Raw genomic sequence first — 54837 nt, forward strand, 5'->3', positions numbered from 1 at the left:
TATAATCGCGCTCTGCCGGCGGCCTTGCCAGCCGTTCCGTGCACGGAGACTGGTCCGATGAGCGAAGTGGACGTGCTTTTTGCAGCCTTGCGACAGTCGGCCGACCCACAGACGGTCGAGCGCATCGAGGATGTCGTCAGGCACGGCGCCGATCGCGAACTCAACCGCATCAATGTGCTCGCCTTTGCCAAGGCGTATCATCTCGATGAAGAGAAGGTGATCGCGGCCTTTCTCCATGCCGCCCGCATAGGCGCCTTCGAGATGACCTGGAATGTGCTTTGCCCCGGATGCGGCGGTGTGCTCGACAGTGGTGCCACGCTGAAAACCGTCGACCGGGAGGCCTATCATTGCGCGCTGTGCGCGGCCGGCTACGAGCCGACCCTCGACGAGATGGTCGAGGTCACATTCACCGTCAGCCCGCGGGTGCGCAGGATCGCCGCCCACGACCCCGACCGGTTGCCTTCGCTCGAATATTACCGCCAGGTCTTTTTCAGCACCGGCGTCGACCTGCCTGACAATCTGGAAGAAAGGTTCGCGCACGTCCTTCTGGAGGAGGTCGAGCTGGAGCCGGGCGAGAGAGCTCTTGTCTCGCTGCAGCTGCCGCCGCAATTCGTCATCATCTTCGATGCGGTGACGCATTCGGCGCAGTTCATCGACGTGCAGGGCTTGCCGACGGATGAACGCCAGAACCTCTCGATGGTCATCAGCCAGGGGCATGCGCCGAACGAAACGCTGACGCTGCGCCCCGGCCCGCTGCGGCTGATGCTGGAAAACCATACCGATCGTCGGGTGCTGCCGAATGTCTGCATTGCCGGAGACGAACTGCACGATATTCTCGGCCACAGGCGGCCTTTCCTGACGGCCAAGCGGCTGCTGACGAACCAGAGTTTTCGGGACATCTACCGGACCGACACGCTCGATGTCGACCAGCGCCTGAAGATCACCAGCCTGACCTTCCTCTTCACCGATCTCAGGGGCTCGACCGCTCTTTACGAGCGCGTCGGAGATCTCGCCGCTTTCGACCTGGTGCGCGCGCATTTCCGCGTCCTGCACGAGATCGTCGCCACCGAGGCGGGTGCGGTGGTCAAGACCATCGGCGACGCTGTCATGGCGACATTTCCGAGCCCGGACAGGGCTGTGGCGGCGGCGCTGAGAATGCGTGAAGCGATGCTGCAGCTGAACGCCGAGCGCGGCAGCGAGGATCTCCTCCTGAAGATCGGCATCCACGAGGGGCCATGCCTTGCCGTCAACATGAACGACCGGCAGGACTATTTCGGCCAGACCGTCAACATCGCCTCGCGCGTCCAGGAGCTCGCCGAACCGCATGTGATCGTGACGACCGAAGCCGTGGTCGACAACGAGCAGGTTTCGGAGATCCTGCGCGACAGCGGAATCAGTTCGGTGTCGCGCATGGAGGAGCTTCAGGGCATCGCGCGCGAGGTGCGGATCTTTGCGCTGTCGTGAAGTGTGGCTGTGGTTGATGTCGTGTGGGTTCGAGTGGTTCTGCCGGAGGGCTAGGGAGCCGGTATGCGTTACCCATCACTCGATGATGGGGCGGTGGGTAGCTTGCGACAATAGATAACCTGCGTGATGAGTGCCAAGGATGGTGGAGGTATGCGCTTCGATTTCACATCGCCGAGGAAGCTTATTGCTTGGGCAGAAACTGACATCGACAAAGGGTTCGACCTATTTCTAGCGTGGGCTCAGGAAAACATCACCTGTTCCATCGAACCTGGTCAAAGTGCTGACGAGACGATTATGCGGTTTTCTAGTGAATCTCTGCCAGAAGAGATTGAGCGCTGCTGTCACAATGCCTCTAATCATGTTCGCCACGCCTTTGATCAGGCGACATATTCCCTGATGACCGTGATCAATTCGAATTTTGCGGGTGACGCCTATTTTCCATGGTCCACGACCCCGGCCGATATGCGCGGCAAACTAAACCGCCTCGGAGTTCCGTCCGACTATCAAACCCTTTTCGCACAATTTCAGCCCTACAATACAGGTGAGGCGTACGAAGGCGGCGATAATACCCTTCGCGATTTTGCGAAAGTCGCCAATCCGAATAAGCACCGCGCCGTCATTGCGTTCAATCCAGCTGCATTAATAGCTAGAATGGATGTACAACTGATACCGGGTGTCGAACACAACGGCACAATCGAAGTTATGTCTGGGCCGATCCCGTTCGGCGTTGATTGTGATATAGCATCCTTCCGCGGCGTTTGGGGAAAGAGCATCACCACTGACTTCGAAATTTTCCCAGTTTTCGCAGGGTCACAATATCTGGATCGAGAGCCGATATTTGATGTTCTCGCGTATGCCCGGTCGCGGGCATTGGCTGTTGTGGACGCCTTTGCCGAGGCGACGTCACAGCTTAATGGCCGCCGCTAAGCAACGCGTTGCCTCCAAATAACCAGCGATGAAAACCTCTTCGGATAGCGACATCAACTCGGTGCTGCGCATGAACGAGTTTCATGGCATCGTGGTCCGCACTTCTGTCCCTCAACGAGCCGCAGCCCGGTCGTTAGCTCTCCATAGGTCCGCATCCTCCCCTAGCCGTGCAGAGGCGAATCCTGATCGCCACAACATCTGCCTGGCTCGTATCCGCATCGTGCCCCACCGCGGCCGATATCCGCATCAACCCTCCGACCTCAGACCAAAGTCCGGGTCACCCCGGACCGAGGTCGCATGCCGGGAACAGCCAGGGATTCCCGTCGTTTGTTCGGCAGCGGTCAGGAAGGCCGCGGTGAACAAAAGGAGGATCATATGTTTGTCAAGCTTATCGCAGGCGCGGCCGCAGCGGCGGCTCTGATGTCGGGCGTTGCCTTCGCCCAGTCTTCCACCGTCAACGGCGCTGCAGGCGGCGCGGTCACGGGCGCGATCGTCGGCGGACCGGCTGGCGCTGCCGTCGGTGGCGTTGCGGGTGCCGTCATCGGCACGGCGATCGATCCGCCGCCGCAAAAGGTCGTCACCTATGTCCGTGAAGCGCCAGCGCCTTCGACCCGCGTCGTGGTCAAGGAGAAAGTGGTCGTCGGTCAGCCGCTTCCCGAAACCGTCGTCGTGACTCCGGTTCCGGACAATCCGAAATATTCCTATGCGATTGTCAACGACGAGCGCGTCATCGTCGAACCGTCGTCACGCAAGGTGATCCAGGTCATCAACTGACCGGACCAGGACGCGCCAAGCCGCGTCCGCCCACCCTCAAGAGAAATTGAAGCCCGCCGCACGTCTGCAGCGAAGGCGCCGTGCGGCCTCAAACAAGCGAGTTTATCATGAAAAGCAAGACCCTAGCCGTCCTGGTGGCGGCCCTGTCGATCGGCGTTTCGCCCATTACCCTTCTATCCGCCTCGGCGCAGGATGCGCCAATCATCAAGAAGAAGGGTGCTGCCCAGACCGAGCAGTCCGGTGGCCAGACGCAGCAGCAACCCGACGCCGGCGGCGCCACGAGCGGCGGCTCTTCCGGTTCCGGTGCCGCGACAGGCGGCCAGGAGGCGCAGCAGCCGGCACCGGGTTCCGACGGGTCGGCCTCCGGTACGAACGACGGCACGAGCCAGACTCAGACGACGCCGGGGTCGGCAAACAGCGGTTCCAAGCAATCGGGTACTTCGGCAGGTACTTCGGATGGCGCCAAGGCCAAGTCGACGACCACGGAGACCCAGAAATCCGGCGCTCAGGACAGCGGCGCTGCCTCGTCCGATACGCAGAAGTCCGGCACGGACACTCAGAAATCCGGCACGGACGCACAGAAGTCCACGACCGATACCCAAAAGTCGGGCACGGACGCCACGACATCAGGCAGCTCGACCAATACGCAGACCAACAGCAAGACGAATGCCGAGACCAACGACACGACCGTCAACAGCAACACGGAAAGCAACACCAGCGTAAACAAGACGAACGTCAATATTTCCGTCGAACAGCAGACGGAGATCCGTCAGGTCGTCAAGGAAGTACATGTCGAGCCGGTCCGCGAGGTCGACTTCACGGTGTCGGTCGGCACCAGAATTCCGAAGAAGATCCGGCTGGAGCCGCTTCCGCCGCGCATCATTAAGATCGTGCCGCAGTATGAATCCTACCGGTTCTTCATTCTGGCCGACGGCCGGATCGTGATCGTGGATCCGACCGAATACATGATCGTCTACATTATCACGGCCTGAGCGGCCGGCTCCGGCGGCGTTCGCGCAGCCGGTTTTCGATGGAGTGAAAAATGATCTACGAGGAGCCGAAAACCGGCAGTTTCACCATACCCCTCATCGCTATTCTGCTGGCGATGGCCGGGATCGTCATGCTTCTGATATCCAACGCGGGAACTCATCCGCAGGCCAGGGTGTTCGTGCAGGTGGAGCAGTCGTAAACCGGCAGCAAATAGCGAATATCTCACGTCCGATACGGGCTCGACCAGCTAGCGGATCGCCATGCCGATTACAGAAGCAGACCGAATATTGTTCAACCGGGTTTGGGCTCTTGGCGCCAAAGCGGTGAAGGACAATCGCATCTCCGAACTGACCTATGTCACGCTCAGCACGCCGACCCTGGAAGAATATCAGAACAGCCACGGCAAGCGGATGGCGGATTTGATCAAGGTCGTCCAGCTGGGCATCTCCGAACTGCGCGACAGCGGCGAACTCAGTGAAACCAGTGTGGATCAGGCGACCCTGCTACCGGCAAGACGGCGTACCTGAACGATCGTTCGACGGGGTGAAGGTTGACATGTTCCAGCCTGGTCGATCGCCGTCAAAAGAACTGTCGAAGACAGGGGAGGGCCGGACTTTGGTCCGATTGACGCCGGTTACCGCTCCGCTAGCTCTATGTCGCGTCCGTCAGGACTGCGAATATCCGGCGTCAAAATCAGGAAGGCAACAATGTTTCGGTGGCTCAGAAGCTCGAAGAACAAGACTGAGGCTGATAGCGGGGCGAAAGCATTCCGGCGTCTGACGTATGACACGGAGACGTCGACGCTATTCCTGGAGTTTCACAGCGGCGAAACCCGAACCCATGTCGGTGTCGCACTGGGTCACATCGTCGGGCTCAAGGTTGCAGCCGACAAGCTGGCTTATTACCAGAGCCAGATCGCTCCATCCTATATGGCGCTGATAAAGACAGGCGATGAGGCGGCAGCTCCGGCTGCAGCTCCCCGCTACGCTGCCGCAGCGGCGAATGCCGTGTGATCGGCGCTGCGGTCAGTTTTTCATTCCGGAGGTCGGACTTTAGTCCGATTGAATTGGGCGATCTGCCCGCTAGTTTTCGTTTCGCTGATGCCTCCAGAATCAGCATGAAAAGGGTGTCTCTTCCTAGTCCCGAGCACCCTTTTCGCCCCTCTGCTACAACTCCCCGTACGATCGTTTTTAAATCGCGGCCCGACGCATCCGGCTTATTGCAATTTCTGCGTTTGAATTGTAGCTGTTTTTCATTCGATACTACTGTCATTCCAAGGCGATGGTGAGTCGTCACCGCACGCGCGGCAAGCTGAAATGGGGGCATTTCAATGGGGTTTACTGAAGCTGTTCGCACCGTTCTGAAAGAGAAATATGCAACCTTCTCCGGCCGGGCCTCCCGTTCGGAATACTGGTGGTTTTATCTGTTCTATGTCCTGGCGTGGATCGGATTTGGAATTGTAATCGGTGTGGCCGCCGCTGCTACTGGGGGCGAGGATGGACTTTCGTCCTTCGTCATTGGTCTCATGGTTATCGGCGGATTGGGTGTGCTTGCAAGTATTTTGCCGGTGTTGGCCGTTCAGGTTCGTCGCTTCCATGATCGCAACATTTCCGGCTGGTGGTACCTCGCGCTAATTATCCTGGGGCTCGTTCCATATGTCGGTCTGATTGCGAGCATCGCCATTTTCGTCATCAGCGTGCTTCCGGGCACTGTCGGTCCGAACAAGTTCGGCCCGGATCCGCTGCGTCCGGAAGTAAGAGCCGAGGTTTTCGCCTAAGGCATCGCCATCGGGAATGTCGGTTTTGCTGGCTGCGCTGTTGCCACCGTGACCTTGTTTCGCCTTATGCAGGGGCGGGACAGGGTAGCCGGCGCGGCCGCCCGCTTCAGACGGAAGCGAACACGTAATTCCAGCTGTGTGAAGAAATTGAACGCAAAAGCGTTTTCATTTTTGAATAGTGACGGATGCGACTGATTTATTGCAATTTCTGCGTTTTTGAATCGTAGCTGTTTCTCATTCGAAACAACTGTCATTCCAAGCGATGGTGAGAGGTTTCACCACGCTTGCAACAAGCAGAAAATGGGGCATTTTATGGGGTTTACCGAAGCTGTTCGGACGGTTCTGACGCAAAAATATGCAACCTTTTCCGGCCGGGCCTCCCGCTCGGAGTGCTGGTGGTTTCAACTGTTCTACGTGCTGGTGCTGATCGGACTTGGAATTTTGGCTGCTTTGGCCGCCGGTTCCGGTGGCCAGGGCGAACCTTCGTCATTGCCATCGGGGTCATCGCCGGACTGTTTGTACTCGCAATGATGCTGCCGCAGATGTCCCTTACGGTTCGCCGCTTCCATGACCGCAACATTTCCGGCTGGTGGTATCTCGCGATTTTCATCGCGAACTTCATTCCCTACCTCAATGTTGTTGCGGGCCTCGCGGGCCTCGTTATTACCGTGCTCAGGGGCACGGAAGGCCCGAACAAGTTCGGACCGGATCCGCTGCGTCCGGAGATCAGAGCGGAGGTCTTTGCCTGAGCCGCATCCTCCGTCACGCCGGCCTGCTGGTGGCTCTATCGCTGGCCTCCTCGACCCAATTTTCCCCTGCGCTGGCGCAGGAGAGCGGTAGCCAGCTGGGCGGGAAGGGCGACCGGCCTTTCGGCTCTGTCGGCAGCGAATATGCCACGCAATGCGCGTTGAATGGCGTGCGCTGCAAGCTTACCTATGGTGATGGTTCCGAAAAGCGGAAGGCTGTGCCGGACGCGACGCTTTCGCGTGAGAATCGCTCGTTTTCCACGCGGGAGCCAGCCATCGGCGGTCCCATGGGGGTCGTGCTGGTGCTTGTCGCCCTTGTCGTTGTCATCGGTCTGGCGATACGTTTCGGTAATGGCGGCGTGCTCTTGTCGTCGGCGCCGCGCGATGTGAAGAAGCGGCAGGGGCAGGCGCCGGAGAGCTGGCGCACATCGGATGCCGCGGGCGAGGAACGGCCCAATGATGTCCTGCAGCGGATTGCTGCCATGGCGGATCGCCGGCAGGCGCTCGTGCTCTTGCTGCGGCATTGCCTATTGCACGCGGCCGATGTGACGGGAACACGGCTTTTCCGCTCGGATACGGAGCGGGCGGTGTTTGCGCGTCTGCCGGCAACCATGCCCGACCGCGAGCGGCTGGAACATCTGTTGAGCGAGGCGGAACTCGTTCATTATGGCGGTCGACCACTGCAGGAACGGCATTTCGATTCCCTTCTGGTCTCGGCGCGGGTCTTGCTGTCGATAGGCAGGCTCAGCCATGCGTAATGCCGGCCCCATTCTGATCCTGTTGGCTTTGGTCGGACTTGCAGCGCTGGCGTTTTTCGGGCTGTCGCGGGACAATGATTTCGATCATTCGCCGCTCGGCAACAAGGGGCTGCAGGTTTGGCTGGAAGCCAAGGGCATTCCCGTCGTTCGCTCCGATCCGCATCTTGCCAGGGCGGGTTCGGAGCTGTCGCTGCGCATCCTTTCCCTGCCGATATCAGAGGGGGAGACTGCCGCGGCCGCAGGAGACGAAGAAAAGGGCAACGCGGGTTTCGAAGACTGGGCCTCCGAGGCGCTCAAGCAAGGGCTTCCAACGCTGATAACAATGCCGAAATGGCATGCCAGCCTCTTGAAGGACGGCATTGCCGGGCCATCGGACTTGCTGGATCTCTCTCTCCTGCAGGGCGAACTCGACAAGATCGACTTTTCGGGGCTTCGCCTGCAGCGCAACGGGCAGGGTTTCGAAAGCGAGCAACTGGGCCTGAGCCCCGATCGGTCGGGCAGGGTTTCCCTTTATCAGGCCCAGACCTTCGACCGGACGAGCCTGCCAGAGGGATGCCGCCAGATCCTGGGCTTATCCTCGGGTGCGCTGATCGTCCGGTGCGAGGACAACGAATATGTCGATCTGCTGTCTGACCCGGATCTCCTGAACAATCATGGACTGGCGCTTGCCGAGAACGCCGGTTTTGCGATCCTGCTGATCAACAACCTGCGCGCCCTCAATGACAAGGGGCCCGTTTACCTCGATGCGACCGGGGCGCCGCTGGATGATACGAAACCCGTGGACGAGGGGCGCACCTACGAGCGCTCCGGCTCCGATCTCGAGCGCTTCTTCGCCTATCCGCTCTCCGTCATCTGGGGAACCCTGTTCATCGTCGTGGCGATCTGCTTCTGGCGCGGGTTCTGGCGTTTCGGGCCGCCGCTCAAGGATGCGTCGGGAAATATCGAGCTGTCGAAATCTGCGGCGATCGAAGCAACCGCCCGCCTGCTTCGCCTGTCAGGCAATGACGGGCGGATGGTGTCGGAGTTCGTGCTCCATCTGCTTGCGGACAAGGCGCAGCTGCTCTTCGGCCCCGGAGCCGGAAACGAGGCGGGCATAGACCGGCTGTTCAAACGCCTGGCGCGCCGCGATCATGCAGCGGCGCAGGCGTTGCATTCTTCGGCTCAGGCGCTGATCGACCGTGGGCATTTGATGAAACGGGCGGATCTGCACCGCAATATCGAGACATTCAGGAAATCGCTAGGGAGCATCGACTTTGGATCTGGGTGAATTTCGCAATCTCATTGCCGCTGTCAGGGGCGAGATCGGTAAGGCGGTGCAGGGACAGGATGCGATCATCGACCTCGTGCTGATCTCGATATTCTCGGGTGGGCACTGCCTCGTGGAGGGACCTCCGGGCACGGCAAAAACGCTGCTTGCCCGCTCGGTTTCTGCCGCCATGGCGCTCGATTACCGGCGCATCCAGTTCACGCCGGACCTGATGCCGGGCGATGTGCTCGGCGTCAATCTCTTCAACTTCCAGACCAACCAGTTTCATCTCACCAAGGGACCGGTCTTTACCGACATTCTTCTCGCCGACGAAATCAACCGTGCGCCGCCGAAGACGCAATCGGCGCTCCTGCAGGCGATGAACGAACGGATGGTGACGCTCGATGGCGTCGATTATCCGCTCGGGCCGGATTTCTTCGTGCTCGCCACGCAGAACCCGATCGAGCAGCAGGGCACCTATCCGCTGCCCGAGGCACAACTCGACCGTTTCCTGTTCAAACTGGTCGTGGATTTCCCTGACCGCGAGACGGAGATCTCGATCCTGTCGCGCCATGCCGATCAGGCGCTGAAAGCCGACATAAACAAGGCAGGCATCCGGCCGCTGGTGACGAGCGAGGCGCTTGCGGCGGGTCGGGCGCTGATCGATGCGATCCATCTCGACAAGTCGATCCTGACCTATATCGTCGATCTCGTGCGCGCGACACGCTCCGATGCCGATATTCTCTATGGCGCATCGACCCGTGCTGCCGATGCGCTGGCTGCGGCCGTGCGCGTGCGGGCTGCCTTCGAGGGCCGCGACTACGGCCTGCCTGACGATGTGCAGGCGCTGCTCACGCCTGCCTTGCGCCACCGCATCGTGCTGTCGCCTTCGGCAGAGATCGACGGGCGCACGCCTGACGATGTGCTGCGCAGCCTCAGGAACCGCGTGGATGCGCCCCGGTAAATGCGGCCGTCCTCGCACCTGATCGCGCTTGTTCTTGCCATGGCGGCGCTGACGGTCATCGTCAGCGTGTGGTGGCGCGACATGAGCATGCCGCTCGTCTTCCTGTGGGTGGTGCTGGCGGTCGTTACGGCGGGCGATCTCGTTTTCTTGGCGCTGTCCGGCCGGATGGCTGTCGATGTCGATCTGCCGCCGCAGGGTTTTGTCGGCCACGCCGCCCCTTTCACCATCGTCATCAACAGGCAGGATGGCAAGCTGCCCGAGGCGATCGATATCCGGCTTGATGCCGCGCCGGAGCTTGTCATCGGCGAGCGTCGGATGGAGCGCGCCGATGGCGGTCCGGTGAAGACATCCTTCGATCTGCAGCTGACGCGGCGCGGGCAGTTTTCGGTCCGTGAACTCTGGCTGAAATGGCCGTCGCGCCTCAGGCTTATCGACAGGATCGTGCGCCTGCCGGTGGCGCGCGAGATCTCAGTTGTTCCCGATATATCGCCGGTGCTCTCAGGCGCGATCAAGACGCAGATCCTGCCGCTGAAAGCCGGCCAGAAGGATTTGCGGCTGCGCGGCGAGGGCTCCGAATTCCATCAGCTGCGGGAATTTGCCGATGGCATGGACCCGCGCAGCATCGACTGGAAGCGTTCGGCGCGCATGCGCAGTCTCGTGGTGCGCGAAATGCGGGCGGAGCGAAACCACCAGATCATCCTCTGCATCGATTCCGGGCGGCTGATGGCCGAGCAGCTCGGCGGCTTCACCAAGCTCGACCGCGCCATCAATGCCGCGCTCGCCATGTGCTGGGGGGCAGGGCTCGCCGGCGATCTCGTCGGCTTCTACAGTTTCGACAGCCGTCCGCGCCTCTTCGTGCCGGCACTGCCCGGGCGGGCAGCATTCCCGCGGCTGCAGACGGTCTGCGCGGGGCTGCGTTACGAAACGCAGGAAACCAACCATACGCTCGGCCTGACGCATCTGTCGGGACGGCTGAAGCGGCGCTCGCTGATCGTGATCTTCTCCGATTTCGTCGATGCTATCACGGCGGAGCTGATGATCGAGAATATACAGGTGCTCGCCCGCCATCATTTCATCGTCTATGTTGCCCTGCGCGATCCGATTCTGGCAAAACTTGTCGAACCGGAGGAGACGACGCTCGATGCCATCGCCCGCTCGGTGGCTGCCCGCCAGATCCTGCAGGAGCGGCGCGCCGTGATGGAGAAGCTCGCGCGGCTCGGCGTGCTCTGCCTCGACAGCACGCCTGAAGCGCTGACATCGGATCTCATTGCCCGCTACATCGAAATCAAATCCCGCGAGATGATATGACGGATCTGCGCATCGATGACAGGACGGAGAGAGGTGCTGCGCTCAACGCCGCCGGGGTGCCGAACGACCTGCTTCGCTCGGCGCGCTTCCGGCTGGAGCGCGAAGCCCACTGGCGCCAGCTGGACGAGCTGGTGAGCCGGGCGGAAAAAGGCGGCGTGGCGGCACTAAGCTATAATGAGGTACGCAATCTCGCTGCCGGATACAGGCAGGCGATGAATTCGCTCTCCGTGGCGCGCGATATTTCGCTCGACCGGGCGCTGGTCGCTTATCTGGAAAGCCTCTGCGCGCGCGCCTATCTCGTCGTCTATGCGCCACAGGAAAGCCTTGGCGGGTTGATGTCCCGCCTGCTGCTCAAGGGTATTCCGCAGGCGGTGCGCCGTTCGGCCCTGCCTCTGTTGATCGGCTTTCTCGCACTCGTCCTCGGCGCTTTGGCCGGCTACAGGCTCTGCAGCAGCGATCCGAGCTGGTTTTATACGTTCGTGCCCCCCGGTATGGCCGATCTGCGCACGCCGGATGCCTCCGCCGAATATCTGCGCTCCACGATCTACGGCAATGAACGGCATGAGAGCGACGGGCTTGCCGCCTTTTCGGCCTATCTCTTCTCTCACAATACGGGCATTGCCATGCTGATCTTTGCGCTCGGCGTCTTCCTGTCGGTGCCGAGCTTCATCCTGACCTTCTACAATGGCCTGATCCTCGGCGCCTTCTTCGCGATGTTCCGGCAGAAGGGGCTGGGCTACGACGTCTTTGCCTGGCTTTCCATTCACGGCGTCACCGAGCTTGCGGCGATCTCCATTGCCTGCGCCGGCGGAGCAGGGCTCGGGCTTGCCGTGCTTCTTCCGGGTGCGCGAACGCGCAGGGACGCGCTGCGCCATCAGGCGCATGATGCGGTCAAGCTCGCGATCCTGGCAGCCCTCATGCTCGTCGTGGCAGGCTTTATCGAAGGGTTCCTGCGCCAGCTTGTGCAGGAGCCGGTCTGGCGGCTTGCCATCGGCTGGGGCATGGGTGTCTTCTGGGCCGGCTGGCTGGTGCTGGGAGGGCGTGAGGACAAAGCCTCGCGTGAGCAGGCACGATGAGAGAGCGGGACCAGTCAGTCAAGGACGGCAAGGACGGCAGGCGCCTCCAGCAGTTCATCCCGCCGGAGGGTGTTCCGGTCACGCTCGCCATCGCCTCGCTCGGAAGCCGTGTCGGCGCGCAGATCCTCGACATCATCTTCACCTCGCTGGTCATCGTCATCTGCGTATTTGCCGTCATCCTCACCGGGGGCTTGCCGGAGAACGCCTCTGCGATCCTCATCATCCTCCTGGGGTTCCTGCTGCGCACGCCCTATTACGTCCTCTCGGAGCTCATCTGGAACGGCCGCACGCTCGGGAAAAGGATCACCGGCATCCGCGTCATCAACGTGGACGGGCGGCGCCTGACCCCACATCAGGTGACCGCCCGCAATCTGATGAAAGAGGTGGAAATCTTCACGCCGACCGCGCTCCTGTTTTCGATCGGCTCGCAATCCTCCTGGGAAGACGCCCTCACGGTTCTCTGGCTTCTGGCGGTCGTCATCGTCCCGCTCGCCAACCGCCGCCGGCAGCGCATCGGCGATATGATCGCCGGCACGCTCGTGGTCGACAATCCGCGCTCCGTGCTGCTGTCGGACCTCGCGCTGGCTGCCTCCGCCAAGACTTCATCGCAGGCGGCTTTCGAATTCCAGCCCGACCATCTCGATATCTACGGCAAGTACGAGCTGCAGACTTTGGAGGACGTGCTTCGCGACACGACGAAGAACTCGAACCACGAAGAGATCGTCAAGATCGTGCGCACGATTACGAGACGGATCCGCTATGAGGACCCGGTGAAGCCCGGTCAGGAGCTTGTGTTCCTCAACGAGTTCTATCGGGCGCAGCGCGAGCATCTGGAGAGCCTGAAGCTGTTCGGGACGCTGCGCGAGAATAAGTATCACGAGCATACGAAAACAGAGGCGAAGAAGCTTGTTTGAGTGGCTGAGAGCCGCAAGTAGTCCATTCGGCCGCACAAAGAACGCTCCAATTCTCTGAATCGACGCAATCGAGCCTTCCGAACATCAATTTTAGGCCGATGCCGGAGTGGTCGTGCGCGCTTCGGCATTGGATCGGACTTTGGTCCGATGGAAGCCGAAACATAGTCTGCTACATAATTTCCTGCTGATGCCTTCAGAATCAGCACGAAAAGGGTGTCTGTCCCTGACCCGGCGCACCCTTTTCAACTCTTTTTCGCGGGGGCAATCGCGAGCGGAGGGGGAGCCGAGATGATCTATGAGCAGCGGAATGTTGCCGACAGCCTAAAACAGCGCAAACGCTTCGAGGAGAAAGCAGCCAGGGTCCTCAAGAGGCACTATCAGCGGCCGATCGCAATTATGTTTTCCTGGCAACCCGGCACCGAGCCTCATACCATCGACTTGCGAGCCGTTCCCCAGGTCCTCACGACGAGTGACATAGAGGCGCTGGGGAAAAGAACCCCGTAACCCGCGGCGCCTTCCCGCCTGTTGCGACCGCACCGGTGTCGAATACGGCAAACAATGGGGGGAGGCGCCGCCGGCCGCATAGCCGGACCCAGAGCATCGGTAGCGCGCCCACGTTTTGAGGCTCGTGCTTGCAGCCGAAACAGTGCGCCAAGCATTGGCTGACGCCACGGCTTGGACACGCGCCTCCGCCAGGATGCACTGGGCGTGGAGAGCAGCGCTCGATCGAGACGAATCCACGCAGCGAGCCGTGTCACACACTTTTCACGCGACTCTGAACGCCGCCTGTGATTATTACACCCGCCTAACGCGTTTGGCGGACTGAGCAGGCACAGGGCTCGCATCTGTAATGTGTGGCGAGCCCCACCGCGCTCAGCAGGATCAGACGATTCCGGCCTGTCTCAGCCTGCATTTCCAGCGATGCCGCGGCCTTGTCGATCGCCGCGCCCGCACTGTCATCACCGATGCCGGGGCGGCTCGCGTGACTGAGGCGGCCAATGGTTTAGAGAGTTCGCTATCGGGGGATGAAACGGTGGAGTTCCGGTTCGGCGGCAAACGGATACCGTTCGCCCGTTCGCACCTTTTAAAGTGCCGCCCTCCCCAAATGAAGGGCTTCCACTCGATACTCGGCAAGCCCCCCGCATCGGGTTCGGTCCTGTAATCCTACTACCGCCGCGCATCCAGTTTCCCTGCGGTGGGACCGATTCGCAATTCATCCAAAAGGGTTAGACGGAAACGCGATCACGTCATTCGCCCTTGGAGCGCTCGCGGCTCGTTTTCCCTCCGCCGGCGGGCGAGGAGGGCGTAGCCGCCCATACCGGCCACGCTGGCCGCGTGCAGGAATTCTTCTGTGGTTGTTCTTGCGCGTTACTCGCGCCAGGCGGCGGCGATGCTAGGAATCTCCTGCTAACTGGGGAGCATCCATGAAAAAACTTATTCTCAGCGTGGCTTTTGCCGCAGCACTCACCTCCTGCGCGAAAGACCCGACGCCATCGTGCAGGCCGACATCCCGATGCAGGCTTACACCAATCTCAGCTGCGAGCGCATCGCGCAGGAGCACAGGACCGAAAAGAAGAAGCTCGACGACCTCTCCAAACAGCAGATCTCCGCCGCCAACGGCGACGCGTTCGGCGTGTTCCTGGTCGGCGTTCCGATCGGCAGCGTGGCGGGTGGGGATAAGGAAGGCGAGGTCGCTGTGTCGAAGGGGAAAGTGTCGGCGATGGAGAGCGCGGCGCTGTCGAAGGGGTGTAAGTTGTAGGTGAGGGGTGAGGATATCTGCGCCGAATTTCTTACAATTCTTGATGTGCGCCGCAATGCTGCGGAGCGGCAACCCGCCTGGGGCAGCTCGTTTTAGAGCCGCATTCACGTAAGGCAAATCATGTGAGGTAAAGTGTCCTGAGGCCTTACGAATGCTTGACTATTTTAGCGAACTTGGTTCCTTTGTGCGACGCAGCATAGGGAGTAACGATGGAACTTACGTCAAAACTCGTCAAATCCGTCGCCTACGATCCTTCGACGGGCGTCCTCGATATCGAGATCCGTCTCAAGGGAAAGCGCCGGTATTTCAACGTGCCGCCGGTCGTCTATGAGAACCTGATCACGGCGGCCTCGCCGGGTTGGTACTATACGCGTCATATCCGGGATGTTTTTTCCCGTGCCGAAAAGGGCGGACCAGACGGGCGCCTGCGGCAGATCTTCGGCCGGCGCGGGCAATTGTCCTGACCGCAGCGGAGTGCGGCTGATGGCGGCCGCGCTCCTTAACCCTTCGCCCGGCTCGCTGACGCGATCGGCCAGTATCTTGCGCTGTGGTGCGAATCTCTGCCAGTCTGCGGCATCGGCCCGAGATCAGAATCGATTTTCGGAAAAGCCCGATGCGTGGATTCCAGGAGTTGGAGCGTCCTTTGTACGTGTGAATGCAGGCACGGCGCTCCAGGCCGGTCGGTGGGGAATGTTTTGGCCAGTCATCTCAGATCCTGCCTGCTTGCGGCGCTCGTGACAATCGCTTGCGCGGGTATCACTGCGGCCGAGGAAATGCCGGCTTTCTGGAAGAAGTCGATGACCGGCGATCCGGCGACCAATCATTACATCGCAGAGGCGATGAAGCCGCTCGACAACCCGGATGCGCAGACATTGCGGGTCGTCAAGCTCGCCAATACGCTCGCCACGCTCTGCAGCGGCGCCTCGCTCGATAAGAAGGCGCTCTACGCCTATATGACCGCGGCCCGCTTTGCCGAGATCAAGGGCAAGGCCTATAACGAGGCGGCGTTCCTGGCCGACAGCAGCTTCCGCTATTTCGACTATCGCGCGCTCGCCCATCTCTGCGCGGGAAGCGCCTATCTCTTCGGCCCGCAGGGGCATCTCGCGCCGGGATTGCTGGAGATCGGCAAAGCCGGCAAGGGGGGCAAGCCGGCAATGGGTTACGATCCCGCCAACCCCTTGGTCATCCTGCCGCCGATTGCGCGGAAGTCGTGACCGGCGCGGGGTGCGGCCGTATCTTATCCTTGATATCACCGAGGCGGATGCGGCTCGGTCGGCGTGCCGATCCTGTCGCCTTTTTTCACGCCGACCGTTCCCGTCGGACGCGGGTCCGGCTGCTCTTTCCAAGACCAGGAGATGACGAGGAAGATCAGCCCCAGCGCGATGAGGGGCGGCGCAACGAAGATCAGCAGGAGGTAGTGCAGCGATCTCATAGGGTTTGGCACAGGTAAGCTTTCGCACCTGATCGAGGCTTTCTTCAATCGTGCTGCAAACCAGCAGGAAGGACTTACGGCGCCGGACCGGCATCCATCCTCTTCCCTACGTGGTCTTGCCGCCGAAAGATATAACGGCTGTCACACTCTGCAGCCGTCGCGGCAACCGCCGGCAGCCCAGCCTCCGGCTCTCACACCAGAACGATGTCGCCGTGGTCGAAGAAGGCCTTGCCGGCGCCGAGGAAGGCGATGTCCTGCGCCGCCTGGCCGCCGGCGCCATCTGCGTCGTAGGAGAGGTTGCCGCTTGCGGAATTGTAGATCAGCTGGGCGTGATCGGCGGTGGCTGACGCGCCGTATCTGGAGGCGATCATGAAGGCGTCCGCATCCAGGATGCCGTCATGATTGCTGTCGAGACCGGTGAAGGCGGAGCCGAGCCTGATCTTGTCGTCGGCATCGAAATCCCAGATGGAATCCTTGTTGGCGGCGCCCATCTCGTTGAAATAGAAGGTGTCCGCGCCGCCCTTGCCGTAGAGGCTGTCGATACCGGCGCCGCCGGAAATGGCATTGGCCGAGGCGTTGCCGGTGATGAGGTTTGCAAGGCTGTTGCCGGTGCCGCCGATCGCGCCAGCGCCTTCCTTCAGGCGCAGGTTCTCGACGAAGGCGTGATCGTGGAGATCGACGCTGATCGTCGCCTGGATCGTGTCGGTGCCGCCATCGGCCGTTTCCACAGCGCGGTCGCCGGCATTGTCGATGAAATAGGTGTCGTTGCCGCTTCCGCCGAACATCCTGTCGGCGCCGGCGCCGCCATCGATATAGTCTGTGCCGCGTGCGCCGTAGATCGTGTCGTCGTTGACGGTGACGAGCGGCTGGCCGGCGAGGGTCGCGCCCGGTGCGATGAAATCGTTGCCTTCGGTCCCGTGGATCGTCGCGCCGACGATGCTCTCGTCGGCTCCTGATATCGAGAATCCGATGCTCTGCGTGGCGCTCGCCCCGTGGCTGTCCCGGATCGTCAAGTCGAACTTGTCCTCAACCGCGGCACCTTCCGCCAGCGCCTGGGTCGCCGGCCGGTCATTGTCCAGCAGGTAGGTCACCTCTCCGGTCGCCGTGTTCAGGATCGCCGTGCCGTAAATGCCGGAAAGGCTCCATTGCCCGCCGCCGAGATCCGTCCAGCCGTCGGTGACGTAGGCGATCGTATCGCCCGCATCGGGATCGGATGCCGTCAGCTGCAGGCTGGCGGTGTCGATGCCGGCGCCGTCGCGGCCGGCTTCGACGAGGCCGCTGCTCACAGCCCCTGCCGACAAGAGGGGGGCGCTGTTGAACGGCTTGAAGATGCCGGTTTCCCAATCGTAGACGCCATCGAGGAAATACAGCTTTTCGACATGCGCGAGCGTGTCGGTGCCTTCGGCAACGCTCGCGACCGTGCCGAGCAGCCGGTTGATCGCATAATCGGCGAAGGAGCCCGCGTAATTCGCCGTGTCGGTGCCTGCGCCGCCATCGAACCTGTCGTTGCCACCGGCGCCGGTAAAGATATCGTTGCCAGCGCCGCCGGTGACGATATCGGCGCCGCTGCCGCCACGAAACTGGATCTGCTCGATGCCGCTGATCGTCGTGCCGTCGCCCAGCGACTGGACGGTGGTCGTCGGAAGCGACAGGTCGAGCTTCAGGCCCACGGTCGCAGCGCGCCGATCCAGCACAAGAGAGTCGTTGCCCGTTCCGCCGTCGATGATGTCGACAGCATCGACGGCGGAGACGAACTTGTCGTCGCCGCTGTAGCCGATCAGCGTGTTGTGGCCCGACCCGCCGATCAGCACGTCATTGCCGGCGCCGCCGTCGACGTAGTCGTCGCCGCCGTTCCCTTCCAGCGTATCATCGCCGTTCCAGCCATGGATCTCATCGGCCAGCGCGCCGCCGACGAAATGGTCGCCCATGTATCCGCCTGTGATGTTCAGGCGCTCCATATTGACGATGACGGTTCCTTCGCCGAGGTCCTGCGGCGTGGCTATCTTTAGGGCCGTGGAAATATCGATGTGCTCGACGACATATTCATAGCTGCGCTTCAGCGCCAGCGTATCGATGCCGCCGCCGCCGTCGATATAGTCAGGCCCTTCATGGCGCCATGACTTGATCGTGTCGTCGCCCGCGCCGCCATAGAGCCGGTCGGAGCCGGCACCGCCATCGATTATGTCGTTTCCGCCATTGCCGTAGATGACATCGTCGCCGACAAGGCCGATGATCACCTCGGCGGCGTTGCCGCCAATCAACGTATCGTTTCCATCCGTTCCGGTAATCGTCGGCATCCGCACGCCTCCAAAAACGTTCCGCTGATTCTGCGGCGCATCCTAAGCAGAATTGGCCGGGAGGCCATCTGAGTTATTATCCAGAAGATCTCGCAATAATTTCGATGCTTCGAATATGTGCGATTCCGGTGCAGTGGATCGCGCCGATGCCTGCAAACATCAGGATATGATATCGCGATTATGGCGATCTGAAGGATGTGATGACAGATGCAACGCAATCATGAGTCGAACGACATGCGTCGGATCCGCGGAGGCGTCGAGCAGGCATAGGCAGGCAGCAAGGGAAAGGTCACGACACGCGCAGCCCATATGGTGCCTGGCCCTGCGTATTCTTATGCCGGCGCTTGCCTGCGCGTCAGCAGCCGTCCGACCTGGTCCGATGGTCTCTCGACGGTCCAGAATGCAAGCTGGGCGACAACCAGGCTGATTGCGATGATGCCGGTTACGAGCAGGCGATTGTCCACGACGCCATACCAATGGCGCAGAGTGAAGAGGAGCAGCGGGAGATGAAACAGATACAGGCTGTATGAGACATTGCCCAACCACAGGAGCGGTGCGCATGTAAGAAGCGGCTGCGCCTTTTCATGTCCGATTGCGGTGCCGATCAGCGCTACAGAAGCGATGCCATAGATCAGCTCGGCCGCAGGGGCGCCTGCCGGAGCCGACATCAGGCAGAGCGCGGCACAGGCAATGACCCACACGTTCAACCTGTTGGTAAACGTGGCGAGCGTCTGCCGGTGATGGAAGCAGATCGCACCCACTGCGAAGAAGAGAGTGTATCCTGCCGTGTCGAATACCGATGCGAGGAGGCCTCCCTGGAGGACGAAACGACCCGCGATCTGACTGGCCAGCCAAAGCGAGATTCCTGCGCCGAGCGCGACGCGCCAGTTCCAGATGGCAAACAAGGCGATGAAAGGAAATAATACGGAAATTCGAAGTTCGTGAACAAGGCTCCAGATGACGTTGTTCAATTGAATGTCTGCGTCTCGTCCCGTCATGGCGAGATGCCCGGCTATAACGTCAGGAGTCGGCGCAGCGGTCCAGGAAGTCGTGTTGAACCATATGGTCAATCCCGGTATCGGCCCCGCCGGCGACAGCAGGAACAATGTCACGGCAAAGGCGATGGCGATGGCAAACGGAAGATATATCCTGCAGAACCTTCGTATGAGGTAGCCCTGGTAGGACATGCTCTGCTTTTCCAGGCTGGCCGCCAGTACAAATCCGCTGAGGACAAAGAAAAGGACGACTGCCGGTCGGCCATTCGCGAAACCCCGCAAAGGCGTGTATTCTACCCAGGTTTCCCAATGTGCCCAGCTTGAGGGATCAAAGGCCTTCAAGCCTGCTTCCGATCCCGGAAAGGCCAAGAATAGGTGGTGCAAAACCACAGTGAACGCTGCGATCCCGCGTAGCGCGTCCAGTTGTTTATATCGCAAGCTCCGACCCCTCTGACCTCGATATGCAGCATTGAGTACACCACGAACCTGGCATCCGCAACGTACGTTCGTCTCAGCTTGGAGGCACCCGATGTCTTCCTGGTGTCGATGCGATGACATAGCAAAGCAGCGCCTTCGACACATAAGCTGCGGAGAGCGGTGCAATCTGGCCAAGACGATTCCGAATGCTGCCGGAAACTCGTGATCGTCAGATGCATACCTGAAAGCCAAGTATCTTATAGTTCGGCATCCTGATCTATATTGACGATATTCTGGAATAGCCCAAAAAAAGTCGCGATCAAGGGCTCGACTCCCGCGAGAAAATTTCTACTGTTGGTTAGCGCAGTAGTGGGCTTAAGTTTCCGGATCGCGCGAAGCTGCGCTGTCTTCGAAAATATTTCGGCCGTATTGTGAAAATCGTCATCCAGCAGCTCCCGGCGCTGGATGTATAGAATTGATCTTTCATGATAACCTTAATATTTAACCGCTTCCTATTGCTGAAATTGACAGGGCGTATCTTTTGGTTGACGGATAGGCTCTCAAATAAATTATTTATTTTCGCAGGGGGCGAACAATGAACATGATGCATAGAGGCAATAATTCTTCCGAAAATACACCTCAGTACGTAGACGATCGTATTGCCGTGCTTGTGGCTGCACAGACTAAGCTTGAGAAGCCGCAGACGACAAATGAAGACGTCAAAGAGGCAGTAAAAGTTCTGCTGGCGGAAACGATCGCACAGCTGCGGCATTCAATCGAGTATTGAAGTCGGGTTATGAGCTGGCGGTCGTGAGGCCGCCTTGCAGTTTGTCGGTAAAGTCTCATCCGTCAGGCTCGGCCTTGTGCCGAGCATCCGACCATTGCAATTCTCTTGACGAGAAAGCAGTCGTTTTTACCTATTTGACCCGCGGGCGCAGATCCTCAGCACAAGGCGGAGGGTGACATCGCGGGTTTTGCAATGGTCTGTCGGCAGCCTGCCGGTGGCCGTCAAATCGCCGGTCTCTGCTGGCCCAATCGAAGAGCACACCCAGGGATAGCGGCGAGTTTAATGCGGCCGATCTTGGCCACCGATTGAGCTGGCTATCTGCCGCCATGGACCGGATGGCTCTGCCGTTTCTTCAACTTCGTTCGTTTGCCGGCAATGTCACGCGCGTCACGCCGCGCTTCCGTTTGCCATAGGCGCTGTCGCGTTTCCTGTTCCCTGGGAATTCCAAGGGGTTGGGCGAAGGATCGCCGCGCCTTCCTGTCGGTGAGGGCGTCGCGCGGGACAGCAACTTCTACGCTATATATTACTATATTTTCAAATATTGCGACGCAGCAACAGCGTTAAGAATTTCTTACTTCGAGCTTTGACTTCTGGTTGTGGCTGTGGAAGAAATCCCCCGACTGCAGAATTTTTTGGGGGCTTTTATGGGAACGATTATTCTTACTCAGACTGGAGAAGAATCCTTCGGCCAGTTTATCGATGGCACGACATTTACGGGTGGGTCTTCCAATACTTCGCTGGCGATAGGTTCTTTTGATACGTCTCTGGGGCTTACTCTCGGATCGGGACCCTGGTGGCTTTTTGAAAATAACAGAGCGAAAATGGGCGAGGCTTTCGACAACGGCCAAGCCTCCGATACACCGCTGAATGCCTTTGTAACCGGCTCGATGGTTTTTGCCTTGGGGAGCAATGGCAATGATCACGTGGAAGTGTCGGATGCAAATTATGCGGCGATAGTGACGGGTGCGGGTGACGATTACATCAAGGCAAGTGGTTTTGCCGGATCCGCATATTTGGACGCGGGCGCCGGCGCCGACACGATGGTTGGAGGATCCGAGATCGACACATATGTGGTCGACGACGTCGGCGATCAGGTTATCGAGCTTGGCGGCAGCTTTCGTTTTGGAGACGCCGTTGTCACATCACTTTCGACCTACACCCTCGGAGCGAACATCGAAAACCTCTCTCTGACAGACGGAGATGCTTCGGGCTACGGCAACGAACTCGATAACAACATCACCGGAAGCTCGGGCAACAACGTCATCGACGGCCGCGCGGGCAACAACTATCTCTTCGGCGAGGAAGGCAATGACAAGTTCCTTGTCACAAGCGACTCCTCACGCAATTCCGTTTTCGGCGGCACCGGCGACGATACGCTGGTGTACAAGCAGGGCTTGGGCGGCGGAGAGCTTCCCTGGGCGATCGACCACGGCCAGTCAGCCATATTCGACGGTGAAGACGGCAACGATTCTGCCGCGCTGGACTTCTCGCTCGCCCAGCAGGTCACAGCAACCGTGAACGGCGACGCCGTCGTCTACGATATCCTCGGCGCCGACGGTTACCATTCGACCGTCTGGCTGACGTCGGTGGAGCGGGTGACGATCACCGGTTCTGCGGCTGCCGACACCTTCTACGGCGCGTCCGGCAATGACTGGATCGACGGGCGCGGCGGCGCGGACACGGTGCATGGCTCGGCCGGCGACGACGGCTACGTCTTCGACAATGCCGGCGACCGGGTGGTCGACGAGGCGGCCGGTGGCGGTACCGATACGATCTGGGCGACCGTCAGCGTCGATCTCAACGACGATGCCTATGTCGAAAACCTGCGCCTGAACGGCACCGCCAACATCAACGGCACCGGCAACGGCCTTGCCAACACGATTACCGGCAATGCCGGCAATAACGTCATCGCCGGCGGCGCGGGCAATGACAGCCTTCATGGCAAGGGTGGGGCCGATACGTTCCATTTCAATGAAATGGGTGCGGCCAACAAGGACTCGATCTGGGATTTCGATGCCGACGACAAGATCTCGCTCGGCAATGCCTTTACGGGTCTCGATCTCGACAATAACGGCGTGGTCGATGCCGCGTCCTTCGAGATCGTCAACAAGTGGGGCGCAGCCGGCACCAAGGCCGGCCCGGAGCTGATCTACAATGCCGCGACCGGCGTGCTCTCCTACGACGCCGATGGCGCCGGCACCGCCCATGCCGCCCAGGACATCGCCTTCATCGGCGCGCATAAGGCATTCTTCGACAATGCCGACATCCTGGTGAACAGCTCGCTTCTCGTCTGAGGAGCGCAGCTACCGCATTTGAGACGACGGCCGGCCTTTACCGGCCGTCTTGTCATCCAGCCACGGGGCCAACGGCAATTTCCAACCCCGGCGTGCAGCGGCATGACTTTTGCAAGGTTACCGATGTGTTAGTTCGTCGGGAACCAAGCGTCATGAAATGGGACACTTCGGCATTGTTCGATCCGGTCATCCTCGTCTTCAAGGACGGGAACAAGCATCTGATTGTCCGAACGGTGGGGGAGGCCGCCAACGCGTTGATGAGAGAATGGCCATCCGACGATGGCGAGGAGTTCCTGTCTGCCGTCAAAGCCTGTCTGGACGTAATGACCGGCAAAGCCGAGACCGATGAACTAAGAGCGGCTATCATCCGGGCCGCAGACGAAGCGGGTATTACGGCCCTTTCTATTCTTCATTGACCTTAAGGAGCGCACCGGCGATTGCCGGTCGGCGCCGATGAGCGCGGTAGACCCGCCGCGATGCCCAAGCGCTGACGAGGTGATGGTGGGCAAGGCCTGTCAGCTTGAGGGATCGGCCTCTGCCTGCCCCGCAAAATGCCTGGGGCAGTGGGTCTTTAACCTTACCGGTTGACCTTAACCGGACTTTCCCTCGATCCTTGCAGTGTCGCGCGATTTACGTGCAATTTGCAGCCTGATACCGCTTCCTCTGGGTTGAAATTTCTGGGGTCAGGTCGAATGGGTATCGAGCGGTTATTTGAAGAAGCGCAGCAGGTTTATAATATAGACGAGTTGATACAGGCCGCTCCTGCCGATAGGCGCGAGCTTTCCAGTATTGCCATCTCAAAGGACACGATCGTCAACGAAGCGATCTCGCCTGAGCGCTCAGACGTCCGCGAAGAAGAGGGGCGGTCCATGAGAGATATCCATCTAACGCTGCAGATGGCAATGGCTTTCATCGCGAACGTCTTCGGCAGGAAAGTTCTTGCTGGCAGATAGCGGTAGGGATGCCGAAACCGATCGTCTCATGTTGATGGCGCTGGCGGCCTGATTACCGCCGAAGCGCAACTCGCCCGCTGATCCATCACACGAAAGGATTGTGAGGTATCGGACTTTAGTCCGATTACAGACCTCGGTCCGTCCGCTACTTTCTATCCAGCTGTCCGTTCAGAGTCAGCGTGTAACGTGCGTTCAGAGTCAGCTTGAAAAGGGTGTCCCTCCCTGACCGGGGGACGCCCTTTGCTTGAAATGAGGATTCCGCCCCTCCTCGCCGAATAGAGCTGTTATCTTCATGCTTCCCCTTTGACGTCAGGAGAATCTCCGGCTAGGCGGCCAAATTCCAAGCTAGCCTCGGACTGCCGATCTTGCGAATAATCGGTGCGCCGATCTTGGCAATTCCGGTGCCGCCGGTGTTGCAGAGGTGGCGGAGAACCACGAGGTTGTCGAGGCGCAGGTTCGTCATCGTCAGCCCGGTCGGCAGCCAGAGCTTGGAGCCGCAAACGAGCGAGCGTCCGCGCCCGCCGATATAGTTGCCGGTCGTCCAGCCGCCGCCTGTCACCGTCACCGTGTTGGCGACCTGAACCGGGCCGCGGATGGAGCTGTCGAGATAGTCCCAGCCTGCCCAATCGTTCAGCTCGACCGGTATTTCGATCTCGAGCCAATCGCCGGCCACGAGGCCGAGTGCGGCGAGGGTGACCGAGGAGGTCGTGCCGTAGGTCACCGTATGGACGGCGAGGCCGTCGTTTACCGGCGTGATGGTGACGACCTGTTTCTCATTGCCGGCCGCGACGACTTCCTTGCTGCCGACATAGGTTGAGGTGCCGGTTCCCCGGATGAGGCGCATGTTTGCAGACACGTCGCCGGTGACGTTGGTTTTCGTGCCGCTCGTGCCGGGCGTGCCCTTCTGCGGGAAAATATTATAGGCCGCCAGCGGATCGAGCGATCTCGTTTCCCCGGCTGAAACCATGGCGCGCAGGATCGGCAGGAGAATATCCGCGCGCCTTGCCATAAGCTCCGGCTTGGGATGCAGGCCGTCGACGAACATGGCCGGCGGGATTCCCGAGGCCGGGCCGTCGAGCGCGAGCGTGTCGCACAGGGTGACGCCGTCGCGGCCCTCCTGGTTCAATATCCAGGCGTTGATGCCATCGAGGATGCCGGGCCATTCCGGGCTGTCGTTAACGGGATCGTCATTCAGCGTGCTGGTCCAGCTCAGCGTCTGCAGGACGACGTGGATACCGGCGTCGGTGAGCCGCTGGAGCTGGCTGTCGAGGTCCGCAATAACAGCCGCAAGGCTCCTGTTTCGGACGATGTCGTTGTAGCCGATGTCGACATAAACGATGTCGGGCTTCTGGCCGAGCGCATAGGCCGTACGCGCCAGCGTGCCGGGAAACTGCACTTCCTGGCCGGGCACGGAAAACAGGCAATCGCCCGATTTGCCGCCCATGGCGCCGGAGAAGGCCGCAAAGGAGCTGGGCGCGAAGAACGGGTGGCTCAGCTCGGCGAACATATCGATATTGAACCGGCCGTCCGCCGCCTTGATCCATGAAAGCACCGTTCGGCCGTTTTCGTAAAAGCCCTGATGGCCTTGCGTTGCCGTCTGTCCGGCATTGAAGGTCTGCTGAGTCCCCAGCCCGATGAAGCTGTGGCCGAGGCCCATGATCTTGGCGCCAGCTGCCAGAGGCAGGGCCGGCAGTGGTACGGCGACATTTGCGCCCTTCACAGGTACGACCGGCGCGTTGCCGTAGAGGCGGCGCCCGTCCGATATCCTGACGGCGCCGAGCACGGGCAGGTCGTTATAGACGGCCGCGCCATCGGCGACGATATCGACGCCCAGGACAGGCCTATTGTCGGAAAACGTGGTCGTGTCGCCGACATCGCGGATGCCGATGACCGGGCGGTTGTTGAACATGCGCGTGCCGTCGGCAACGATGACGACGCCCTGGACGCGCTGCATATTAAAGAGTTTCGCCATCGGTGCTCTGCCTTCGCTCGAAGAAGAAGAGAGCGGCCGAAGCCGCTCAAGTTGGCCTGCCGATCAGAGGATGTCAGTCGCCAGGCTGGGAGGAGTTCTGGACTTCGGGCGGCACCCAGTCCGGTGCAGGGCCGCCAAGTGCGTCCTGCACGCCGTTGCCGGCTGGCTTGGCGGCCGGCTTTTTCTCGGCCGGTTCCGCTTCCGCTTTGCCAGCGGCCTTGCTGCCTGGATGCGCAAGCCGCACCCATTTCGGGCGGCGCTTCTCGTCCTTCCAGAGCGCGTCCGGCAGGCTGAAACGCTCGCCGGGTTCGCGCCGGATGCTGCCGAAATAGCCGCGCTCGTTGGCGACGACATCAACCATGCGAGGGAACCCCAGCCGTGAAGCCGGCGGTGATCTTGCCCGTGGTCGGTGCCGTGCCGGTCACCGTGTAGAGCAGGCGCAGGTAAGGCTCATCCGTGCCGCGCGGAACGTGGCTCGGCGGGATGATCTTGCCGGCCTTGAGGTCGGCGAGGTTGAGGGTCGTGGTGATGACCGATTTCGGCGAGGCGAAGGCCTCGTTGTCGTCGGTCTGGATGGTCACAGCGAGAGAGGTGAGGTTGTTGAAGCTCTCCACCACCTGCATGAGGAAGGGGATCGGTTCGCCCTTGCCGATATCACGGGTGAGGCCGGCCTTGATCGGGCCGAGATGGATGACGTTGGTGCTGGGGCCGGTCGCGGTGATCGCCTGCGCGTCCGAAAGCAGCGTCTGCCGGTCGAAAATCATGTCGAATGCCTTTCGTTAGATTGGGGAACGCCCGCCGCTTGGGACGGCGGGACTTGAGACGATCAGGCGAGCGCCGGAACGGCGGCTTCGGTGTTGAGGATGGCGTCGGTCTCGCGGATCGGGATGCCGCGATAGAACTTCACCTCCTGGCCCTCGACGAACTGCGTGGTCAGGTGCACCGTGTTCTGCCGGTCGGAGGTCAGCGCGCGGTCTGACGACTGCACGTCGAGCACTTCGAGCACATCCTTGTTCATGTAGATGGCGATGCGGCTTGCCTTGGCGTTCAGGCGGCGCGACTGCAGGCGGTAGTAGCCCTTGCGCAAGAGCGACCAGAGATCGACGGTGCCGGCCATCATGTCCGATACGTCGATGTTTGCAACGCGGGCGTTGTAGCGCCAGTCCTTCACGGCCGCACCGATATGCCAGGTGTAGAGCGTCTCCTTGGCATAGTAGGGGTCGCCATTGGCATCCAGCACGCGCTGCTCGCCCTTGTCGTCGATCTTTACGCCCGCCTTCGTGCCCTTGGGATAGAGCAGGTGGGTGGCATGGTCGCCCCAGGTGACGAACCAGATCGAAGTATTGTCCGCACCCGTGCCGCCGCCGTTGACCACCTGATTGGCGATGTTCGGCTGCGCCACGTTCGGCAGGTTCGGATTATAGGCGGAGTAGCGGGCGGACAGGCCCTTGAACTTCTCCGGCGTCGTTGCCGTATCATGATAGAAGAGGCCGGATGCCATTTCCTGGCTCAGCGACTCGATGAAGGGCATGGTGTCGACCAGGCGGGCCTTCGCCTTGTCGGGTGCCAGATCGAGCAGGCGCATGTCGATTTCGGAGCGGGCATGCACGAAGCCCGTCGTATCGTCCACCTGCTGCATCGTCGCCTTGGACTGCTTGATGCCCTGGTAGAGCCGGCCCCAGGAGACCGAGGGCAGGCCGGTGCGCACCATATGGCGGTGCACGGCATCCATGTTGCATTCGACGGCCATCGCGTCGTCGAGGATGGGGTTCTGCTGGGAGAGAAGCTCGATGACGGCGCCTTCGGCAGAGCCTTTGTATGCGTCAACGAGGTTGGGGTAGTAGCTGCCAATGGTGGCCATGTCTTATCAGCCCTTCGGTGCGTCTTTGGGAAACATCAGGTGCGCGGTTTCGGCTTTCCTGCCGTTTCCGCCCGCGCCGCCGTTCGGTGGGTTGTCCTCCTGGATCATCGATCCGACCTTTGCGAAAATTCTGATCATCTCGGGGTGGTTGCCCCCGCCGCTGGAATTGAGGTACTCGCGCAGCGCCGGCGTGCCTAAGCGAGAGAGCGCGCGCTGGGCGGAGCCCACGGTGCCGGCCCATTTGGCGCCGCCGATCTCGCGGTCTTTCCGCGCCTCGTCGGCCCAGCCCTGCACACGGCCGGCCCAGGCTTCGCCGGCTGCCTTGCCGCGCCGGCCCTGGATCTCGATGAAGCGGTCGGCGAGCTGCTGCGCCTGCCGGTTGGTCAGGCCGAGAGCGTGGAAATCAGGGCCGAGGGCGTCGATCAGCTCCTGATCCACCTCGATGCCCTCGGGCATGGTGAGCTGATAGCGGCCATCGTCAGGCACGCGGTCATCAGGATCGTCGCGAGTGCTATCGTCTGGTTTGCCGCCGTCGCGGTCTTCGGTTTCGGCGTGGTGATCGCCACCGCTGTCACCATCCGGTGATGGCGCGTCCTCGGGGAAGAGAATGGTTTCGGGCGCAGCGCTTTCACCGCCACCGCTGCCACCGCCGCCTGCGCCTTCGGCGCTCATCGCGATCTGCGGCCGGCCGATCTTAAGCATCAATGTCATGGTCTTCGCCTTCCTCACTTGCGGCGCGGCTTGCCGCCGCTGCCTTGTCTGTCGCCTTGAGATCCGCGATCGCCAGCAGCAGGCGCGGATAGAGCGTCGGGTCTATGCGGTCGAGCTCGGCGATCAGCCGCCGGCCGGCGCCCTGCTTGCCCAGCGTGTAATGCGTGGCGTTGACGAGCTCTCCCGCATAGGCTTCCTGGTAGATCGCGCATTGCTCCAGCATCCAGAACAGCACGCGCTTACCGGAGGCGGTGGCGAAGACCTCACGAAACGCTGTGGTGATTTCCTCTCGCCCGATGGTTTGGGGGATGGATGGTTGATCCTTAAAATGGCCCATCAGGCGAGCCCCAGCTGGCGCAGAAGTGCAGCGCCGTTCGGGTTGTCATTGGCGTCCGCCAGCACCTGCGCGGCCTTGGCGCCCTGGTTGAGGGCGGGCGCCACCTGCGAGGCCATTTGCGCCGTCTGCGCCGCCTGCATCTGCTGGGCGCGTTGCGAGCGCAGATCCTCCACCTTGTCATCGGCAAGGATCATCGAAGGCGGGGCGCCGATCGCATCGAAATAGAGATCGATCGCCTCATCGACATCGAGCTTGTCGAGCGCTTCCGGCTTGACCGCCGAGACCTGGCCCATGAAGGCGACGCCGCGCTCGATCGCGCCTGTCGCGACCGCCTGCTGCGCCTGCGCGAGCGTGGAGATATATTCCACCTTCAATTCCATGCCCTGCAGCTCCGGCGGGGGCAGAGGCAGCTCGTCGCGGGCGGCGAGAATATCGAAGGTGCGGTCGATGGTCGGGCCGAGTTGATCGCCGAAGACATTTTCCAAGACGGGGCCGAGCTGCAGCAGCTGCTCTTCCTTGCGCTGCGTCAGCTCGAACTGGTTGCGCGGCTGCACGCCTTCCATATTGGTGATGGCGAAGAAGAGATCGGCAAAGAAGGTCTTTTCGATGCGGTTCTGCACTTCCTGGATATCTTCGCGCAGCTCCGCGAGGCTGAGGTTCACCTCCATGGCCGGGCGGAACCCTTTGCCGGTCGGATCATCCACGTAGTTCACGGCCCCCGGCAGCAGCGAGGCCGGGCTGTTCTGCATCGAAGTCGGCGCGTTCATCGGCGGGCGCACCTTCTTGTCGATGCCTTCGAGCTTTCGCGTCTGTTCGAGCTGCAGCATTTTGATATCGCTCAGCGCCTTCTGGCCGGGCGACAGCGCGTAATGATCGTCCTCGGAAAGCTCCCAGGCGGGCGCGATGATCGGATTGCTGTCGAAGCCGCTTTCTTCCAGCAGCTCGGAGCCGAGCTCGTCGATCCAGTAGTTGGAGAGGAAGGCCTTGTTGCGCTTGTCGATCAGTCTGGGGTCGCGGTCGTAGCGCGGTTCGATGGCGTGATAGACATCGAAGCACTCGCCGTATTTCGACGAGTCATAGAGGCTGCGCAGCCGCTCCGGCACATTGTCATAACCGAAGCGCTCGATGATGCGCTGCACGCTCCAGCGGAAGGTGCGGTAGAGGGTCGTCGCCTTGCCCTTGTGATCTCGCGCGAGCCAGAAGCGGCCATGCACCAGCTGCTGCACGCGGATGACCGTCTCCTCATCTTCGACGATGATCGCCACGGACTGGCCGAACTGGCCGAGATCGCCATAGCCGATATGGAAGGCGCGGTAGAGATTGGAGGCTGCAAACACCTCGCGCATCTTGTCCTGCACGGCGGCGAGATAGACTTTTACGGAATCCTGCTTCTTCAGATCGGGATCGAAGGTCGTCAGCCGGAACCAGGGCCGGGCGGGCGAGGTCAGCCCCGAATGCATGCCCGATTTCAGCGTTTCATAGGCATGGGTGCCGGTGCTGTCGATGATCTTCTCACGCGAGCGCGGGCCTTCGCGGCCGGAATGCAGCCTCAGCCGCGTCGGCTCGATATGCTCGGCCAAAGCCCGCCATTCGGCCTCCCATGGCTGGCGAACCTCTTTCAGTTCGGCGAGCCGGCGGCGGTGATAGGCAATTTGCGTCTCGTTGTCGCGACGAAGATTTTCCATTGATGTCTCCGCCTTACTGCCCGAGCAGCGTCTTCTTGAGCGTATTGCCCGTCAGCGCCGGGGTCTGCGTATCGGCGAGAACAGGCGCGCCCGACGGAGAGGTGAGAATGGTCGAGGGGGCGCCCTTCACCTTGTCGGAGGCGCGCCGCGCGGCGGTCGATTGAGCGGCGGCGTAGTCGGGCGTCTTCTGCTGGGCGTATTCGGGCGGCGCCTGCGGCGGCTCGGCTTTCGGCGGGGACGAGAACATGCACATGGGGGGCATCCGATCGTAAGAGTTGAGCGGCTGGAGGAGGGTGGTCTCCAGCCGGTTCGGCGTCGATGGGATGCAGCGTTACGGGTGAAAGGTTGTGGGGGTGACATGGGGGCGAATATTCGCTGATGAGGGGGCCACACGGCACAAGGCCCCGATGAAACCCAGGCTATATCGAAGGCGGTATTAGTCCTGGCGGTCTCGCAGGAGGTGCGGCCGATCCAGCATCGCCGCCGAAACGGCGGTCCACGTTTCCACGCGGTCGGCGAATTATTCATTGAAAATGCGGGCGTCGTGTCGCGCTGGTGTCCGGACCCTTGCGCACTATGCCGGACGGAGGTGGATTGCGACCATCGCGCCGCCGCCCTCCCGGTTGGCGAATTCGAGATGTCCGCCATGGGCAACCGCGATAGCCTGCACCACCGATAGTCCCAGTCCTGTGCCGCCCGTTGCGCGAGACCGGGAGGGATCGCCGCGCCAGAAGGGATTCGTGGCAACGGCATCCAGGCCTTCAGGAAATCCAGGGCCGCGATCGAGAAACCGGATGACGACGCTCTCGTCAGGCAATTGCTCGGTTTCGCAGCGCAGCCAATTGCCGTCTGCCGCATAGCGGCTGGCATTTTCCAGAAGCGCCAGCACGGCCTGGCGAATACGCGGCGAGTCCACCGCTATGAAGGCGGGTTGCAGGCCGGTCTCGAGCGTCAGCGTGCTCGTCTCCAGCATGGGTTTGGCCGATGTCAGCACCGCTTCCACCACCTGCGACACATCGGTCCGTTCACGCTCCATGACGAGTTTCTGGCCGATCGCCAGCGACAGGGTGCGCAGGTCTTCGACAATTCTCCCGAGCCCTTCCACCTGGACCAGGAGGTCGGAGATCATCTTCCGGTCCATGGGAAAAACGCCGTCGAGCATGCCCTGCAACGAACCCCGCAGGATCGTCAGCGGCGTGCGCAATTCGTGCGCGACCGCCATGTTGTTGAAGCGCAGCCTTTTTTCCATGCTGTCGAGGCTGGCCGCGAGCGCATTGAACGTATCCATGAGACTGGAGACTTCTCGGGTGGCATGGCGCGAGGCAGCGACGCTCACCGAAAAGTCGCCGGATTTCAGGCCTTCGGCAGCGGATGTGAGTTCTGCGAGCGGCCTTGCAATCCGTCGCGCCAGAAATATCCCGATAATGGCGCAGACAAGGGCCGAAAGCAGGCCGCAGGTCAGAATCAGGAGCTGGAGCTGGAAATCTGTCTGTTCTTCCTGCAGCCCGTTCAGGTTAGCGAGGAGGAGCTTGAGCGAATCCTGGTCGGGGACGACGCCATTGTCCAGATCGCGATAGGCAGCCGCGGCTCTCGGCGGCAGGTTTTCAATGATGCTATCTTCAAGATAGTCGGAATACCAGATGGCCCCGAAATAGGTCATGCCGACGCTAAGGAGCAGCATCACCCCGATGATGATAGCGGTGACCGTCGCAAGCGGCAGCGAGGGGAGCCTGAATGCTCTCATCTTGGATCCGAAAAACGATAGCCAATTCCCCGCACAGCTGGGAAGAAGCCGTTCTGCCCCAACTCTTCCAGTTTGCGCCGAAGGTTGGAAATATGCGTGTCGACAGTGCGCACCAGAGCGTCGCTTTCCGGCAGGCAGGCGTCGAGAATATCGGCGCGCGCGAAGGCCTGGGTCGGACGGCGGATCATATAGGCGAGAATTCGAAATTCGCTGAGCGTCAGGGGTAGATGCGTGCGGCGCCCGTCGCTCGTGACAAACGCCGTGTAGCTGGCAAAATCGACCTCTATGGCCCCAAACCGCTTGATGACCTCTGCCTGGTCTCCCTGCGTCCGGCGCAAGACGGCTTTGACCCGGGCAACAACCTCCTGCGGATTGAACGGTTTGACCACATAGTCGTCGGCGCCGAGGCGCAGGCCGCTCAACCGGTCGATGTCGTCGGCAACGGCCGTCACCATGATCACAGGCGTCGAGCCTGCCTGGCGCAGGCGCGCGAGCACGTCGAAACCGTCAAGTTTCGGCAGGCGCACGTCGAGGAGCACAAGATCCGGTTTCAGATGGGCATGATGTTGAAGCGCGATTTCGCCGTCTCCGGCGCGAACGGTACGGAACCCGTCGCGCAACAAATACCCTTCCAGTATCTGCGCGATTGCCGGTTCATCCTCAACGATCAGAACGAGACTGTTATCCACCCCAATGCCCTGCAATTGTTCGATTGTCTTTGCCGGCTTTGTCGCCGGGCGCCCACTATCGCGGACAGGAGAGATTTCTGCAATTTGCAAGCGTGCTTTCTCAGGCCAGGCAGCCTGTTCTCAACAGCGCCTTGATCTCTTCCTCGTCATTTCTTGACAATTCGAAACCAGCTTGCCGCCCGATTAGAGCGCCGTGCGTCCGTTCGAACGCACAAAGGACGCTCTAAGCCTTTGATTTGACGCATCAGGCTTTCCGAAAATCGATTCCGATTTTCGGGCCGATGCTGTCGCCTTCGGAGATACCGGCTTGCGAAAATTTGTATCTGGTTACTGGAATTCCGCCCCCAGCTGCGTGCGCCTGCCGGCAACGCCAACCGGGGCTGATCGGGCGCTTGCCGTGATCGGCACATCGATCGTCTGGGTCAGTTTCGTCTTTGTCGTCTTTCCCAATCTCGATCTCATGGTCTCGCGCTGGTTTGCCAGAGGGGGGATTTTCGTTCTGGCCGAAAATCCGTTCCTGCGGGCGGTAAGGGATAAAGGCCGCCTCGCACAGCCTTATCTTATCGGTTCGATGATCGTGCTGATCGCGCTGCAGAGGCTCCTGCCGGAACGCATGCGGGTCTGCCCGCCCGAGAAGCCCTTGTTCGTGCTTCTGAGCTTTGCCGCAGGCCCGCTCCTCACGGTCCAGACGCTCAAGCTTCTCATCGGGCGCGTGCGGCCTCGCGACCTTGTCGAGTTCGGCGGGACCATGGATTTTACGCCGGTGTGGCAGTTTTCCGCCGCGTGCAGCCGCAACTGCTCCTTCCCCTCCGGCGAGGCTTCCGCAGCTGCGGCATCACTGTCGCTGCTGGTACTGGTGCCCTCCGAGTTCAGGCGGGCGGCCGCGATCGTGCTGGTGCCTTGCCTCTTGTTCGTGGCGTTCAATCGCGTGATTTTCGGCGCTCATTTCCTTTCGGACGTCGTGCTCGGCTGGCTGCTGACGATGTTCGCCATGGCCTGGATCTGGCGCTGGATGGAGGCGTTTACGGAAGCAAAGCTCTGGCCGTGATGAGGCGAGTCTGGATAAAGGGTGAAGCCGGATCGGATTCCCGGCCCGAGGCTTTCTCAAACCTGGCGAAAGCCCTTGCTCGCTTGCAGATGCGTCATGGTCCGATAGGTATCGAGAACGCCTGAGACTGCCACCGGTCCGGCTGCGATGGCGTCGGCCAGCCGGCGGGATGCGAATGTGACGTCGCCGGTGATTTCGGGACCGGCCCAGTCCGGTATCGCCACTGGAAAATCCGCGTCCGGCAATTCCACATCTGCGGTCACGAGCCCGCGCAGCGGGCCTTCATACTCGTCGACCTGCCAGCAGAGACCGTGGACGTCGACCTCGTGGCGCCGTTTCTCGAGCGCCGGCCCATCGGAGAATTCCCCGATCATGGCCTCGGCGTCGGTATCCGACAGGCGGATATGGTATTCGCTGCGAACCAGCCCGCGCCGGGCTCCCTTGATCGTGAGCGTGGAGGATTGCCGGCAGAAACGGACACGTATTTTTCCGCCGTCGAACTGGGCGATCAGGTGGTCGGCGATGCGCACCGTGGAATGGACGGCAGGGCGCCAGCCGTCACTGGCGACCAGAAATTTTCGCTCGATCTCCAGGCTCATCCGTCTCCGCCTCGTTCGTCAGGACTGAACAACAGGAAAGACGGGGTTCTGGTTCCACGGCTTGGCGGGTTGGATATCTCCGGCTGCAGGAAGCTTAGGGGAACAAAAGCACGCGAGCCGTCGTTCGAAAAGCGAAAGGAGATGGTCATGGCCAAGAAGAACAGGATTCCCAAGAAGATCGCGGGTTACAAGATTCCAAAAGCGATACGGAAGTCGGCGACGATACGAGGCTTGCTGGCAAGCGACATCGGGCGGGGCATACTTGCCAACGCGCTGACAGCTGCTGCGGGTGCGGCCGCGACAGTGTTGCTCGCCGAAAGCGACGAGATTTCCGACGCTGCCGGCAAGGGCGCCCGCAAGGGTAAGCGAGCGCTCGGCATTGCCGGTTCGGCCATGAGCAGTGCCGCCGATGCGGCCATCGATGTCATCAAGGACTCGGCACGCGACGCGCTGCCTAAAAAAATGCGGAAAGACATCAAAGACCGCCCTCAGCGGGGCGCGATGCACTGACGATCGCGCCCGTTTCCAACGAAGAGCTCGACAGTGGCGTCATAGAGCGATTTGCACTCGCGCATTTCGGCCGCGCCGGGCTGGAAAAGGCTGCGGTGGCAGGCCTGGTGCGGATGATGGTGCAGCTCATCAAGAAGCATCCCTTCATCGCAGCCGAGGTCATCCTCGCGGGCGCGGGCCGGGCCGGCGTGGTCGGCTACGGAGAGCTCAGCCGCCGGTTTGCCGGCCGCATAGAGACATCAGACAGGAAGACGGCACAATCCGTGCCGTCTGTCCCCTTGGTCGGATATCGAAATAGCAGCGATGGCGGTTGACCTGGCGCAGCCGGGCCGGCTTACCGCCCCACCTCGAGCCGCCCCTTCATATTCGGATGATACCGGCAGTCGTAATCGAAGGAGCCGCTGTTCTTTACAGCCGTCGAACCTGACTTGCCCGCTGGTATCACCACATCGAAATTGCCTCTGGATGTCGCGGTGTGATCCATCACATCCTTGTTGCGCCAGACGATCGTATCGCCCGGCCGTGCCTTCACCATTGCCGGCCTGAATTCCAGCTTTTCGATGGTGACCTCGATCGTGGCGGCGCTTGCGGCCGTTCCCGTGAGGGAGAGGCCGGCCGCAAGGCAGAGTTTGGGCAAGACGCTCATTTCAGCATCGAAGCAACATGCTCGGCATGCTGCTCATGGCCTTGAAAGAGCTTCAGGCCGCTTTCGAGCAGGCTCTTCAGGTCCGGGTTCTGCGCGGCCGGGATCAGCGTCGTCTTCAGGGCGTCGTTGACTTGTTTGTGGTAGGCGACTTCATTCTCGACATAGGCCTTGTCGAAGTCAGCACCTTTGAGCTTGGAGAGTTTTTCGCGCTCTTTCCTGGCGTTCGAGGTGAGCGATTTGCTCGTATCATTGTCCTCGGGCGTTACCTTGAGCTTCTTGACGAGATCGAGCGCCTGCTTGTTGACGGCCTCGTGGTCGCGGATCATATCCTTGGCGAAGGCGACGACTTCCTTGTCCTTGGATTTTTCGACCGCCTGTTTGGCCGCCTCGATATCGATGACGCTGGCCGTATAGGCGATATGGGCGATCTGCGGGTCTGTCGGCGCTGCGCCGGCGGCGAAGGCCGCAGGGGCGGAGAGTGCCACGGCGGCGAGGGCTGCGATAAGGTGTTTCTGCATGTGGTCCTCCATCCGGCGAATACGCGCCGGTCGATGTTTCGTACGCAGACTTGGATGCCGGGAGCGGCCGGGCGTTCCCCAGAAGTTTTTTCTGGGTGCCGGGAACATTCGCTTTGCTGCGGCATCCAATGCGGAAAAAGGATGAGCCATGGCGCAGCAGGCCGAGATTTCGATAGCGGAGAGAAACGATCACGAACTGGTGGCGCTGGCGCTGGCCCGCGATCCCGCCGCTTTTCGCGCCATCATGCGGCGCTATAACCAGCGGCTGTTTCGCATTGCCCGCGGCATCCTGCGCGATGATGCGATGGCCGAAGATGCGCTGCAGGAGGCCTATCTCAAGGCCTTCCGCCACCTTGGCGATTTCCAGGGCTCCAGCGCCTTTTCCACCTGGCTGACGCGCATCGTCATGAACGAGGCGCTCGGCAGGCTGCGCAAGGCGCGCCGCACGCCCGAAGTGTCCGTCGATACCGCGGTGATGCAGAGCCGCGTTCTCGACTTCCCAACCGGTTCGCCGATCGACAATCCCGAGACATCAATGGCGCAGCGACAGATCCTGGAACTCGTGGAAGAGGCGACCGACAAGCTGCCGGAGGAATTCCGCCTCGTCTTCATCGCCAGGGTGATCGAGGAGATGAGCGTAGAGGAAACCGCCGAGATGCTCTCTCTCAAACGCGAAACGGTGCGCAGCCGCCTGCACCGTGCACGCGCGCTGCTCCGCCGCCAGCTCGACGAAATGATCGGGCCGATTGCGATGGATGCGTTTCCCTTCGCCGGCTGGAAATGCGACCGGCTGACGGAGAAGGTAATGGGCGAACTGCTGGGGCCGTGACGGGGCTTACTTCGGCTCCGGCTGCTGGATGACAGGCGGCGGCTTATCGCTCTTGGTGCCGCCGCCGTCGAACATTTTCACCACCAATATGCCGACCACCGATGCGATCATCAGCGCCAGAATTATCATCATGAGCATTCGCATCGGCCTGTCCGATCCAGATATTGTTGGCCGGATAACAACGTGAAGGGGAAGAGAGTTCCTGCCGGAGGGGTGATGAGGGCGGATGAAATGAACCGCCGGCGACCGACCAACTCGGATGCGGGCCACCAGCGGGAAGGAGGATGACGACCGTCGCAGCCGTGGATCAACTTCTCAATGGTTTCGGTGCTGAACCGACGCCTACATCGTCGGCGCAACGGAATACGGCTGACCGTGAGGCTGACCTCAGCCTGCTCCTTCGACCATGGAACTTTCGTTAGCTCGATACACTGAGCTCACATCCTTGTCGCGCCACTTATATGCGTCGACGGCACGTCGCGATAAGCGGCGGCGACTTCTTCATGTAACGTGATAATGTCGTCGACTGGGACGTCCGGAAGTCTGCATTGGGTTTTGACTTCGAAGAGGAATGGCTCTCCGCCATCGGCCGTTGCCGGATAGAATCTCTCGTATTTGACCTCGAGAAGCGGCTCGCGGGTCTGAGACTGAAGGCCAAATCTCAGGCGCGAGCGCCCCTCAAGAACATCTGGCGACGTGCCTTTGAATGCTCCGATCCAAGATTCGCTGCCGGACGCCCGCGCTTCGGTTAGCAACAGGTGACAGGCGTCAACGACAGTCATGCCTTGCCAAGGCATGCTGCTGCGAGCCTCCGCTTGTGCGCGGTCTCCGTCTTGTAAACTTGCCCTTATGACGTCGGTCTCAAAATTGCGTTCGGCTCTAATCTCTAATGGAGCGGTTCCAAAGCGCAGAAGTCCCTTGTAATTTTTCTGAAATGCGCCAGCCAGATAATAGAGATATTCCCCCCTTGGCTCGACTTCCCAGAAAACACCGTCATAGGTGCGGGGCTCCCCATGATGCGGCGGAAAATCAAGCCAGAGCGGGAGCGTCACCGGACCGTCTATGATGGATTTTGGTTGAAGATTGACCTGCGGGTGTGCAGCAAGGTTAGCTTCCGCATCACTAGGTAATTCAACGAATTTTGCCTTCGATGAGAGGCCGCCTATAAATTTCGCTAGCCAACCAGGCATGCCGTTCCTCCCATAAAGCGCCTTGTGTTCCATATCCGCAATAGCATGACCGTCGGCATTTAGAACATTGGATTATACGGGACAGTTGTTCCGCCGCAGGAAGCTCCTGTGTCAACACCTTCAGAATCGCGTAAGCATGCGTCCACTTCAAAGAACCGTAGAGGTGTCGGCGGCCGCACTGTCGGATTTTTGGATTCTGGCACTTGCCCCATGGGGCGATTCCGATCGGCTCTTCGCGGACATCGTGGCATCGGAGACGCTGCCGACGCCCTTTCCATCATTCCTCTCGGCCCAGCTTCGGGGAGACCGCCAGCCCGAGGAAGACCATCACGGCCCGATTGAACCGGACCATGTCCTCGTCGTCGAGCCGCCCGAGCCGGTCGCCGACCTTGGATTTGGGGACAGTCGTGATCTTGTCTACCATCAGCCGGGAAGGGGAGCGCAGGCCATTTCGCCCATTCGGCTCGACCGGGAGCCGGAACAGCGGTGCGTCGGTCGGGTCCGTTGTAAAAGCGCAAATCGTGATCGAGTCCGTCGCGTCGAAGCTGTCGTCCTGAACGACGACGACGGGACGTGGCTTGCCCGCATCATCCTTGCCGCCCGTAACGGTCCAGATCTCTCCGCGCTTCATTCGCCGACCCAGTCGGAGACGGCATCGATGAACGCCTGATCGGCATGGGCATGGGCGCTGGCGGCCACGGCCAGAGACTGACGATGCGCGTCCGACTTGAACGACGACGCACGCACATCCGGCACCCAGATCTGGATCGGACGCAGGCCTTGCGACCGCAGGCGCTCGCGATGTTCGCGCACCTTTTCGCGCGAGGACTTCGGACCTGATGCTCCAGCCATGACGACACTCCGGAAGGGTTACATGTAACCTACTATGAACTCGCTGGTATTGCCAGTGCTTTCAGGGAACGCAGCGCTTTCCGCAGCAGATGCCGTATCCGCCCCGAACCTTCTCAGATCCGCTGCGTTCCCGGATCAAAGGAGTTCACCATGTCCAGACGCAAATTCAAGAGACTGACTCACCGCCTTCTCGTCCGGTTCGATGAGGTTCAGCATCTACTCGACAAGATCGAAGGCAACGCCATGAAGCTGCAGACGGCCTGCGACGAGGATGCCGAAGCTGACGGTGTTCCGCACCCAACCGTGCAACTGCCGCAATGGCCGAGGCATGGAGCGGCACCGGCCGCTCTGTAACGCCTCTTCAGGCACGCTCGCATCGGCCGGCAAACAGGTCCGCATGGGCGGCAAAGAGCGTGCTCAGCCTGTCGATGACCGTGCGCACTTCCGGCCGCTGGCGCTCATCCTCATGTACGGTGATCCAGATGTCGTAGGTGAGAGTGTCGATCACCGGCCCGGCGCGCACGAGGCCGGGTTCGGCATCGCCCATGAAACACGGCAGCAGGCCGCGGCCGGCGCCGCCCCGGATGAGGTGGAGCAGCATCAGCGGCGTGTTCGTCCAGCTGGTGATCCAGTGGTCCGGCTGCTCGAAGGTCCATTTGTCGGCCGGTGTCGTCGCAATCTCCGTTCCGAGCGAAATCCAGTTGTGATTGGCGGCGCTGAAGGTGCTGGCCTGATAGGCTGCGTGGGCGACGGAGACGGAGCGGCGGGTTGCGAAATTACCGCGCTCCGGCCGTTCGTGCAGGATGGCGAGATGCGCCTCGCGGTAAGTCAGGTCGAGGCCGGTATCGAGTGCCTTATAGCACATGCGGAACCTGTCTTCGGGCTGCCAGACGGCGGGCAGGTGACCGGCGATGAACCATAGCATCCAGGCATCCGCGCCGGTCGAGACGATCGGCAGGGTCAGGACATCGCCGCGCCAGTCGGCGATCGTCTCGGCCGCCTCCTGCATGACGAGAACGCGCTCGAGCAGCGTCTCCCCATCCTTGGCGAGCAGATAGCCGGTCGGACCGCGCCTGAAGAGGGTGCGCCCGGTTGCCCGCTCCAGCGCCAGCATCCGCCGGCCGATGGTCGGCGCGCTGAGGCCCGTGCGAGCCGCAGCCCCCGTCAGGCCGCCCGAGGTCGCGACATGGAAGAAGAGCTGCAGGTCATCCCAGCTTGCCTCTTTCATAAATGAAAACCCCCTTTTGTCCGCGCGCCTACTTTTGCCGGTCAGCGCGCCTTAGGTCAGTTGCATCTGACATAGATGGAGGCAGGATGATGCTTCTCAACTGGATCATGCTCGCAAGCGCGCTTCACAAGGACAGCCGCAGGCAGAAACAAGACCCGCTCGCCGATCCGCTCGATGCACCCGAATGGGATGGGTTGCGATGGGCCTTGCCGCTTCTTTCGTGGCTGGCGCAGAGGCCCCACAGTGCCGATCACGCGGCCCGGCCGAAGAACCGGATGAAATGGGCAATAACGGCCTCAGGCGCTTCCTCGGGAATGAAGTGACCGCAGGGCAGTGCCTCGCCCTCGATCTGTTCCGCCCAGGCGCGCCATGGATCGAGACCGTCCTTGCCCTTCAGCGTGCCGCGCTCGCCCCAGAGCATCAGGAGCGGCATGTCGAGCTTTCGGCCGCGATCCTGTTCGTCGAGCTCGCGGTCGATCGTCCAGCCGGCACGATAATCCTCGGCCCAGGCATGAACGCTTCCGGAGTCGCTGGCGCAGGCGAGATAGTCGGCCATATTCTCCTCTGGAAAGGCAAAGCCCTGACCCGACTGATGCGCGAGAATGTAGCGCACGAACCATTCCGGATCGGCGCCGATCAGTTTCTCCGCCAGCCCGTCCGGCTGGGCCAGCATCGACCAGTGCCAGGCGGAAACGGCCTCTTTCGCACCCATCCGCGCCCACATATCGGCCGTCGGTATCACGTCGAGGCTCGCAAGCCGGGTGACGGCGTGCGGGTGGTCGAAGGCAAGGCGATAGGCGACCCGCGCGCCGCGATCATGGGCGCCGACGGCGAAGCGCTCGAAGCCCAGTGCCCGCATGGCGGCGATCTGGTCGCGGGCCATGGCGCGCTTGGAATAGGTCTTGTGATCGGCGCTGCCTTCGGGCTTGCCGCTGCGTCCGTAGCCGCGGAGGTCCGGAACGACGACGGTAAAATGCGCGGCGAGCGCAGGCGCGACGCGCGACCAGCACATGCGCGTCTGTGGCCAGCCGTGCAGGAGAAGAAGCGGCGGACCGTGGCCGGCGACCAGCGCGTCGATTTCGACGCCGTCACCGGGGAGGCGGCGTTGCTGGAAGCCTTCGATGATGCCTGCGGACATGATGGTCTCCTTGGTTGCGGGGAGAACTCGCGGAAGCCTGGTTTGGTTCAGGAGCCGCGGTTCGGCTAGGCGGAGGCCTCTTCCCGCTCCACGGCACGCCGCGCCCGCACCGCGGCGGCGATGAAGACGCGTGAGAGGCCGTGATAGAGCGGTTCGCGCGAGAGGATGCGGGAGGTGATGTAGCCAAGCATGGCGACTGCCATGATGGGGATGACGGCCTGGTGGTCGCCGGTCATTTCCAGAATGATGACGAAAGCGGTCATCGGCGCCTGCACCACGCCGGAGAAATAACCCGTCATGCCGAGGATGGCGGCAAGCGCGATGCTCGTGCCGAGAAGAGAGCCGACCGTGCTGCCGAAACCGGCGCCGACGGCAAGCGATGGGGCGAAGATGCCGCCCGGAATGCCCGACAGCATCGACAGGAAGCCGGCCGCGAGCTTCTCGACGAAGAAGTGGAGAGGCAGCGCATTGCCTTCGACCGCGCCGCGCGCCTGCTCATAGCCGGTGCCGAAGGTCGTGCCACCTGAGACGATGCCGATGGCGGCGACGGCCAGCCCGCAGATGCCGGCAAGGGCGACCATGCGCGAGAGGGGCTGCGGCTGCGCCCAGCGGCGGATACGCTGACCGAAATGCAGGGCGGAGCCGCTGAACGCGGCACCAAGCGCGCCGCCGCCTATGCCGCAGACGAGCACCAGGCCCCAGTCGCTGAGGCCAGCCGGTGCAACGGAAGCCTCGCCGAAATAATTGTAGCTGCCGGCAAGGCCAAGCGCGGCGAGGCCTGAAAGGATGACGGCGGTCAGCACCAGACCGTTGGCGCGCGATTCATAGGTGCGGCTCATTTCCTCGATGGCAAAGACGATGCCGGCAAGCGGCGTGTTGAAGGCTGCGGCGATGCCGGCGGCAGAGCCCGCCAGGATCAGGCCACGCGCCTGGGCCATGCCGCTGAGCCGCGCGACCGCCAGCATGATGGAAGCGCCGACCTGCACCGTCGGTCCCTCGCGGCCGATCGATGCGCCGCAGAAGAGGCCGAGAACGGTGAGCGCGATCTTGCCGGCGGCGATCCGCAGGGAAAGCAGACGCGCGCGGTCTTCCTCATGGCGCAGATGGCGGGCGGCGATCGCCTGGGGAATGCCGCTGCCCTGCGAATTGGGAAACAGAGTGGCTGCAAGCCAGGCCGAGGCCATGAAGCCGAGCGGGCTGACGATCAGCGGCAGCAGGAACGACCATTCGCTCGACGCCGTCAAGCCGGCGAAGGCTTTCTGCGCGAGATCGGCAAGCCTTGCAAAACCGACGCTGACCAGGCCGATCGCCAGCGCTCCGCACCAGAACACCAGCCGCGGCCGCCATAGCGAGAAGGATCCCCAGATCACACGGGAGCGGCGAAGCAGCCTGGAATTGCGGTAGGGAAGAGGCATGGCGGACTCGGAAGGCGATTTCGGGGGCAGTCCCGGTATAGACCCAAAGCCTGCCCGATAGCACCCGCTGATTTAGCGCAAATGCATTTGGGGAGGGCGCCGCCGGCAAGAGCGCGCGGCGCGCCGGGCTGCCCCCTTACGCCGCCTTCTTCGCCAGCAGGTCGCGGATCTCCGTCAGCAGCTGCACATCGGCCGGCGGCGGGGCGGGCGGGGCTTCATCGTTCTTTTCCCGGTGCTCCACCTGCGCGCGCAGGAAATTGACGCCCTTGACCATCAGGAAGATGATCCAGGCGAGGATCAGGAAGTTGATGACGACGGTGATGAAGCTGCCATAGGCGAAGACGGCGCCCTGGGCGCGGGCGGCCGCCAGCGTCGGCGCGTTGACGGCGGACGAGAGCGGGAAAAAATAGTTCGAGAAATCGAAGCCGCCGAAGACGGCGCCGACGACGGGCATGATGATGTCATCGGTCAGAGACTTGACGATGCCGCCGAAGGCGCCGCCGATGATGACGCCGACGGCCAGGTCCATGACGTTGCCTTTTGCAATAAATGACTGGAACTCACTGATAACGCTCATCTTCCATCCTTCAGATTTTGGGGGCCTTGTGCCTAACGATAGGGAAGGCAGGCGGTTCCGCAACGCAGTCGTTTTCTGGGATCGAGAGGCGGCTTCGGCCTAGGCGGCGCCCTCGTCGGGAATGTTGAGGATCTCGCCGCAGGCCTTGCAATGGACGGCATCGGCATCGTGGCGCAGCAGGCCGCAGCGGTGGCAGGCGAAAGTGACCTTGTGCGGCCGCACCACTGCCTGGGCCAGCCGCACGAAGAGCGAGATGCCGACGATCATCGTCACGACCGAGGTCAGCTTGCCGAGCGTGCCGGGCAGGGTGATGTCGCCGAAGCCTGTCGTGGTCACGGTCGCGACGGTGAAATAGAGCGCGTCGACGAAGCCTTCGCCGCCCGGCTGGTTGTAGAAGAAGGAGGTGTAGACGAAGCCGGTGACGAGGAAGAGGAAGACAAGGAAATTGATCACCGCGCGCACGACATCGAGCGCATAGGAGCAGCTCATCCGGCGCAGCGCCTCCTTCAACAGCGGGCTTCGCCCGATCGCCCAGAGCCGCATGACGCGCAGGAAGGCGAAGTTGAACAGCGCATTTGGAAAGAGCAGCGTCGCCAGCACAATAAAATCGATCCAGGTCATCGGCCGCAGGATCCAGCTTCGCAGCGAGGGGGCGGCAATGGCGCGTGCCGCAGTCTCGGCGGCGATCCACACGGCGATGGCGTAATCGATGACGAGATAGGTGGGCGCGGCGCGGAAATAGGGACCGAGCACGAAGAAGGCGAGGATGGCAATGTCTATGGCGGTGAATAAGAGTTGCAGGAGCATGGCCTTGCGGCCTTCGCCCCGCTCGATGCGCCGTAGCCCCGCGCGCAGACGGTTGTGATGCGTGTCGTCGTCGGAGAGATGATCCATGACAGCGAAATAGCTCGGTTGCGACAGCTATCAACGGCGGTCAATCTATGGTTCACCGTTTGCCGCGGGCTTTTCCCCTAACCCTGCGCAGCTCCTCCCTGTCGATGAAATGTTCGGTGGCGCCGGCTTCCTTGTCCGGATGGGAGATCTCGACATCCAGCTCTTCCGGCAGGTCGAGGGCCTGCTTGGTGTTCATGATGCCGAGCGGCACGCGGCCGTCCTCAGTTTTGGCGGCGACTTCGACGAGCGGTTTTGTCTTGCGAGGCATGAAAGGCTCCTTTCTCTGAAAGCGCAACGCGGGGGCGACTCGGCTGTTCCATCGAGGCCTGAGAATCGGGCCACGCATTGCGCTGCATCCGGCCTCGGAACAAACAGCATCGGCCGGCGTTCGATCCTCGCGAACACATTCAATTCACGGAGGATTTTCAAATGGGTCGCGGTATTCTTCTCTGGCTTCTGGGTATCCCGTTGCCGCTCGTCATCCTGCTCGTTCTGTTCATGCGATAGGAGGCTGCCATGTCTCTTGCTGAAGACCGGGTTACGCCCGGCGCACGCACGGATGTGATGCCGGTCGAATCGTCGAAATCGGCCATCGCCTGGGGGCCGATCATCGGCGGCGCCGTGGCGGCGTCGGGCATCACGCTGATCCTGCTGCTTCTGGGTTCCGGCGTGGGGCTGACGATGGTGTCCCCCTGGTCGGGCGAAAGCAGCTCGGCGGCAACCGTTGGCGTCACCGCGGCGATCTGGCTGGTCGTCGTGCAATGGCTGTCCTCGGCGTTCGGCGGCTATCTGACCGGGCGGCTCAGGACAAAATGGGCGGCAATCCATACGGATGAGGTTTTCTTCCGCGATACCGCGCATGGCTTCCTCAGCTGGGCGCTCGCGACCGTCTTCGTCGCCGGCTTCCTGGCGTCGTCGCTGACTTCGCTTGCAGGCGCTGGGGCAAATGCCGCCGGTCAGGCCGCCATGGCCGCCGGTGTGGCCGGAGGCGCTGCTGCAGCCTCGGCTTCGGACACGGATACGACCGGGCCAAGCATGTCCACTGCCTATTTCACCGACGCGCTGCTACGGCCGCAGAACATCGCCGACCGTGCCAACGCGGATAATGGCGCGGCCGCGGCCGAGATTTCCCGCATCCTCTTGCAGGGGGCCGTGAACGGCTCGGTGCCTGACGGCGACAAGGCCTATATTGCCGGCATCGTTTCGGCCCGCACAGGGCTTTCCGAAGCCGATGCCCGCACCAGGGTCGACACGGTGCTGAAGCAGATCGACGACGCCAAGGTCGCAGCGCAGGCTGCCGCCGACAAGGCCCGCAAGGCTGCGGCGACCTCGGCTTTGATCGGCTCGCTTTCACTGCTCGTCGGCGCCTTCATCGCCGCTGCGGCTGCCGCACTCGGCGGGCGCCAGCGCGACGAGGAGGAGGATCTGGTGGCGGTAAGCCGCGGACCGCTGGTTTAGGCGGTGATTTGAGAGGCGGTGCTGCCGCCTTTATTATCGTACCGCATGGCACCCCCTCTGTCGGGCAGGACAGATGGGGTGCCACGCGGTACCACAGCGCCGGTCCATTCTCTGATGGAATTATCGTCGTTCGGCCTCCATAGTTCCCAGCCGAAACATCTGCGCAAAGAAAGGCTTATCGGGCAGGCGGCGGAGCAGGGCCGCAATCGCTGCGCAGGCCGCGACCGCAAAGACGAGCCGGCCTGTCAGAACGCCGTGCAGATTTGCGCCGAGCGACATCACCACGATCGTATCCTCGATCACGCTGTGTGCGAAGCCCATGAACACGCAGGACAGAAAGATCTGGCGCGGCAATACCGCGCCCGATTGTGCCTCGCGGATCAGCAAGCCGGCGCCGTAGGAAATGCCGAGAAACAGGCCGATAGCGGTCAGATGTCCGGCTTCGCCGCTGATCCCGGCAAGACGCAGCACGGGCGAAAGAGCCTTCATCATCAATTCCATGAGCCCGGTCGCCTTGAGGATTTCGAGTGCCCAGGAGAGGGTGACCAGGATGACGAGCATCCAGGCCATGGTCTCGGCAAGACCTCCGATGTAGCCAGCCCAGTCGGGCGTTGCGCTCATCGGCAGCCAGACAGGAGCGACCGGGGCCGACAGCCAGCCCGTCGCCGAGAGAACATGGTGCAGCATGAAGGCGTAGAGCAGGCCGCCCGCGACGCGCAGCACCGTCGTCGCGATCATGCCCGGACCCGCCTTCTGGATGATCTTCTGCTCGATCGGCAGGCCGTGGGCAAAGAGAATGAGCGCCGAGAAGACCGTGACGTCAGCGACGCTGAGCGAGGAGACGGGAACGAGGGTGAAGACGAGCGGAACGGCGCCCCAGATCCCGACCAGCATGCCCGTCAGCCAGGCGAGCCCCAGCTCCGGCGGAAGCCCGACCAGGTTCATGACAGGTGCGAAGGCAGGCGCGACCGCCTTGACCGCCCCCATCCTCGACAGCAGCTCGGTGATGACGGCGATCGGAACGGTGATGCGGGCGATCACCCAGTAGATTGCAAGCGTTTGCGCGGTGTTGCGCCGGATGAACGACAGGAACGGCATTTGAGACCCTCTTGATGGCGTCTCCATCTGCTAGACCCGTTGGCTTCGAATTTGCGGTCAAAGATTGCAGCGCTTTGCAATTTTATTGCAAAGACGTGTCCGGCCGGTATGCTGCGATAATGGATCGTATCGACCGAAAGCTTCTGAACCTGATGCAGCGCGACGCCTCGCGCACGAATATCGATATGGCCGACGAGGTGGGCCTGGCCCCCTCCAGCTGCCTGCGCCGCGTGCAACGGCTGCGCAAATCGGGTGTCATCGACCGCATCGTCGCAATCCTCAATCCCGCCAAGGCCGGACGTGGGATCAAGGCGCTGGTGACCGTGGAACTGAAGCTGCATGGCGAGGCGCATATGCGCCGCTTTCTCGACCTCGCAATCGCCGAAGAGGCGGTTTCCCAAGCCTATTCCGTCACCGGTGAAACCGATGTCGTCTTGATGCTGCGCCTGCGCGACATGGAGGAATTCGACGCGCTCAGCAAACGTCTTTTCCGCGACGAAAACAATGTTGCCCGCTATTTCACCATGATCGTCATCCGCACGGCGAAAGAGGAGACGGCTATCAGGCTTTGATGGGGCTTGTCGGGGGAGGTAGTGAATGGCTTGGGCTCGAAAAAGGCCCCGCCCCCAACCCCTCCCCACAAGGGGGAGGGGCTTAGACTGCCGCACCCGCTTTCCAAACTTTCGACGTTTCGGAAGAAGCGAGTCGGTGCGGCCAGGTTAGTCCCTCCCCCGTGTGGGGTGGGGTTGGGGAGGGGTCTTTACGTAGCTGCTTCCTCATCAGCATCCCAGGCGGCTCGGCCGCGGCATGCGCGATATCAGGGCGGATCTGAGGTGAGAAGCCTCTTGCAAAATCAAGGTGCTGCACACAGTTGATGTGTTCGATCATCGTCCGACGGGAGCAGAATGAACCGTATCAAGACCTGGCTGAACCAGTATGAGCCGATGACGCTCATCACATTCGCCTGCCTGGCCGGCGGGCTTTTCCTGCTGCAGCGGCTGACGAGCGAGGTGCTGGAGGGCGAGACGCTTGGCTTCGACCAGGCGGTCCTGCTGTGGCTGCGCCAGCCCGGCGATCTCGGCCAGCCGATCGGACCGCAATGGCTGGTTCATGCGGTGGATGACATAACCAGCCTCGGCGGGGTGACGGTGCTGGCACTGCTGACATTGCTTGCGACCGTCTATCTGCTGCTCGACCGCCGGACGATCATCGCCGTCTTCCTGTTCTTCTCGGTCTTCAGCGGCTGGCTGGCGAGCACCGGCCTCAAGCTTCTCGTCGCCCGCGCGAGGCCGGATATTGTGCCGCATCTCGTCGATGTCGGCGATCACAGTTTCCCGAGCGGCCATGCGATGGTGTCGGCCGTCACCTATCTCACGCTCGGCGTGCTTCTGGCGCGCACCCAGAAATACCGCGCCACGCGCATCTTCGTCATGGGGGCGGGCATCTTCCTCGCCGTCATCATCGGCCTCAGCCGCATCTATCTCGGCGTCCATTATCCGACCGACGTGCTCGCCGGCTGGGTCGCCGGCTCGCTCTGGGCGCTCGGCTGCTGGCTGATCTCGAAACGCTTCATTGAGCGCACTGCAGATGAGGCTGACAGCGAGCGGCGGTGAGGTTGCTGATAAAGACATAGAGCGCTGCTTTTGGGCGAGGGCCCACCCCTTCCTCCCTCATTCCTGTGCTTGTCACAGGAATCCAGCCGGCTTACGTCCGCAAGCCGATAAGACTCTTGAAATAGTGCCTGTTTATGCCACTCTTCAATGATGAAGGGCTATGTCTATATCCTTGCATCGAAGAGAAACGGCACGCTCTATACCGGCGTGACGCGCGACATTGCTGGCCGCCTCTTCGAACATCAAAACGAGCTGACGCCGGGTTTTACTTCGCGCTACGGTGTGAAAACACTCGTATGGTTCGAGGAGCATGACCTGCTCACAACGGCGATCACGCGGGAGAAGACGATCAAGAAATGGCCGCGGCAATGGAAGCTGAACCTAATCGAGGAAAACAATCCGGAATGGGAGGATATTTCCTGGCATCTGATGGGGTTGTGAGCTTGTCGGGAGAGTAAGACTCCTCTCGGCTTGCGGACGCAAGCCGGCTGGATTCCTGTGACAAGCACAGGAATGAGGGAAAGTAGGAACAGCCCTTCTGCTACCTACCTCTCTCCCGCGCCGCAGCAATCAGCAGCGGCGCAGCCGCCGTCACGAGCGAGCCGAAGGGCAGGCGCTGCAGGGCCTTGCCGGTAAAGAAGGCCAACAGCATGGCGCCCGAGAGCTTCAGCCAGGGATAGTCTCCAAGCTGCGCATGGGCGCTCGCATCCGCCCAGCGGATGTTTTCTTCCACGACGCTGCCTGCCTGATGGCGGATATTATGCAGCCGGGCGCGCAGGTTGCCGATCTCGTAGCGCACTTCCTCGATCTGCCGCTCGAGCTCCTCGCGCGCGGCGGCGCGCTCGACGTCGACGACGATCTCCTCTATCGGCGCATCCTCGGCGACCGCATGCAGATAGTCTTCATAAGCCGCCTCACTCGCAAAACCCTCGGCCTTCGCGTGCTGATCGGCCTTTTCCTGTTCGGAGGTTTTTTCACGTTCGGGGGCTGGCGCGGGCTCGTTCACGTCTCTGATCTCGTCCATGCCTTCGATGGCGTCCCTGCCTGTCGTGCTCGCCATTGCCGTCTCCTCTTTCGCTGACGGAGTTCAAACGTTCGAGGCGGAAAAAGGATGCATGGGGTTTTACGGGTATTGCGGCACGCCAGCTTCACGTTCTCCAGGGGTCTTCACTCAGGACAGACCGGGTTGATCCCTGACAGCTAGGACTGAACGAGGATCACCAGGGTCTCGGGCAATACGCCGTCATATTCCATCGCATCGGCCGCCTGCCTGCTCTTCATGAATTCCGCCAAGCGGTCCATATCGGCGACATCCATGACGAGGCCAACCTTGTTGGACGATTGCGGATCGACGAAGGTGCGAATGTTCGTGCAGCCGATCGGTTCGAAAACTTCCTTGCGACGGGGTGAGGCGAGCCAGTGTTTGACGTCCTTGACGTCGTGATAAGCCAGGATGGTCGGCATTGCGTCCTCCTCTTGCTGCTCTGGAAGAGCCTGAGGGAACATTACGCCTCGGGTGATCGCATGGATATCACCCGCATGGGTGGGTGCATCGAGTTTTACGGGGACAGGACTATCACCGTTCGGATCGAACTCGTTACGTGACGATAGCAAGCCAAACGGGGAACGGGTCCTGGCGGGATCGAAGCGCCCGAGGAGGTAAAAGGATGCGTGCCTTCCCCGGTTGGAAGATAACGCTATCCCGATATCATCAGCTTGCCGATCTGCTGGGCCAGCTGATCCTGAGTATAGGGTTTTCCGAGCCTTGCGACATCGAGGTCGAGGCCCGGCGGCAGTTCGGCATAGCCGGAGGCGATCAGGATGGGCAAGCGCGGGGCGATCTGGCGGGCGGCCCTGGCGAGTTCGCCGCCGGTCATTCCGGGCATCGAATAGTCGGTGATCATCAGGTCGAAGGCTGCGCCGTGGCCGAGGCATTCGAGCGCTTCCTTGCCGGAATGGGCTTCCACCACCTCATGCCCGAGATCGGCCAGCATATCGGCCGAACTCATGGCGATCAGCACGTCGTCGTCGACAAGCAGGATGCGTTTCGGGCCGGATGCCGGTCCGACATTCTCGGCCGGCGCTTCGGCGGGCTCCGGCTCGGCAGCGGGCGCGGTCGAAACCGGGATCCACAGCTCCGCCGTCGTGCCCTTGCCAGGCTCGCTTGCAAGCTTCAGGTCGCCGTTCAGCTGCAGGGCTAGGCCGTGGATCATCGACAGGCCAAGCCCGGTGCCCTTGCCCAGTTCCTTGGTCGAAAAGAACGGCTCGATCGCCTTTTGCAGCGTCTCCTTGTCCATGCCGTGTCCCTGGTCGGCGACGGAGAGGACGACATAATCCCCGGCCGCGAGTTCATCGCTGGCGACAGGCTGGCGGGCCTGCTTCAGCTCTATGCGGATGGTGCCGCCATCCGGCATGGCATCGCGGGCGTTGACGGCCAGATTGAGAAGCGCCAGCTCGATCTGGTTGATATCGGCCGAAACCGGCGGAAGCTCCTCGGGAACCACGGTTTCGATCGTCACGGTGGAGCCGACGGAGCGTTGCAGAAGGTCGGCCATTCCCGCGACGAGGCCGGTCATGTCGACGGGGCCGATCTGAAGGTCCTGCCGGCGCGCGAATGCCAGCAGCCGCTGGGTCAGCGATGCGCCGCGCCGGGCGCCCTGCAATGCGCCTTCGATGAGGCGGATCGCCTTTTTATTGTCGCCGACATGCTTGCGCAGCAGTTCGAGATTGCCGAGCACGGCCATCAGCAGGTTGTTGAAGTCATGCGCCACGCCGCCCGTCAGCTGGCCGATCGCCTCCATCTTCTGGGCCTGGCGCAGCTGCTCCTCGGCCCGCTCGCGCTGGCTGACCTCCGCCATCATCGTCGCATGGGCCTGTTCGAGTTCGCGGGTGCGCTCGGCCACCCGTTCCTCCAGGATCTCGTTGAGCCGCCGCTGATGTTCCTCGGCTTCCAGCCGGGCGGTGATATCTGCCGAGACGCCGACGAGCCTTATTCCCCTGCCGGCGCGATCGCGGTGAAGCTGGGCGCGGAGTTCGGCCCAGTGGACGGTGCCGTCCTTCCAGACCGTGCGGTATTCGATGGAATAGTCCGATCCCGTCTCCACGCTGTTCTGCAAGGTGGCCAGCACGCGGGCGCGGTCGTCGGGGTGGATCGCCTTTACCAGGTCGCGATAGGTGAAATCCTCGTCGGGGCCGTGGCCGAAAATGGCCTTGCAGGTGGCCGAGGCCGTCAGCATATCGGTGGCGAGATCGAGCTCCCAGGCGCCGAGACGGCCGGCAGCAAGCGCCGTCTGCAGGCGGCGTTCGCCTTCGTCCAGCGCCTCCATGCGCAGCCTGGCATCATATTGGCGCCTGCGCCCGCGCAGGGCCGAGCGCACGACGCTGATGAAGGTCGTGGCATGGAACGGGCGTTCGACGAAGCTGACATTGCCCAGCACCTCCGACAGCCTTGCGGCGGCTGGATTGCGCTCCGGGCCGCCGCCGCGGTTGGTGAGGATGATGAAGGGCAGGTCGGACCAGCTCGGCTGCGCCTCAATCCATGCCGAGAGCGCCCGCAGGTCGGCATCGCGCAGCGCCTCCTCGGTGATGATGGCAAGCGCGGTGTCGTCGCCGAGGCAGGCGGTAAAGGAGGCGAGGTCGGGCGCGGCCTGCGAGGGAATGCCGGCTTCCCGCAGAAGCGCGACCGCGATCTGCGCATCGCGCCCGAGCGGCGCATGGATCAGGGCAATGGCATCACGGTTAGGAATGGTCGCCATCCTCGCGTTCGCCTTGCAGCAGCAACGGCTTATTTTCATTGACGAGCGTCGGAACGCCCCGAAGGATGCCCTGGAAGCCGGTGAGCGGCTGGCCGAGGGTCAGGCCGTCATCGGTGATCTTGTATTCGCGGATGGTTTCCTCGTGTTTGCCGGTCCGCTTCTTGATGACGGACACGGCCCGGCGGACCATGCCCTGGGCTTCGAAATACCGGAGCAGGATCACCGTATCGGCGAGATAGGTCACATCGACGGGCGATTTCATATCGCCGACGAGGCCGTGCTGGGCAACGGTCAGGAAAGTGTTGGCGCCCTGCCGGTTCAGATATTGCAGCAGCTCGTGCATGTGCAGGATGAGGGCGTTTTCTTCCGGCATCGCTTCGTGGTAGCCGTTGACGCTGTCGAGGACGACGGTCTTGGCATCGTAGTCTGCCACCCGCTCCCTGACGCGCTGGGCAAATTCGCCGGGCGACAGTTCGGCGGCGTCCAGCTGTTCGATGTGGATCATTCCGTCATCGCTCATCTTCTGGAGATCGAGGCCCATCGACTTCGTACGAGCAAACAGCAGGCCGAGCTCCTCGTCGAAGATGAATATCGCGGCCCTTTCGCCGCGCTTGACGGCCGCATCGACGAACTGCAGCGCAAACAGGGTCTTGCCCGTGCCCGCCGGTCCGATCAGGAGCGTGCTCGATCCGCGTTCGATGCCGCCGCCGAGAAGCTCGTCGAATTCCTTGATGCCGCTCTTCAGTACCGTGCGTGCAAAGCTCGTCTTGTGCTCGATGGCGCGCAGGCGCGGGAAGACGGCGACACCGCCGGTCTTGATGATGAAATCGTGATAGCCGCCGCGGAAGGCCTGGCCGCGATATTTGAGGACCCGCAGCCTACGGCGCTCAGGCCCATAATTGCGCGCCAGCTGCTCGAGATGGATGACACCGTGCACGACGCTATGGACGGTCTTGTCCAGATTGTCCGAGGTCATGTCGTCGAGCAGCAGCACCGTCGCACCCGAGCCGGAAAAGAAGTGCTTGAGGGCGAGGATCTGCCGGCGATAGCGCAGCGAGCTTTGCGCCAGAAGCCTGATCTCGGAAAGGCTGTCGATGACCACCCGCTGCGGCCTGACGCGCTCGAAGGATTCGAAGATCAGCTTCGTCGTCTCGCCGAGTTCGAGATCGGAGGAGTAGAGAAGGCTCTGCTGCTGGTCGGCATCGAGCAGGCTCTCGGGCGGTACGAGTTCGAAAATCTCGATCTCGTCGCCGATCTCCATGCCGTGCGACTCGGCGCTTTCGCACAGTTCTTCCCTGGTTTCGGAAAGGCTGATGTAGAGGCAGCGCTCGCCAAGGGCGGCACCCTCGACGAGAAACTGCAGCGCGACCGTCGTCTTGCCCGTGCCCGGAGACCCTTCGAGGAGGAACACGTGACCGCGCGTGAAGCCGCCTGCAAGCACATCGTCCATCCCGGCAATGCCGGTTTTTGCCTTCGTTTTTAAAGTTTCGTCCATGCTTCCTCCGGGTTACCAAAAATAGGACCGGTTATTGCCGAGACAAGCCGACATCAAACGCGCGAGATAAAGAATAAGTTCTCGCCAGCCGAAAGATGTCCTCAAGCAACCCCACCTTCGCAGGCCAGCTATCCTGCCCCTGCAGGCTGGGCGGCAAAGATTGCGTGCGGCGTTTCAGGTGCGGCGAAAACTTCGCCATTGCGCGGATAGTTTTGCATCCCCGGCAGCTACAGTGCTAAGAGCCGCCCATGACCCTATCAACAGACCTAGACTGTCAGGCCTGCGGCGCGTGCTGTTCCTATTCGAGCGAATGGCCGCGATTTTCGACCGAGAGCGACGCCGACCTCGATCTGCTGCCGGCGCATTTCGTTTCGGCAGACCAAACAGGCATGCGCTGGGACGGAGACCGTTGCTGTGCGCTCGCAGGCACGGTCGGTTCCCATGTCGCCTGCATGGTCTACGACATCAGGCCGGATGTCTGCCGCGCATGTATGCCCGGCGACGACGCCTGTTTGACGGCGCGCAAGGCTTTCGGTTTCACGTAGCCGCTTTCAGCGTCACTCAATCCAGAAGATCGGCCGGCACCTTGCCGCCGTTTTCCGACAGTTTCTTCATGAGCGCCTTGTGGAGGAAGATGTTCATCTTCGCACTGTCATTGGTGTCGCCGGTATAGCCGAGCTCGCCGGCCAGCTCCTTGCGTTCGGCCATGCTGGCATCCATTCCGAGCGCTTTCATGAGGTCGACGATCGAATGGCGCCAGTCGAGCTTCTGTCCGGATTTCTTGACGGCCGCGTTGAGGATCTGCTCGATATCGGCGCTACTTGCCTGAGCGCTACTTGCCTGAGCGGGGCTCGATTGAGCCGGCGGCGGCGCGCCGGTTGCGGGTTCGGTCACCGGCGCGGATCTCGGCGCCGGTGCGGGGGATGCCGCGGGCGCAGCGGAGGCCTGCGGGGCTGCGGATGCGGGCTCTTGAACAGGTGCTGCCTGCGCTTTGCCGAAAATCGCGTTCTTGATGCGGTCGAAGACGCCCACGGGGAAACCCTCCTCTTGTGGTTGCGATCTGGAAACGCCGGACGCGGCCGGGTTTCCAAGGGATG

General features: G+C 61.6%; 63 protein-coding genes and 2 pseudogenes. 33 read left to right on the forward strand and 32 right to left on the reverse strand.

All coding sequences use genetic code 11. The features are described 5' to 3' along the window. The first annotated feature begins 57 nt into the window (after positions 1-57). From JNB85_RS21120 to JNB85_RS21210, 19 genes and pseudogenes are all read left to right on the forward strand, one after another. Entirely contained in the window at positions 58-1464 is a 1407-nt protein-coding gene (locus JNB85_RS21120) for an adenylate/guanylate cyclase domain-containing protein (RefSeq protein ID WP_220336249.1), read from the forward strand. A gap of 150 nt (positions 1465-1614) precedes the next feature. Next, on the forward strand, positions 1615-2391 hold the full coding sequence (locus JNB85_RS21125) for a hypothetical protein (protein ID WP_220336250.1): 777 nt from the start codon (positions 1615-1617) through the stop codon (positions 2389-2391). 375 nt (positions 2392-2766) lie between these two features. Further along, a complete protein-coding gene (locus JNB85_RS21130; RefSeq protein ID WP_220336251.1) occupies positions 2767-3165 on the forward strand; it encodes a DUF1236 domain-containing protein in 399 nt (132 codons plus the stop codon). A 107-nt stretch (positions 3166-3272) separates the two neighbouring features. Next, positions 3273-4157, forward strand: coding sequence for a DUF1236 domain-containing protein (locus JNB85_RS21135; RefSeq protein ID WP_220336252.1), 885 nt, complete (start codon positions 3273-3275; stop codon positions 4155-4157). A gap of 50 nt (positions 4158-4207) precedes the next feature. Further along, on the forward strand, positions 4208-4354 hold the full coding sequence (locus JNB85_RS21140) for a hypothetical protein (protein ID WP_220336253.1): 147 nt from the start codon (positions 4208-4210) through the stop codon (positions 4352-4354). A gap of 61 nt (positions 4355-4415) precedes the next feature. Further along, entirely contained in the window at positions 4416-4682 is a 267-nt protein-coding gene (locus JNB85_RS21145) for a hypothetical protein (protein WP_220336254.1), read from the forward strand. A 180-nt stretch (positions 4683-4862) separates the two neighbouring features. Continuing rightward, positions 4863-5168, forward strand: a complete 306-nt coding sequence (locus JNB85_RS21150; protein ID WP_220336255.1) for a KTSC domain-containing protein — start codon at positions 4863-4865, stop codon at positions 5166-5168. A 317-nt stretch (positions 5169-5485) separates the two neighbouring features. After that, positions 5486-5932: a DUF805 domain-containing protein gene (locus tag JNB85_RS21155; RefSeq protein ID WP_220336256.1), complete on the forward strand. Its 447-nt coding sequence runs from the start codon at positions 5486-5488 to the stop codon at positions 5930-5932. A gap of 312 nt (positions 5933-6244) precedes the next feature. After that, positions 6245-6681: pseudogene (locus JNB85_RS21160) on the forward strand (DUF805 domain-containing protein). Between the two features lie 26 nt (positions 6682-6707). After that, positions 6708-7436: a hypothetical protein gene (locus JNB85_RS21165; RefSeq protein WP_220336328.1), complete on the forward strand. Its 729-nt coding sequence runs from the start codon at positions 6708-6710 to the stop codon at positions 7434-7436. Then, positions 7429-8703: a hypothetical protein gene (locus JNB85_RS21170; RefSeq protein ID WP_220336257.1), complete on the forward strand. Its 1275-nt coding sequence runs from the start codon at positions 7429-7431 to the stop codon at positions 8701-8703. Before JNB85_RS21165 ends, JNB85_RS21170 begins: the two co-directional genes overlap by 8 nt. Beyond that, positions 8690-9646: an AAA family ATPase gene (locus JNB85_RS21175; protein ID WP_220336258.1), complete on the forward strand. Its 957-nt coding sequence runs from the start codon at positions 8690-8692 to the stop codon at positions 9644-9646. Before JNB85_RS21170 ends, JNB85_RS21175 begins: the two co-directional genes overlap by 14 nt. Beyond that, positions 9647-10954: a DUF58 domain-containing protein gene (locus JNB85_RS21180; protein ID WP_220336259.1), complete on the forward strand. Its 1308-nt coding sequence runs from the start codon at positions 9647-9649 to the stop codon at positions 10952-10954. Further along, entirely contained in the window at positions 10951-12030 is a 1080-nt protein-coding gene (locus JNB85_RS21185) for a stage II sporulation protein M (RefSeq protein ID WP_220336260.1), read from the forward strand. Before JNB85_RS21180 ends, JNB85_RS21185 begins: the two co-directional genes overlap by 4 nt. Then, entirely contained in the window at positions 12027-12944 is a 918-nt protein-coding gene (locus JNB85_RS21190) for an RDD family protein (protein ID WP_220336261.1), read from the forward strand. The genes JNB85_RS21185 and JNB85_RS21190 overlap by 4 nt, the downstream gene beginning before the upstream one ends. 288 nt (positions 12945-13232) lie before the next feature. Continuing rightward, on the forward strand, positions 13233-13448 hold the full coding sequence (locus JNB85_RS21195; RefSeq protein WP_220336262.1) for a hydrogenase expression/formation protein: 216 nt from the start codon (positions 13233-13235) through the stop codon (positions 13446-13448). A gap of 920 nt (positions 13449-14368) precedes the next feature. Continuing rightward, a pseudogene (locus JNB85_RS21200) lies at positions 14369-14703 on the forward strand (hypothetical protein). 209 nt (positions 14704-14912) lie between these two features. Then, positions 14913-15167, forward strand: a complete 255-nt coding sequence (locus JNB85_RS21205) for a KTSC domain-containing protein (RefSeq protein WP_220336263.1) — start codon at positions 14913-14915, stop codon at positions 15165-15167. A 231-nt stretch (positions 15168-15398) separates the two neighbouring features. After that, a complete protein-coding gene (locus JNB85_RS21210; RefSeq protein ID WP_222858730.1) occupies positions 15399-15917 on the forward strand; it encodes a hypothetical protein in 519 nt (172 codons plus the stop codon). 35 nt (positions 15918-15952) lie between these two features. Here JNB85_RS21210 and JNB85_RS21215 read toward each other — a convergent pair whose 3' ends face one another. The 3 genes from JNB85_RS21215 to JNB85_RS21225 form a co-directional block, all read right to left on the reverse strand. Beyond that, on the reverse strand, positions 15953-16135 hold the full coding sequence (locus tag JNB85_RS21215; RefSeq protein WP_183739698.1) for a hypothetical protein: 183 nt from the start codon (positions 16133-16135) through the stop codon (positions 15953-15955). A 191-nt stretch (positions 16136-16326) separates the two neighbouring features. Continuing rightward, the gene (locus JNB85_RS21220) at positions 16327-18432 is read right to left on the reverse strand and encodes a calcium-binding protein (protein ID WP_220336265.1); all 2106 of its coding nucleotides are present in this window, start codon (positions 18430-18432) and stop codon (positions 16327-16329) included. Positions 18433-18764: 332 nt separating this feature from the next. Then, positions 18765-19985, reverse strand: a complete 1221-nt coding sequence (locus JNB85_RS21225) for an acyltransferase family protein (RefSeq protein WP_220336266.1) — start codon at positions 19983-19985, stop codon at positions 18765-18767. A 454-nt stretch (positions 19986-20439) separates the two neighbouring features. Here JNB85_RS21225 and JNB85_RS21230 point away from each other — a divergent pair, with 454 nt between their 5' ends. The 4 genes from JNB85_RS21230 to JNB85_RS21245 all read left to right on the forward strand — a co-directional run bounded on the left by JNB85_RS21230 (position 20440) and on the right by JNB85_RS21245 (position 23878). Next, positions 20440-20631: a hypothetical protein gene (locus tag JNB85_RS21230; protein ID WP_220336267.1), complete on the forward strand. Its 192-nt coding sequence runs from the start codon at positions 20440-20442 to the stop codon at positions 20629-20631. A gap of 821 nt (positions 20632-21452) precedes the next feature. Beyond that, complete coding sequence (locus JNB85_RS21235; RefSeq protein WP_223216571.1) at positions 21453-22925, forward strand: calcium-binding protein; 1473 nt, start codon at positions 21453-21455, stop codon at positions 22923-22925. A 152-nt stretch (positions 22926-23077) separates the two neighbouring features. Further along, entirely contained in the window at positions 23078-23341 is a 264-nt protein-coding gene (locus tag JNB85_RS21240; protein ID WP_220336269.1) for a DUF982 domain-containing protein, read from the forward strand. Between the two features lie 276 nt (positions 23342-23617). Beyond that, on the forward strand, positions 23618-23878 hold the full coding sequence (locus tag JNB85_RS21245) for a hypothetical protein (RefSeq protein WP_220336270.1): 261 nt from the start codon (positions 23618-23620) through the stop codon (positions 23876-23878). 325 nt (positions 23879-24203) lie between these two features. On the opposite strand, the gene JNB85_RS21250 is transcribed toward JNB85_RS21245, so the two are convergent. The 10 genes from JNB85_RS21250 to JNB85_RS21295 all read right to left on the reverse strand — a co-directional run bounded on the left by JNB85_RS21250 (position 24204) and on the right by JNB85_RS21295 (position 32877). Then, positions 24204-25850: an SGNH/GDSL hydrolase family protein gene (locus JNB85_RS21250; RefSeq protein WP_220336271.1), complete on the reverse strand. Its 1647-nt coding sequence runs from the start codon at positions 25848-25850 to the stop codon at positions 24204-24206. Positions 25851-25923: 73 nt separating this feature from the next. Further along, positions 25924-26211 carry a hypothetical protein gene (locus tag JNB85_RS21255; RefSeq protein ID WP_220336272.1) on the reverse strand — a complete coding sequence of 96 codons (288 nt, stop codon included), beginning with the start codon at positions 26209-26211 and terminating at the stop codon, positions 25924-25926. Continuing rightward, on the reverse strand, positions 26204-26614 hold the full coding sequence (locus tag JNB85_RS21260) for a Bbp16 family capsid cement protein (protein ID WP_220336273.1): 411 nt from the start codon (positions 26612-26614) through the stop codon (positions 26204-26206). The genes JNB85_RS21255 and JNB85_RS21260 overlap by 8 nt, the downstream gene beginning before the upstream one ends. A gap of 62 nt (positions 26615-26676) precedes the next feature. After that, entirely contained in the window at positions 26677-27711 is a 1035-nt protein-coding gene (locus JNB85_RS21265) for a major capsid protein (RefSeq protein WP_220336274.1), read from the reverse strand. A gap of 6 nt (positions 27712-27717) precedes the next feature. Continuing rightward, positions 27718-28422: a hypothetical protein gene (locus JNB85_RS21270; protein WP_220336275.1), complete on the reverse strand. Its 705-nt coding sequence runs from the start codon at positions 28420-28422 to the stop codon at positions 27718-27720. Then, positions 28406-28759, reverse strand: coding sequence for a hypothetical protein (locus tag JNB85_RS21275; RefSeq protein WP_220336276.1), 354 nt, complete (start codon positions 28757-28759; stop codon positions 28406-28408). The genes JNB85_RS21270 and JNB85_RS21275 overlap by 17 nt, the downstream gene beginning before the upstream one ends. Continuing rightward, the gene (locus JNB85_RS21280) at positions 28759-30444 is read right to left on the reverse strand and encodes a portal protein (RefSeq protein WP_220336277.1); all 1686 of its coding nucleotides are present in this window, start codon (positions 30442-30444) and stop codon (positions 28759-28761) included. The genes JNB85_RS21275 and JNB85_RS21280 overlap by 1 nt, the downstream gene beginning before the upstream one ends. A gap of 13 nt (positions 30445-30457) precedes the next feature. Further along, positions 30458-30697 carry a hypothetical protein gene (locus JNB85_RS21285; protein WP_183739661.1) on the reverse strand — a complete coding sequence of 80 codons (240 nt, stop codon included), beginning with the start codon at positions 30695-30697 and terminating at the stop codon, positions 30458-30460. 321 nt (positions 30698-31018) lie between these two features. Further along, positions 31019-32188: an ATP-binding protein gene (locus tag JNB85_RS21290; protein WP_220336278.1), complete on the reverse strand. Its 1170-nt coding sequence runs from the start codon at positions 32186-32188 to the stop codon at positions 31019-31021. After that, positions 32185-32877, reverse strand: a complete 693-nt coding sequence (locus JNB85_RS21295) for a response regulator (RefSeq protein WP_220336279.1) — start codon at positions 32875-32877, stop codon at positions 32185-32187. The genes JNB85_RS21290 and JNB85_RS21295 overlap by 4 nt, the downstream gene beginning before the upstream one ends. Before the next feature lie 307 nt (positions 32878-33184). Between JNB85_RS21295 and JNB85_RS21300 the strand changes: the two genes are divergently transcribed. Then, positions 33185-33925: a phosphatase PAP2 family protein gene (locus tag JNB85_RS21300; RefSeq protein WP_220336280.1), complete on the forward strand. Its 741-nt coding sequence runs from the start codon at positions 33185-33187 to the stop codon at positions 33923-33925. Positions 33926-33981: 56 nt separating this feature from the next. Here the strand turns inward: JNB85_RS21300 and JNB85_RS21305 are convergent, their stop codons facing one another. Beyond that, a complete protein-coding gene (locus tag JNB85_RS21305; protein WP_220336281.1) occupies positions 33982-34524 on the reverse strand; it encodes a CYTH domain-containing protein in 543 nt (180 codons plus the stop codon). A gap of 147 nt (positions 34525-34671) precedes the next feature. Here JNB85_RS21305 and JNB85_RS21310 point away from each other — a divergent pair, with 147 nt between their 5' ends. After that, positions 34672-35034, forward strand: a complete 363-nt coding sequence (locus JNB85_RS21310) for a hypothetical protein (RefSeq protein WP_220336282.1) — start codon at positions 34672-34674, stop codon at positions 35032-35034. Positions 35035-35129: 95 nt separating this feature from the next. Further along, a complete protein-coding gene (locus JNB85_RS21315; RefSeq protein WP_220336283.1) occupies positions 35130-35348 on the forward strand; it encodes a hypothetical protein in 219 nt (72 codons plus the stop codon). A 20-nt stretch (positions 35349-35368) separates the two neighbouring features. On the opposite strand, the gene JNB85_RS21320 is transcribed toward JNB85_RS21315, so the two are convergent. Further along, complete coding sequence (locus JNB85_RS21320) at positions 35369-35680, reverse strand: cupredoxin domain-containing protein (protein ID WP_220336284.1); 312 nt, start codon at positions 35678-35680, stop codon at positions 35369-35371. Next, entirely contained in the window at positions 35677-36198 is a 522-nt protein-coding gene (locus JNB85_RS21325) for a DUF4142 domain-containing protein (RefSeq protein ID WP_220336285.1), read from the reverse strand. Before JNB85_RS21325 ends, JNB85_RS21320 begins: the two co-directional genes overlap by 4 nt. Before the next feature lie 148 nt (positions 36199-36346). Between JNB85_RS21325 and JNB85_RS21330 the strand changes: the two genes are divergently transcribed. Beyond that, on the forward strand, positions 36347-37027 hold the full coding sequence (locus tag JNB85_RS21330) for an RNA polymerase sigma factor (RefSeq protein WP_220336286.1): 681 nt from the start codon (positions 36347-36349) through the stop codon (positions 37025-37027). Between the two features lie 6 nt (positions 37028-37033). Here JNB85_RS21330 and JNB85_RS30965 read toward each other — a convergent pair whose 3' ends face one another. From JNB85_RS30965 to JNB85_RS21345, 4 genes are all read right to left on the reverse strand, one after another. Next, positions 37034-37165: a hypothetical protein gene (locus JNB85_RS30965; protein WP_262928190.1), complete on the reverse strand. Its 132-nt coding sequence runs from the start codon at positions 37163-37165 to the stop codon at positions 37034-37036. Positions 37166-37464: 299 nt separating this feature from the next. Beyond that, positions 37465-38217, reverse strand: coding sequence for a hypothetical protein (locus JNB85_RS21335; RefSeq protein ID WP_220336287.1), 753 nt, complete (start codon positions 38215-38217; stop codon positions 37465-37467). A 277-nt stretch (positions 38218-38494) separates the two neighbouring features. Next, positions 38495-38848: a type II toxin-antitoxin system PemK/MazF family toxin gene (locus tag JNB85_RS21340; protein ID WP_220336288.1), complete on the reverse strand. Its 354-nt coding sequence runs from the start codon at positions 38846-38848 to the stop codon at positions 38495-38497. Beyond that, entirely contained in the window at positions 38845-39069 is a 225-nt protein-coding gene (locus JNB85_RS21345; RefSeq protein ID WP_220336289.1) for an antitoxin MazE family protein, read from the reverse strand. Before JNB85_RS21345 ends, JNB85_RS21340 begins: the two co-directional genes overlap by 4 nt. A gap of 150 nt (positions 39070-39219) precedes the next feature. Between JNB85_RS21345 and JNB85_RS21350 the strand changes: the two genes are divergently transcribed. Then, the gene (locus tag JNB85_RS21350; RefSeq protein ID WP_220336290.1) at positions 39220-39423 is read left to right on the forward strand and encodes a hypothetical protein; all 204 of its coding nucleotides are present in this window, start codon (positions 39220-39222) and stop codon (positions 39421-39423) included. 7 nt (positions 39424-39430) lie between these two features. Here the strand turns inward: JNB85_RS21350 and JNB85_RS21355 are convergent, their stop codons facing one another. The 6 genes from JNB85_RS21355 to JNB85_RS21380 all read right to left on the reverse strand — a co-directional run bounded on the left by JNB85_RS21355 (position 39431) and on the right by JNB85_RS21380 (position 44589). Next, a complete protein-coding gene (locus JNB85_RS21355; RefSeq protein ID WP_220336291.1) occupies positions 39431-40297 on the reverse strand; it encodes a LysR family transcriptional regulator in 867 nt (288 codons plus the stop codon). A 250-nt stretch (positions 40298-40547) separates the two neighbouring features. After that, positions 40548-41435 carry an alpha/beta fold hydrolase gene (locus JNB85_RS21360; protein ID WP_220336292.1) on the reverse strand — a complete coding sequence of 296 codons (888 nt, stop codon included), beginning with the start codon at positions 41433-41435 and terminating at the stop codon, positions 40548-40550. 65 nt (positions 41436-41500) lie between these two features. Then, positions 41501-42850: a chloride channel protein gene (locus JNB85_RS21365; protein WP_220336293.1), complete on the reverse strand. Its 1350-nt coding sequence runs from the start codon at positions 42848-42850 to the stop codon at positions 41501-41503. A 136-nt stretch (positions 42851-42986) separates the two neighbouring features. Next, on the reverse strand, positions 42987-43427 hold the full coding sequence (gene mscL, locus JNB85_RS21370) for a large conductance mechanosensitive channel protein MscL (protein ID WP_220336294.1): 441 nt from the start codon (positions 43425-43427) through the stop codon (positions 42987-42989). A 99-nt stretch (positions 43428-43526) separates the two neighbouring features. Continuing rightward, positions 43527-44321, reverse strand: a complete 795-nt coding sequence (locus JNB85_RS21375; RefSeq protein ID WP_220336295.1) for a potassium channel family protein — start codon at positions 44319-44321, stop codon at positions 43527-43529. 52 nt (positions 44322-44373) lie between these two features. After that, positions 44374-44589, reverse strand: a complete 216-nt coding sequence (locus JNB85_RS21380; protein WP_220336296.1) for a hypothetical protein — start codon at positions 44587-44589, stop codon at positions 44374-44376. Between the two features lie 248 nt (positions 44590-44837). Here JNB85_RS21380 and JNB85_RS21385 point away from each other — a divergent pair, with 248 nt between their 5' ends. Continuing rightward, positions 44838-45779, forward strand: coding sequence for a hypothetical protein (locus JNB85_RS21385; protein ID WP_220336297.1), 942 nt, complete (start codon positions 44838-44840; stop codon positions 45777-45779). 120 nt (positions 45780-45899) lie between these two features. On the opposite strand, the gene JNB85_RS21390 is transcribed toward JNB85_RS21385, so the two are convergent. After that, complete coding sequence (locus tag JNB85_RS21390) at positions 45900-46877, reverse strand: nucleoside recognition domain-containing protein (RefSeq protein WP_220336298.1); 978 nt, start codon at positions 46875-46877, stop codon at positions 45900-45902. 119 nt (positions 46878-46996) lie between these two features. On the opposite strand from JNB85_RS21390, the gene JNB85_RS21395 reads away from it, so the two are divergent. The 3 genes from JNB85_RS21395 to JNB85_RS21405 all read left to right on the forward strand — a co-directional run bounded on the left by JNB85_RS21395 (position 46997) and on the right by JNB85_RS21405 (position 48931). Then, positions 46997-47449, forward strand: a complete 453-nt coding sequence (locus JNB85_RS21395) for an Lrp/AsnC family transcriptional regulator (protein WP_220336299.1) — start codon at positions 46997-46999, stop codon at positions 47447-47449. Positions 47450-47782: 333 nt separating this feature from the next. Beyond that, complete coding sequence (locus JNB85_RS21400) at positions 47783-48490, forward strand: phosphatase PAP2 family protein (RefSeq protein WP_220336300.1); 708 nt, start codon at positions 47783-47785, stop codon at positions 48488-48490. A 150-nt stretch (positions 48491-48640) separates the two neighbouring features. Further along, positions 48641-48931 (forward strand): GIY-YIG nuclease family protein, encoded by a 291-nt coding sequence (locus tag JNB85_RS21405; protein WP_220336329.1) that lies wholly within the window; start codon positions 48641-48643, stop codon positions 48929-48931. A 100-nt stretch (positions 48932-49031) separates the two neighbouring features. Here JNB85_RS21405 and JNB85_RS21410 read toward each other — a convergent pair whose 3' ends face one another. The 4 genes from JNB85_RS21410 to JNB85_RS21425 all read right to left on the reverse strand — a co-directional run bounded on the left by JNB85_RS21410 (position 49032) and on the right by JNB85_RS21425 (position 53740). Then, on the reverse strand, positions 49032-49550 hold the full coding sequence (locus tag JNB85_RS21410) for a hypothetical protein (protein ID WP_220336301.1): 519 nt from the start codon (positions 49548-49550) through the stop codon (positions 49032-49034). Positions 49551-49690: 140 nt separating this feature from the next. Next, a complete protein-coding gene (locus JNB85_RS21415; RefSeq protein WP_220336302.1) occupies positions 49691-49954 on the reverse strand; it encodes a hypothetical protein in 264 nt (87 codons plus the stop codon). A gap of 233 nt (positions 49955-50187) precedes the next feature. Further along, a complete protein-coding gene (locus JNB85_RS21420; protein ID WP_220336303.1) occupies positions 50188-52245 on the reverse strand; it encodes a hybrid sensor histidine kinase/response regulator in 2058 nt (685 codons plus the stop codon). Beyond that, entirely contained in the window at positions 52229-53740 is a 1512-nt protein-coding gene (locus JNB85_RS21425) for an ATPase domain-containing protein (RefSeq protein ID WP_220336304.1), read from the reverse strand. Before JNB85_RS21425 ends, JNB85_RS21420 begins: the two co-directional genes overlap by 17 nt. A gap of 248 nt (positions 53741-53988) precedes the next feature. Between JNB85_RS21425 and JNB85_RS21430 the strand changes: the two genes are divergently transcribed. Next, entirely contained in the window at positions 53989-54285 is a 297-nt protein-coding gene (locus JNB85_RS21430) for a YkgJ family cysteine cluster protein (RefSeq protein WP_220336305.1), read from the forward strand. 16 nt (positions 54286-54301) lie between these two features. On the opposite strand, the gene JNB85_RS21435 is transcribed toward JNB85_RS21430, so the two are convergent. Continuing rightward, complete coding sequence (locus JNB85_RS21435) at positions 54302-54772, reverse strand: DUF3597 domain-containing protein (RefSeq protein ID WP_220336306.1); 471 nt, start codon at positions 54770-54772, stop codon at positions 54302-54304. Between the last annotated feature and the right edge of the window lie 65 nt (positions 54773-54837).

The sequence above is a fragment of the Rhizobium mesosinicum genome, assembly GCF_019511345.1.
Taxonomy (GTDB): domain Bacteria; phylum Pseudomonadota; class Alphaproteobacteria; order Rhizobiales; family Rhizobiaceae; genus Rhizobium; species Rhizobium mesosinicum.

Coding starts and splice junctions, on each gene's coding strand:
- JNB85_RS21120 (WP_220336249.1), top strand. CDS start 58: ATGAGCGAAGTGGACGTGCTTTTTGCAGCCTTGCGACAGTCGGCCGAC.
- JNB85_RS21125 (WP_220336250.1), top strand. CDS start 1,615: ATGCGCTTCGATTTCACATCGCCGAGGAAGCTTATTGCTTGGGCAGAA.
- JNB85_RS21130 (WP_220336251.1), top strand. CDS start 2,767: ATGTTTGTCAAGCTTATCGCAGGCGCGGCCGCAGCGGCGGCTCTGATG.
- JNB85_RS21135 (WP_220336252.1), top strand. CDS start 3,273: ATGAAAAGCAAGACCCTAGCCGTCCTGGTGGCGGCCCTGTCGATCGGC.
- JNB85_RS21140 (WP_220336253.1), top strand. CDS start 4,208: ATGATCTACGAGGAGCCGAAAACCGGCAGTTTCACCATACCCCTCATC.
- JNB85_RS21145 (WP_220336254.1), top strand. CDS start 4,416: ATGCCGATTACAGAAGCAGACCGAATATTGTTCAACCGGGTTTGGGCT.
- JNB85_RS21150 (WP_220336255.1), top strand. CDS start 4,863: ATGTTTCGGTGGCTCAGAAGCTCGAAGAACAAGACTGAGGCTGATAGC.
- JNB85_RS21155 (WP_220336256.1), top strand. CDS start 5,486: ATGGGGTTTACTGAAGCTGTTCGCACCGTTCTGAAAGAGAAATATGCA.
- JNB85_RS21170 (WP_220336257.1), top strand. CDS start 7,429: ATGCGTAATGCCGGCCCCATTCTGATCCTGTTGGCTTTGGTCGGACTT.
- JNB85_RS21180 (WP_220336259.1), top strand. CDS start 9,647: ATGCGGCCGTCCTCGCACCTGATCGCGCTTGTTCTTGCCATGGCGGCG.
- JNB85_RS21185 (WP_220336260.1), top strand. CDS start 10,951: ATGACGGATCTGCGCATCGATGACAGGACGGAGAGAGGTGCTGCGCTC.
- JNB85_RS21190 (WP_220336261.1), top strand. CDS start 12,027: ATGAGAGAGCGGGACCAGTCAGTCAAGGACGGCAAGGACGGCAGGCGC.
- JNB85_RS21195 (WP_220336262.1), top strand. CDS start 13,233: ATGATCTATGAGCAGCGGAATGTTGCCGACAGCCTAAAACAGCGCAAA.
- JNB85_RS21205 (WP_220336263.1), top strand. CDS start 14,913: ATGGAACTTACGTCAAAACTCGTCAAATCCGTCGCCTACGATCCTTCG.
- JNB85_RS21215 (WP_183739698.1), bottom strand. CDS start 16,135: ATGAGATCGCTGCACTACCTCCTGCTGATCTTCGTTGCGCCGCCCCTC.
- JNB85_RS21220 (WP_220336265.1), bottom strand. CDS start 18,432: ATGCCGACGATTACCGGAACGGATGGAAACGATACGTTGATTGGCGGC.
- JNB85_RS21225 (WP_220336266.1), bottom strand. CDS start 19,985: ATGTCATCGCATCGACACCAGGAAGACATCGGGTGCCTCCAAGCTGAG.
- JNB85_RS21230 (WP_220336267.1), top strand. CDS start 20,440: ATGAACATGATGCATAGAGGCAATAATTCTTCCGAAAATACACCTCAG.
- JNB85_RS21235 (WP_223216571.1), top strand. CDS start 21,453: ATGGGCGAGGCTTTCGACAACGGCCAAGCCTCCGATACACCGCTGAAT.
- JNB85_RS21240 (WP_220336269.1), top strand. CDS start 23,078: ATGAAATGGGACACTTCGGCATTGTTCGATCCGGTCATCCTCGTCTTC.
- JNB85_RS21245 (WP_220336270.1), top strand. CDS start 23,618: ATGGGTATCGAGCGGTTATTTGAAGAAGCGCAGCAGGTTTATAATATA.
- JNB85_RS21250 (WP_220336271.1), bottom strand. CDS start 25,850: ATGGCGAAACTCTTTAATATGCAGCGCGTCCAGGGCGTCGTCATCGTT.
- JNB85_RS21255 (WP_220336272.1), bottom strand. CDS start 26,211: ATGGTTGATGTCGTCGCCAACGAGCGCGGCTATTTCGGCAGCATCCGG.
- JNB85_RS21260 (WP_220336273.1), bottom strand. CDS start 26,614: ATGATTTTCGACCGGCAGACGCTGCTTTCGGACGCGCAGGCGATCACC.
- JNB85_RS21265 (WP_220336274.1), bottom strand. CDS start 27,711: ATGGCCACCATTGGCAGCTACTACCCCAACCTCGTTGACGCATACAAA.
- JNB85_RS21270 (WP_220336275.1), bottom strand. CDS start 28,422: ATGACATTGATGCTTAAGATCGGCCGGCCGCAGATCGCGATGAGCGCC.
- JNB85_RS21275 (WP_220336276.1), bottom strand. CDS start 28,759: ATGGGCCATTTTAAGGATCAACCATCCATCCCCCAAACCATCGGGCGA.
- JNB85_RS21280 (WP_220336277.1), bottom strand. CDS start 30,444: ATGGAAAATCTTCGTCGCGACAACGAGACGCAAATTGCCTATCACCGC.
- JNB85_RS21285 (WP_183739661.1), bottom strand. CDS start 30,697: ATGTGCATGTTCTCGTCCCCGCCGAAAGCCGAGCCGCCGCAGGCGCCG.
- JNB85_RS21290 (WP_220336278.1), bottom strand. CDS start 32,188: ATGAGAGCATTCAGGCTCCCCTCGCTGCCGCTTGCGACGGTCACCGCT.
- JNB85_RS21305 (WP_220336281.1), bottom strand. CDS start 34,524: ATGAGCCTGGAGATCGAGCGAAAATTTCTGGTCGCCAGTGACGGCTGG.
- JNB85_RS21310 (WP_220336282.1), top strand. CDS start 34,672: ATGGCCAAGAAGAACAGGATTCCCAAGAAGATCGCGGGTTACAAGATT.
- JNB85_RS21320 (WP_220336284.1), bottom strand. CDS start 35,680: ATGAGCGTCTTGCCCAAACTCTGCCTTGCGGCCGGCCTCTCCCTCACG.
- JNB85_RS21325 (WP_220336285.1), bottom strand. CDS start 36,198: ATGCAGAAACACCTTATCGCAGCCCTCGCCGCCGTGGCACTCTCCGCC.
- JNB85_RS21330 (WP_220336286.1), top strand. CDS start 36,347: ATGGCGCAGCAGGCCGAGATTTCGATAGCGGAGAGAAACGATCACGAA.
- JNB85_RS30965 (WP_262928190.1), bottom strand. CDS start 37,165: ATGCTCATGATGATAATTCTGGCGCTGATGATCGCATCGGTGGTCGGC.
- JNB85_RS21335 (WP_220336287.1), bottom strand. CDS start 38,217: ATGCCTGGTTGGCTAGCGAAATTTATAGGCGGCCTCTCATCGAAGGCA.
- JNB85_RS21340 (WP_220336288.1), bottom strand. CDS start 38,848: ATGAAGCGCGGAGAGATCTGGACCGTTACGGGCGGCAAGGATGATGCG.
- JNB85_RS21345 (WP_220336289.1), bottom strand. CDS start 39,069: ATGGCTGGAGCATCAGGTCCGAAGTCCTCGCGCGAAAAGGTGCGCGAA.
- JNB85_RS21350 (WP_220336290.1), top strand. CDS start 39,220: ATGTCCAGACGCAAATTCAAGAGACTGACTCACCGCCTTCTCGTCCGG.
- JNB85_RS21355 (WP_220336291.1), bottom strand. CDS start 40,297: ATGAAAGAGGCAAGCTGGGATGACCTGCAGCTCTTCTTCCATGTCGCG.
- JNB85_RS21360 (WP_220336292.1), bottom strand. CDS start 41,435: ATGTCCGCAGGCATCATCGAAGGCTTCCAGCAACGCCGCCTCCCCGGT.
- JNB85_RS21365 (WP_220336293.1), bottom strand. CDS start 42,850: ATGCCTCTTCCCTACCGCAATTCCAGGCTGCTTCGCCGCTCCCGTGTG.
- mscL (WP_220336294.1), bottom strand. CDS start 43,427: ATGAGCGTTATCAGTGAGTTCCAGTCATTTATTGCAAAAGGCAACGTC.
- JNB85_RS21375 (WP_220336295.1), bottom strand. CDS start 44,321: ATGGATCATCTCTCCGACGACGACACGCATCACAACCGTCTGCGCGCG.
- JNB85_RS21380 (WP_220336296.1), bottom strand. CDS start 44,589: ATGCCTCGCAAGACAAAACCGCTCGTCGAAGTCGCCGCCAAAACTGAG.
- JNB85_RS21385 (WP_220336297.1), top strand. CDS start 44,838: ATGTCTCTTGCTGAAGACCGGGTTACGCCCGGCGCACGCACGGATGTG.
- JNB85_RS21390 (WP_220336298.1), bottom strand. CDS start 46,877: ATGCCGTTCCTGTCGTTCATCCGGCGCAACACCGCGCAAACGCTTGCA.
- JNB85_RS21395 (WP_220336299.1), top strand. CDS start 46,997: ATGGATCGTATCGACCGAAAGCTTCTGAACCTGATGCAGCGCGACGCC.
- JNB85_RS21400 (WP_220336300.1), top strand. CDS start 47,783: ATGAACCGTATCAAGACCTGGCTGAACCAGTATGAGCCGATGACGCTC.
- JNB85_RS21405 (WP_220336329.1), top strand. CDS start 48,641: ATGAAGGGCTATGTCTATATCCTTGCATCGAAGAGAAACGGCACGCTC.
- JNB85_RS21410 (WP_220336301.1), bottom strand. CDS start 49,550: ATGGCGAGCACGACAGGCAGGGACGCCATCGAAGGCATGGACGAGATC.
- JNB85_RS21415 (WP_220336302.1), bottom strand. CDS start 49,954: ATGCCGACCATCCTGGCTTATCACGACGTCAAGGACGTCAAACACTGG.
- JNB85_RS21420 (WP_220336303.1), bottom strand. CDS start 52,245: ATGGCGACCATTCCTAACCGTGATGCCATTGCCCTGATCCATGCGCCG.
- JNB85_RS21425 (WP_220336304.1), bottom strand. CDS start 53,740: ATGGACGAAACTTTAAAAACGAAGGCAAAAACCGGCATTGCCGGGATG.
- JNB85_RS21430 (WP_220336305.1), top strand. CDS start 53,989: ATGACCCTATCAACAGACCTAGACTGTCAGGCCTGCGGCGCGTGCTGT.